The sequence below is a fragment of the Chryseobacterium sp. AC417 genome, assembly GCF_979258215.1.
In genome coordinates this window covers 2708054-2765724 of record NZ_OZ409845.1, presented here as the reverse complement: position 1 = coordinate 2765724, position 57671 = coordinate 2708054, and the positions used below count along the sequence as shown (strand labels likewise).

Sequence of the window (57671 nt, the reverse complement as noted above, 5' to 3'; positions counted from 1 at the left end):
TTACCATCCTTATCTATGGCAACGCAGCCAACTGTCCCTTTTCCGCCGTTGTTTAGTTTTTCTTCGTACTCTTTTCTGCGTTGAGGAATTTCAGTTGAAAAGTTTTTAAAACCATGTTCAGAAGCATAATTTTTTGCACCGCTTCCGCCTAAAACACGATCTTCTTCTTTCATTAAATCTTTAGCTACAAAAATCGGATTTTTCACATCCTGAATGTTGATAACGCCACTCATTTTTTGAGTTTCACCATCCATTATTGCTGCACTCATGCGGATAATACCGTCACTTTGAATTTGTGAGCCGATTCCGGCATTGTACAATTCATCATCTTCCAAAAGTGAAACAGCATAAGCAACAGTTTCAAAAGCTGAATGATATTCTAAATATTGAAATGATTTTTTGGCAATATCTTTTAAAGAACTTTGCTTGGCAGTTTTTACCTCATGGCTCTGGTCGCTTTCAGAGAAAAAACCTCCGTGGATGATGATTTTCATAGAATATAATTGATGGTTGATGGAATATAATTGATAAGAGACAATTGATGATTTATAAAAGAATAAAATCATTTATTAACATCAACTGTTACTCATAATTTACGTTTGCGGGATCGGATTAAATTGAGAATTTTCTATCGTTAATTTTCTTGTTGTTAAATCGTAATGGTCATTCATCGACATTACATGAACTGTCAGATTATCAATAGAAATTGGTTCACCAAGATTGATATTCGTAAGATTGGTGTCTTTAATAAATCTTCCATCAACAATGATTACAAGTCCGGATCCTACAGCAGTCATGGTATCGTTGTAGATGAAAAGTCCGGTATCTTCACCTAAACCAATTCCTAAAGTTCTGGGATTGTTGACTACAGCCTGAAAGAGACGTCCAATCCTTCCACGTTGTACAAAATGAGTATCAACGATAACATTATCGATCAATCCTAAACCTTGTGTCGTTTTTATTTCACCTTTCAATAAAGCTTCAGAACTGCTTCCTTGATAAATCATATTTTCAGAAGCTGCTGCAGCTCCTGCGGAAGTTCCGGAGTAGATAAAGTCCTGCTCCAGATATTTAAGGAGAATAATATCGTGAAATCTCGTGCCTCCGAGAATAGAAGTTAATCGCAGCTGATCGCCACCTGTGAACATAACTACATCTGCTGCATTTGCTCGTGCAACAATAGCGTCAGAATTAGCTTCTTCACGGTTATGAATATCAAGAATGTTTACATTTTTAGCTCCTAAAAATTCAAAAGCTTTTTTATATTCGGCACCTACAATTTGAGGGATCTGTGATGCAGTTGTGATTACTTCAATGATTGAATTTTCTTTGTTTTTAGACTCAGTGATAATTTTTCTTAAAATTCCTCTCTCAAAAAAATTAAGATTTTTTTCAATGTTCTGATCGTAATCGGTTTCGGAGAAACTGCCTTTATTAACAGCACCACCGATAATAATTAATTTTCCAACAGGTTTCATAGCTTGCAAAGTTAGAAAATTATTAATTGTTGCGGAAATATTAAGAGGTTTTTATCGTATTTGCTTTGCTTCTGAATTGATTACGAAATTTAAACTTTTTTAATAAATCTTTAAACAGACTGTGGTTTTTTTTAAGCTTTTACATTATCTTTGATTTTAAAAGATATTTTTTATTAATACAAATTACGTCATTAAAATATGAAAATTGAGAAAATACAAGCTTTAAGGGGTCCTAATATTTGGAGTATTAGAAGAAAGAAGCTGATACAAATGCGTTTGGATCTTGAAGAGTTGGAAAATTTTCCTACCAATAAAATTGAAGGCTTCAGAGAAAGAATAGAAAAACTCATTCCCTCACTTATCACTCACCGGTGTTCTGAAGGTACACATGGAGGTTTTTTTCATCGTGTAGAAACCGGAACCTGGATGGGTCATGTGATTGAACATATTGCTTTAGAAATTCAGACTCTCGCAGGAATGGAAACTGGCTTTGGAAGAACACGGGAAACAAAAACTCCGGGTGTTTATAATGTTGTATTTGATTATATTGAAGAAAATACAGGAATATATGCAGCCGAACAAGCTGTAGAAATTGCCAATGCACTAATAAACGGTGAGGAATATGATATCAATGCGTGCATTCAAAGGTTAAAAGAGATCAGGGAACGTGTTCGTCTGGGACCTTCTACCGGAAGTATTGTACAAGAAGCGGTTTCGAGAAAAATACCATGGATCAGATTGGGCACCAATTCTTTGGTACAATTAGGCTATGGAGTCAATCAACAGAGATTTCAGGCTACAATCACCGGAAATACCAGCTCGATTGCGGTAGATATTGCCTGTAATAAAGAATTGACTAAAAGGATGCTCCACGATGCAGCAATTCCGGTTCCTACAGGTGATTTAGTAATAAATGAAGATCAGCTGCAAAGTGTTATCAATAAAATTGGCTATCCGGTTGTGATTAAACCTCTGGATGGTAATCATGGCAAAGGTTCTTCTATTAATGTGAATGATTGGGAGGTAGCAAAAATTGGTTTAGAACACGCTCAGAAATATTCTAATAAAGTAATTGTTGAAAAATATATTACAGGATATGATTTCAGAGTTTTGGTGATCAACAATAAAATGGTAGCCGCAGCAAGAAGAGTTCCTGCTCATGTGGTTGGTGATGGTGAGATGAATCTTCAGCAATTAATTGATAAAGAAAATCAAGATACCAGGAGAGGATATGGGCACGAAAATGTGCTTACCGAAATAGGCATTGACAAAGATACCACAGAACTGCTTGATAAACTTCATTACACCTTAGAAACGATTCCGCAGAAAGGAGAAGTTGTTTATCTAAAATCAACCGCAAATCTTTCTACAGGCGGAACGTCTATTGATGTTACCGACATGGTGCATCCGGAAAATATCACGATGGCAGAAAGAATTTCTAAAATCATCGGCTTAGATGTCTGCGGAATCGATATCATGGCAGAAAACCTTACCCAGCCTTTAAAAGAAAGTGGTGGGGCCATTATCGAAGTAAATGCTGCTCCTGGTTTCAGAATGCACCTTGCTCCAAGTGAAGGTCTTCCGAGAAACGTAGCTGCGCCTGTGGTAGATATGTTGTATCCTCCAGGGAAACCTTTTACAATTCCGATCATTGCTGTGACGGGAACGAATGGTAAAACAACCACAACAAGATTGATTTCTCATATTGTTAAAAATAATGGATACAGAGTAGGCTTTACAACTTCCGACGGTATTTATATTCAGAATACGATGTTGACGAAAGGAGATACTACAGGTCCTGTTTCTGCAGAATTTATCTTAAAAGATCCAACAGTAGAATTTGCGGTTCTGGAAACAGCAAGAGGAGGAATTCTCCGTTCCGGTTTAGGATTTTCTCAATGTGATATTGGCGTTTTGACTAATATTAAAGAAGATCATTTAGGGTTAAATGATATCCATAATCTTAAAGATTTAACGAAAGTAAAAAGGGTAGTTCTCGATAGCGTAAAGAAAAACGGATGGAGTGTTTTAAATGCTCAGGATGAATATTCGATGCGAATCATCAATGATTTACCTAGCAATGTAGCTATTTTCAGTTTGGATGAGAATAATGAATACATCAAAAAGTTCGCAAAAGAGGGTAAAATAACCTGCGTTTACGAAGAAGGTTTTGTAACGATTAAGAAAGGCGACTGGAAAATCAGAATCGGAAAGGCAAAAGATTTTCCGATCACAATGGAAGGAAAGGCAAAATTCATGATCGATAATGTTTTGGCAGCGAGTTTAGCTTGTTACCTTCAAGGTTTCGGGATTGAAGATATTTCAAATTCTTTGAGAACATTTATCCCGAGTGCGCAACTTACACCAGGAAGATTGAATATTTTTAAATTTAAAAACTTTAAAGTTTTAATAGATTTCGCTCACAATCCTGCAGGATACGAGGCGATTGAAGATTATCTTAAAAATGTTGAATCAACCAAAAAAATTGGTATTATTTCTGGAGTTGGAGATAGAAGGGATGAAGATATCAGACTCTGTGGCAAAATCGCCGGAAGAATGTTTGATCACATTATTATCCGAAACGAAAAGCATCTTCGTGGAAGAACTGAAGAAGAAATCAACGGCTTGATTATCGAAGGAATGCAGACTTCCGGAAGAGATGTAAGCTATGAGACCATTCCTAAAGAAATTGAAGCCCTGAAACACGCCATGGGAATGGCAGAAGAAGGAACCTTCATTACTGCTTTGAGTGATGTTATTTCGAACGCAATTGATCTTGTACAGGAATATCAGGCAAGAGAGTTGCTTGAGGATGGTAAGATTTAGAAATATTTCGGGGGCGGGCTTTAGCCCGCCCCCGAAAATAAAACCTCAGAGATCTCTGAGGTTTTATTGTTTTTATTAATCTACAAAAAACGCGTTAGAACTTCCAATCCAGATCGCATCTTTTTTATTAAAATCTACATTCACCATGGCTGCTTTTGTCATTCTCCCCAAATTTTCCAGAAGAATCGGGCGCTCATCCTGATCTCTCCAAATATAAAGCAGACGGATTTCAGCCTTTGAAAACTCTCCGTTGATGTCTTCAAAAACAGGTTCGTAGGTTACTTTTCTTTGTAAAATATAATTTTCCTTATCCTCAATTGCATCAGTAATTTCTTTTGTAGGGTTTAAATTGACTCCGCTTCCGGCAAATGAAAACAAAGGTTTCAAAACAAAATTTTCAAGATCTTCACCTTCCGGAAATTCATGCAGAAAATAACTTTTCGGAACGAACTGATGATTCAGCATTGGCAACAGGAATTTAGAAATTTTAAAAAACCAGTTGGGGTGTGTAATCCATTTTACATCAGCCTCTTCACGGAAATTAAATTCGAGTTGAAGATTCGGAATTCGATCCAACTCATCAAAAATCACACGGTTGTAAATTCTGTTGATTTGAATTTTTTCACCGTTATTTTCGTAGAATAACTTTTTACCTTCTTTTTTAACTTTCGTAAGACATACTGTTTTTATTCCCAATAATTTTTCTGTGAGAGCAAAATCAATTGAGGTTTTTTGTTTTTCAGGAAAAATTTCCAGGAGAATAACATTTTCAGGATTTTCATCACCAACAATCAAATCTTTAATATAACTACGGAATTCTTCATGAGGTAATTTGCTTCTTATTTCATTTAAAAAAGGATAGACTTCACAATAAGTATCTTCATAAACTTGCTGAAAAGCATACAGAGAAGGAAAAGCCTGCAATTCTATAAGCTGAGGTTCAATTTCACCATTTTCACCTCGGCAAATTCCAAAATCAATGGTAAAAAAATGAGGTTGTGCTGTATCATTGGGAACTTTACAATTTTCGGGAATGGCTTTTTCTAAAGTTCCCGGAGGTAAAGCTTTGATTTGGTCAATTATACTTTCACTCGCATCAATCAGTTTATTTTTGAATTCGTTGGAAAGAAACATTGGACTTTCAGAAAGCCTGAATCCGGGTGTTAAACCGCTTTTTTGCTCAAGAATTTTATTAAAATGCTTGTATTTTTCCTGTGTAAACTCCTGATTAAATTGTTTTCTGTATTTTGGAATCATAATTTTTTCTTTGTGATTTTAAAAAATCGAGCATTTGATGCTCGATTCTTATAATTGGTTTATCTGAATGAAAACTTAAGCCATAGCTTCAGTTTTATTCAAAATGTTTTTTTTTGCAAACCTTAAAAATCTAGGCAAAATCTGAGCTTGTGTCAAAAGAATTTTTTCTTTATCATCCATTCTGTCAATAGTTTCCAGATATTTTTCCATCCCGAAATTTTCGATCATAGCTGCTTTATTCTTTTCGTCTTTCAGATTTTCAATCATCCCTGCAGGATTGGCTTCCGGATGAAACTGGGTGCCAAAAATCTCCTCTGAAAAACGTATTGCCATTACTGCTCTTTCAAAATTGATGTGAGGACGAAATTTTTCAATTGCCACAATTTTCATCCCCAGTTCTTCAAAACGATCAAGATCAGGTTCTATAAACTGGTAAGCTCTGGAATCTACCGCATAAAACGGCTCCGGAAGATTTTTAAATAAAAATTCTTTGTTACCTTCATCAGTCTTATGCATCGGCATTACACCGAAAGAATAAGAATTTCTCTTGCAGATGTTTCCCAGTTTCCAGTGTATACTCGCCAGTTGAAATGAATGGCAGATTAAAAACAAATATTTTTTCGATTCATTTTTTTGATTATGTTCGTAAACCGAATCCAAAAAACGAGAAAATTTTTCTTCCCATTCAAACCCTTCACGATGCGGATTTCCCGGACCTCCAGATGAAATGAAGATGTCAAAATCTTCTACGTTGGGCATTTCATTTTTAAATCTTACATCAAAAATTTCAATGCTTATATTTTCTTCAGACTGCTGCTTGAATGCCTCAGAAATTTCTTTAATATTTTTAAATCCCTGGTTCACATTGTTGTTATTCATGTCAAGCAAAGCAATTCTTACATCTTTCATAACTTCATATTTTATGCAAAGTTATTAAAAATATTATAGAGCAGACTGACTGTGGGTAATGCCGTATTCTGTCTCAGAGATCATGTAATCAACGACTTTCTTAAGATCACCTGTTTCTTTATACGCTGCAAGTTGTCTGTCTGCACCCGTTCCGTTTTCTAATATTGTCCATGCATATTCTACCTCTTTTCTGCATCCTAAATCATCTACTACATCATCAATAAATTCAAGCAATTCTTTTAGCAAATCTGCATAAGGCACCGATTCTTCTTTACCGAAATCAATTAATTGAGAATGAATTCCGTCTCTTGAAGCCCTCCATTTATTTTCATTAAGCAATAATCTTCTGTAACTTCTGAAACTTAAATTCTGCTGGTGAAGTTTATAAATTTTAGCAACCAAACTTTGCATAATTGCAGCCAGACAAACAGTTTCGTCAATTCTCAAAGGCATGTCACAAATTCTGAACTCAATTGTAGGGTAGAAGGGATGTACACGTAAATCCCACCATATTTTTTTAGCATTGTCTATAGTTCCTGTTTTTACAAGAAGATCGACATAGCTGTCAAATTCTGCCAGAGAATTGAAATAACTAGGAATTCCTGTTCTTGGAAATTTCACGAAAATTTCCTGTCTGTAAGATCTGAAGCCAGTATTTCTTCCAATCCAAAAAGGAGAATTCACAGATAATGCATAAACGTGCGGAAGGAAATACCTCATCACATTCTGGATTCTGACCCCTTCTTCACGATTCGGAATACCAATATGAACGTGCAGTCCGAAAATAAGATTTCCACGGGCAACATCACCCATATCATCTACAATCTTGTTATAGCGCTCACCATTTGTAATGGTATTGTGTTCCCAGTTTGAAAAGGGATGCGTTCCTCCCCCGGAAACACGTAGTCCCTGCTCATGAGCGGTATTGATGAGATGCCTTCTCAGATTGGTTAATTCTGCTTGAGCCTCCTGAATGTTCTGGCAAATTCCTGTTTCCATTTCAATCATAGATTCGTGCATTTCGTGCTTTAAGTTTTCACTTAAAACCGCTTTGCCACCTTCAATAATTTTTGAAACATGAGATACCAAATCTCTGCTTTCTAAATCGATGATCTGATATTCTTCTTCTATACCAATAGTAAACTGATGCATTTTTTTTCTGTGTTTTGTTTAGTTTATTTTACTGAATCTTTCACAAAAGTTCCCCAAGAAATATTCTGTTTCCCCGGAACATATTCTTTTGCTTTTTCGATTGCCAATTTTGCAGAATGCTCTACAATCCAGGCAAAGTTTTCTTCACCCACAGAGTTTCTGTCTGCATCCGGTGCAGGATTACAGAAGTCGATTGCGTAAGGAATTCCGTCTCTCACAGCAAATTCTACCGTATTAAAGTCATATCCTAAAGCCTCATTCATTTTTATGGTATAATCATGAATTACTTTTAACAGTTTTTCCAGATCTTTACCTTCTGTCTGATGAGTTGTTGCATATCTTAAATGATGAGGATTTCTAGGTTCGTAAGGCATAATGTGAACATATTTTTTGCCTAAACAGTACACTCTGTAATAATCCTGAAATACAATTTCTTCCTGAACCATCATAACTAACTGCTCGGTTTCAGATAATTTATCCCAAAGATCTTCCGGACTTTCTACTCTGTAAACGCTCTTCCATCCGCCACCGTCGTGGGGTTTCATGTAGGCAGGAAATCCTACATAGTTGAAAATATAATCCCAATCGTGAGGAAATTTCAGGTTTCTGAATGATGTTTCCGAAGTATCAGTAGGTCTTTCGTGTGAAGGCAACAAAACAGTATTTGGTAACGGAATATCTAATTTAGACATTAAAGCATTGTTGAAAAACTTTTCGTCTGCGCTCCACCAAAATGGGTTATTGATAACGTAAGTACCGTTTAATGCTGCATTTTTAAGATAAGCTCTGTAAAAAGGAACGTCCTGAGAAATTCTGTCAATAATTACAGCATATCCATAATCTGCACCTTGTTCCAATTTATCTATAGTTACTGCTTCCGCTATGATTTCTCCTTTTCCCATTTCATTTACTTTATCAATAAATGCCCACGGAAACGTATCTTCCATTCCGAATAAAATTCCTACTTTTTTTGCCATAATTTGTCTTTTTTTAATGGTGTATTATTTATTTATGATTATTTAAAATTTAAGAAAAGAAAGTCCCTATATAATTAGGAAATGCCATTCTCCAGAGTGGCCAGTCGTGATTGATCCATTTTTTTTCATCATACCAGAAATCAATTCCTTTTGAATGGAGAATTTCCGCCATTTCTACATTTTTATCTTTGCAAATATCTTCATCTGAGGTGCTCAAAACAATGTGCATGTGTTTGTATTTCCATGCTTCATCATTTTTTAGAAACTCTCTTGGACAGTTAAAGTAAATAAGTTCGTCAGAGATTCCGTCCATAAAATTTCTTATGCTGAAAGCTCCTGAAAGACAGAATAAATGAGAAACTACATCTGGAAATCTGAATGCAAAATTAGCAGCATGATAACCACCAAAACTAGCTCCTGCTAATGCTACTCGATGAGTGCCGTGAAGTTTTTGAATATAAGGCACAAACTCCTGAATAAGAAATTGCACATATTTTTCATAATTTCTGATTCTTTGTTGTGGTGAAATATTTTCGTCATAAAAACTCCACGCATCAATCGTTTGAATGTTGTATAATTTAACTTTTCCCTGTTCAATAAAATAATTGATGCTGCTGTTCAGATGAAAGTCATGATTTTGAGTATATTGTCCTTGAGAAGTAGGGAACATAATAATAGGGTAACCGAAATGTCCTGTAATTTCTACTTTAAGGCTTATTCCTAATATATTTGAGTAATAATCTGTATGTTCTATATGTGCCATTTTAATTTAATTTTTGAGTTTTTTTAACTAAATGAACTTTATAAATTCGATTCCGCCAACACGTTTATCTTTTAAAATGTCCAGAACAATTGTTCCGAATTTTTTATGTTCTAGAATTACGTTTTCCTGAAATTGCCATTCTGCTCCCAACTTATTTACGTTTGTAGAATCTACGAATTTGTAATAAGCCCTGCTTTCCCAACTTCCGTTTTCGGCTTTTAAATCATTAGTTAGATATAAATTTTGTGGTAAATTTAGTTTTATAAGGTTAATAATTTCTAGAATATCAATTAAATTATTCATAACTAATCATTACGCAGACGGTTTTTCTTTTGGTGGAATAATATTGAGAAGATGTGCATGAATTTTTTCAGCAGCACCATCAAGTCTTTCTATCACTTTGTCAGAATCTGTTGATTTATAAACAATTCCTACATGATAATCAATGGGAAGAAATTTCACCACTTCGTCACACTCAAACTGATTATAATCGGGTTCTTTATCTTTAATCAAAGCCACAATTAATCCTGAATAATAGCCTGTAGGTTTAGCAACTTCATATTTCTTTCCTCTTAAAAGTGCATCTTCTATTTTTGCCCATTCACGCCAGATGTTGATATTACTGGAAGCTTCCACCAAATCAGGAATATGCGCACCTCCGACTCTTGAAGATGTCTCCAGGAAATACCATTTCCCATCTTCTTTCCCACGGATAAATTCTGTGTGAGTGGCACCGTTGAGCAAGCCAAAATTCATAAGAACTTTTGTATTCGCATCATCCAGTGCTTTAAATTCTTCTGAATATCTTCCTAAAGTTTTAGTTCTGAAAACTCCGCCTTCATGAGAAACCTCCATTGGTGGTGCAAGATACTTTGAGGCAGAAGTGAAAACGATTTGTTTATTAAAAGTTAAACTGTCAACGTGATAGACATCGCCCGGTTTAAAACTTTCTAGCAGGAATAAATGACGCTCTTCTCCCAATTTTTCTAAAGCATCCCAAAGTTCTTCTTTAGTTTTTAGCTTTTTGATTCCGGATGCCGAAGCTTCGGAGCGTGGTTTCAAAACCCAAGGAGCAGGAACTTTATTGATGAAATTTTCAACTTCATGATCATTAAAAACAGCAGTGAATTCCGGAACATTGATTCCGGTATCTTTAGCTTTTTGACGCATTGCCAGTTTGTCTCTGAAATAACGGTGAGTGGTCTGTCCCATCCCGGGAATACGGAATGTCTCGCGTATTAATGCAGCTTTTTCAACATCATAATCATCTAATGCGATCACAGCATCGACCTTACGGGTTTTCATCAAGTGTGAAAATCCCTGTACGAGATGATCCAAATTCCAGACAGACGGTTTCATCTCGGGCATATAAAAAACTTCCTCAATGGCTTTCCACGGCCAGTTCTTTTCTTTGAGGTTTTCCGATGTTACCAAAATTACTTTATTTCCGAGTTTTTTCATCTCATCCATAAAGTCGTAGCCTTTGTAATAGCACGAAATGCATACAATAGTTTTCTCCTCCATATAATGTTTTTTTAATTTTAATGAATATTCAAAAATAAAAGCTATTCATTGTTGATGTTTTAATGTTAAAAGTCAACTATTAATGCGTATTTGAAAATCACTAATCAATTATACAGAGAAATTTCGAAATAAACTAATTTTTAATGATAATTTTCAATTAAATCGGCTAATAATTGAACGCCGTAGCCTGTTGCGGCCTTGTCTTTAGCATATCCTACATTTCCAAAAGCGACTCCTGCAATATCGAGGTGTGCCCAGTTGGGATGCGCCTCAATAAATTGTTCTAAAAATTTTGCAGCAACAATACAGTCACCGATAGGTTTCATAGAAATGTTTTTAAAATCGGCAACATCAGATGTAAAATCATCTTTCCAAATGTCCCATAGTGGTAAATTCCAGACTCTCTGGTTCGTTTTATCTCCTGATTTTATCAACAGGTTTTTTAATCTTTCATTATTAGAAAACAGAGCTCCACAAGTGTCTCCAAACATTCTTACCGAACTTCCCGTGAGCGTTGCCAAATCAATAAGAATATCTGTTTTATAGTTTCTAGACAAATAAGAAAGTCCGTCTGCCAAAGTCATTCTTCCTTCAGCATCGGTATTTAAAACTTCGATTGTTTTTCCGTTGTAAGCAGTGATGACATCGCTCGGTAAATAAGCATTTTCTGAAACTGCATTATCTGTAATTGGTAAAATAGCAACGATGTTTACCGGTAATTTCATCTGTGAGGCATAGATTAATGCTCCAATCACTGCCGTTGCTCCGCCCATGTCAGATTTCATGTAGTGCATATTGTCTGAGGCTTTGATGGAAATTCCGCCAGTGTCAAACAACACACATTTGCCCACCAATCCAAAAGTCTTTGCATTTTTTACGGTTGTTTTATATTCTAAAATAGTAAATGCTGCATCATATGCACTACCCTGGTTAACAGAAAGGAACGCTCCTAATCCTAATTCTTCACATTTTTTTCTGTTGAAAACAGTGTACTTCAGCTTATTTTTTTTAGCTAAATTTTTAAGATAAAAATTAATTAAATCAGGTTTTTTAAAATTCGCAGGTTTATTTAGCCAATCCTGACATGCAGTTTGTCCTTCACAGATAGCATCTGTCTTGTTGCTGATGACATCCAGCTTTTTCTGGCTTAAATTTTTAAAATGAAATTCAAATTTTTCGTTCCAGAAAGGATGGCTTTTTTCAAATGGATAGTTATAGGTTCCGAGGAAAAGCCCTTTTATAAATTCTTCAAACTGCTTTTCATTAATGAAATCGGCTAAAATTAAAGTAGAAACAGGTTGAAGGTTTTTTTTCTGAGCCTGAGAAAATTTCATAGCAACCTGTTGAAATTCAAAATTCTGAATATCCGCTTTTCCAAGTCCTATAAAGTAGGTAATTGAATCTTCTTTTGCATCAACGAAAACTTCATTTTTCTTACCTGAAAATAGAAGGGATATATTTTTATTGTAATTTTTATTGTTTTTTGTCCACGATTCTTCTGTGAATAATTCAAAAATTTGTGCGTAGTTTTTATTTATATTATTTAGTAGCTTCATTTTTTAGTTTTTAATTGTTTCCTGATGCGGTGTAACTTCCACCGGATTTTCTGTGTTGTTGTAAAAAAGCCATTCTATGGCTCTCGGAAATTCCTGAGACCAGTAAAATTCGTTGTGAGAGCCTTCGGGATTGATGTTGGTTTTGAATTCAAAATCAAAAAGATTTTTCTTTTCCCATCTTTTCAGATAATTTTCGAAAACCTGTATTCTTTTGACCATTTTCGAGCCTTCCTGTTCTCCGCCGTAAAGATAAATTTTAGTTTTAAAAGGAACTCTGAAACTCATCATAGGGAAATTATTATTCGGTTCTACCCAGAGTGACGGAGAAAAAATTAAGAGTTTTGAATATACTTCCGGATATAAAAATCCGCTGTAGATACTGATTAAAGCACCCAAAGAACTCCCGCCAATTCCTGTGTTATCACGGTCTTTTTTGGTGCGGTAGTGTTCGTCAACAAAAGGTTTTAAGGTGTCGGTAATAAAACGGATGTACTTTTTACCTTCAGAACCGTTCGCAATATTATCATTATCGAAAATGTATTCTTTAATTCTTTCTTCGCTACCGTGCTCTACAGCGATGATGATTACATCTCCGCGACCATATTCTGCCAGTATAGAAAGTTTTTTGTCAATTTCCCAGTTTCCGTAAGGACTTCCTTCATTGAACAAATTTTGTGCATCCTGAAGATAGAGTACAGGGTAATTTTTGTCTGAAACATAATAGTCATAAGGCAAAAGTGCCCAAACCTTACGATGTCTGTCTAATTGTGGGATATAAAATTCGTCAGAGATGATCTCAACAATCGGATAAAATTCTTCTTTAAAAGGTCCCCAATTGTATCTCCACTTTTCAACTTTATGAGAAAATTCTCCTGTAGATTTTGCCACCTTCTTGTTTGGCGTAATGCTTCCATAAAGATCAAGTTCTACATTTTCCCATCCGCCTTTTGTAAATTTAAACTCAATAATTTCAGGGAGAAAATCATCAAATATCTCTATGTAATAATTATTCTGGTCTATCTGTATCAATTGATAGCGAGAATCTTTAGGATTCCATGTGTTGAAATTTCCGGTTATATAGATTGGTCTTTCGTCCGCCTCATCGGTGTAAAGTGTAAACTTCATATTTGTGTTGAAAAGTATGTAATTATATTAACTCATAAATGTATAAAAAATCTTTTTATATACTTGAATTAAAATTAATAAAAAACGCTCTTTAACAAAGGAATTATTTATATATTTGATAGTCATCGATATGTTTTGTGTAAAATGTCTGAATAAAATGATATTCAGCTTTCAGCAATCATTATTTATGATCTTTTGACTGAAAAACATTATGATGAACTCGGTAAAAACCTATTCTCTTTTCACAGATCATGATATTTACCTATTTCGTGAAGGTAAACATTATCGGCTGTACGAAAAATTCGGGGCGCATTCTGTGGAAAAAGACGGAGTGAAAGGCGTGTATTTTTCAGTTTGGGCTCCTAATGCCAAAAAAGTTTCAGTAATTGGGAATTTCAACAACTGGAATCATCAAGATCACATTCTTTTCCCACGATGGGACGGTTCGGGGATTTGGGAAGGCTTTATTGCAGGTCTAACTTGGGGAACTCTGTATAAATATGCTATAGAAAATTTAGGCAAAATTTTAGAAAAAAGCGATCCTTATGCTTTAAGCTGGGAACAGAATTTGCAGGCTGCATCATTAGTTTCAACCAACTGGTATGAATGGGATGACGAAGAATGGCTGGAAAAACGCTGGAAAAACAACAGCTTGGAAGCACCTTTATCTCTTTATGAAATACATTTAGCTTCCTGGTACAGAGATTCAGAACATCCGGAAGATTTTTTAAATTACAGAGAGATTGCTGCAAAATTAATTCCTTATGTCAAATATATGGGTTTTACCCATGTGGAATTTATGCCCGTGATGGAATATCCATATGATCCAAGCTGGGGATATCAGATTACAGGTTTCTTCGCTGCCACTTCACGATTTGGTTCGCCACAGGATTTAATGTTTTTAATTAATGAACTTCACAAAAATGACATCGGAGTAATCCTGGATTGGGTTCCTTCACATTTTCCGGGTGATGCCAATGGTCTACACCGTTTTGACGGAAGTTACTTGTACGAGCATGAAGATCCTAGAAAAGGTTTTCACCCGGATTGGAAATCCTATATTTTCAATTACGGAAGAAATGAAGTTAAATCTTTTTTGATTTCCAATGCCATGTTTTGGCTTGATCGATATCATGCGGATGGGTTGCGTGTAGATGCGGTGACATCTATGCTTCACTTGGATTATTCAAGAAATGAAGGCGAATGGGAACCTAATATTTACGGTGATAACGTCAATCTTGAAGCGAAAGCTTTTTTACAGGAATTTAATACTGCCGTTTATAAAGAATTTGGAAACAGTATCATCACCATTGCAGAAGAAAGTTCAGATTTTCCTTTGCTTACAAAACCTGTTCATGACGGTGGTGTAGGTTTCGGAATGAAATGGATGATGGGCTGGATGCACGATACATTAGATTACTTTAAAGAAGAGCACGAAAGCAGGAAGTATCATCATCATAAGCTTACGTTTGCATCCATGTATATGTTTAATGAAAACTATATGATGCCTTTATCTCACGATGAAGTGGTACACGGAAAAGCGAGCCTGATTTATAAAATGAAAGGTGACGAATGGCAAAAATTTGCCAATCTCAGAGCATTATTTGTATATATGTATACGCATCCCGGAGCAAAATTGCTTTTTATGGGTGATGAGTTCGGGCAAACCTCAGAATGGAATTTTAAACAAAGTCTCAACTGGCATTTGCTTGATTTTCATGTACATAAGGGTCTGCAGAATTTAGTCAAAGCTTTAAATTTTTTGTATAAAGATCAGAAAGCTTTTTATGAAAATCAATTTAATTCAGATGGTTTTGAATGGGTAGAAGCTGATGATACAGATAATTCTGTTTTAATTTATTTAAGAAAAGGAAAGAAAAAAGATGATGTATTGATGGTTATTTTAAATCTTACTCCCAATACATTTGATTATAAAATAGGAGTAAATGCCGGAACAGAATGGGAAGTAATTTTCAATTCTGATGACGAACAATATGGCGGAAGTGGAGTAGTAACTACCATATTTAAAGAAGAAAATGAAGAATGGATGAACCGCCCGAAATCTATTTTCCTAAAGCTGCCGCCACTTGCTGGTTTAGTTTTGAAAATGAAAAAAGATAAGAAATATAAAATTCTAAGAATAAAACAACACAAAAAATAATAATGACAATTTATCACCTTAGTACAGAATGTTATCCCGTTGCCAAAGTAGGAGGTTTGGCTGATGTTGTAGGAGCTTTGCCGAAGTATCAGAACAAGATGAAAGATGTTGACGCCAAAGTGGTGATGCCTTGGTACAATAAATCTTTTGTGTACGACCACGAGTTTGAAGTTGTTTTTGATGGCTTCATTCACCAGGGACAAAATATGCTTCAGGTTCAGGTCATGAAAGAAAAAACCAATACTTTAGGGTTTGAGTTGTTTTTGGTTAAAATTCCCGGACTTTTGGATCGGGAAAATCCCTATGGATATCAGGATGAAAGTTTCCAGTTTTTAGCATTTCAGCACGGCGTTTTGCATTGGCTGACTGCTATGCAGATTCATCCGGATGTTTTACATTGCCACGACTATCATACAGGTCTGGTTCCTTTTATGGTAGAACATTGTCCTGAATTTGAGTTTTTAAAAGGTACAAAAACCATAGGAACCATTCACAATGGTGAATATCAGGGAATGATGCGCTGGGATATGATTCATTTTATGCCTGTATTCGATCATCACAAATGGGGACTTTTAGATTGGAACGGGTTTATCAATCCTCTGGCAAGTATGATCAAGTGTTGTACTTCTTTCACAACAGTTTCAGAAGGGTATTTGGAAGAACTGTTTGTAAGTTTTAAAGGTTTGGAAAGTCTTGTGCGTGACGAGTTTGGAAAAGCCTACGGAATCATCAACGGAATTGATACCGACGTCTGGAACCCCCAAATCGATCCTATGCTCGATTTTAATTATAATGATAAAAATGTACTTAAAATCAAAAAGAAAAACAAAGAAAAACTTTGTAAAGAATATGGTCTGAATCCTGATTTGCCACTTTTTGCTTTCATAGGAAGATTCGCTACAGAAAAAGGAGCAGATTTACTTCCCGAAGTTGTCTGGAGAAGTATCAAGCAAACGTATGGTGCTTTAAACATCATTGTTTTAGGTTCAGGAAATGCTTATATTGAAGATAAATTAAAAGAATTAAATTACGTTTATGCCAATTTTGCAACAGATATTGGATATAAAGAACATTTATCTCATAAAATATACGCTTCGGCAGATTTTTTGTTGATGCCTTCCAGAGTAGAGCCTTGCGGTCTTAATCAAATGTATGCAATGCGCTACGGAACGGTTCCGGTTGTAAGTTATACCGGAGGATTGAGAGATACTGTAAAAGATATTTCTACCGGCGGTTCAGGTTTGAATTTCACTTATCCAGGAGTTGATGACATTATTCATGCTATGATTCGTGGACTTGCGATTTACAATCAAAAAAAGGCTATGGATGACTTGGTGCTTTCCAATATGAAATTTGATTTTGCATGGGAGAAATCAGCAGAAAAATACCTAGCTTTATATAAGAGCTGAAAAAATTAATAAGTCAAAAGAAATTTACTAATAATAAGATAAACCACAAATAAATTTATGAATCCAAATGTTATTTCAATCGTTTTGGGAGGAGGAAGAGGTACAAGGCTTTTCCCGTTAACTTATTCGAGATCAAAACCTGCAGTTCCTATTGCCGGAAAGTACAGATTAGTGGATATTCCTATTTCTAATTGTTTAAATTCAGGACTCAATAAAATCTTGGTTTTAACACAGTTTAATTCAGCCTCTTTAAATTCACACATTAAAAACTCCTATCACTTTGATATTTTCAGCAAAGGATTTGTAGATATTTTAGCTGCAGAGCAAAACGTGGAAAACGAAAGCTGGTTTCAGGGTACAGCAGATGCAGTTCGCCAATCAATGAAACACTTAGAAAAATATGATTATGACTATATCTTAATTCTTTCAGGAGATCAATTGTACCAGATGGACTTCAATGCGATGCTTGATTTTCATATAGAAAATGGCGGCGATGTAACTATAGCGACAATTCCTGTAAATGCAAAAGATGCTACAGGTTTCGGAATTTTAAAATCTGATGAAGAAGGAAATATCACTTCTTTTATAGAAAAACCCAGCTACGAGATGTTAAATGGTTTGCAGTCTGAAGTGTCTGAGAAAAATAAAGCTGCAGGAAAAGAATATTTGGCATCAATGGGAATTTATATATTCACCAAAACGATCTTGAAAAAAATGTTTGAAGATGGTGCAGGTGACGATTTCGGAAAAGACATTATCCCAAGTTCAATAGGGAAATACAGTACTCTAAGTTATCAATATGAAGGGTACTGGACAGATATCGGAACCATAGAATCTTTCTACGAAGCCAATATCGATCTCTGTCAGGATTTCCCTCAGTTTAATCTGTTTTCATCTTCACCGATTTATACAAGAGCCAGAATGCTTCCGCCTTCAAAGATCAACGGATCTTACGTGAGTAAAGCTGTTTTTGGCGATGGGTGTATCATTTTAGCAGATAAAATTGAAAATTCTGTGATCGGAAACAGAACAAGAATCGATAAAGGAAGCACCATCGTCAATTCTTATGTGATGGGAGCAGATTTTTATCAGAAAACAACAGAAATTGTACAGAATGACAGCAAAGGACAACCCAACATGGGAATTGGAAAATACTGTTATATTGAAAAAGCAATTTTAGACAAAAACTGCTACATTGGCGATAACGTAAGAATCATCGGAGGAAGACATCTGAAAGACGGAGATTACGGTACGTATTCTGTACAGGACGGAATTGTCTGCGTGAAAAAAGGAGCAGTATTACAACCCGGAACTCATATCGGATAGTAATTTAAAAACATAACAACAAGAGTGATCAATATATTGGTCACTTTTTTTATTTGTATTACTTTTGTACGATGCGTTTTTTCAAATTTCTAGCCGTTATTATCACTTTGCTTGTGGGAGCTTATGCAGCTTCTATGTATTATTTTGTGGATGAAAGCAAAAGTTTTAAAATAGAAAAAGAAGTAAATTTTCCCTTAGAAAAAGTTTTTAATCAGTTTAATAATCTGCAGAATTTCACAAGATGGAATAATTTCTTCACCCAATCAAAGTCGATTACGATTGATTATTATACGCCGTATGAAGGACAGGGAAGTGCAATCAGTTACAATGATCCTAAAAGTGAAGATGGCGGTGAAATGTTTATTCGCTACGAAAATCCCAATAAAACATTAAGATATCAGCTTTTTGAGGATGAAGATGAAAACCCGACTTTAATTGATGTAAAATTTACCCCGGTTTCTGCAGAAAAGACAAAGATCACATGGTTTGTACATACTCCGAAATTGTCTGTTCTCACAAGAGCTCAGAATTTCTGGACCGAGGATAAATTTACCGATAATATTGATAAAAGTATGGTGAATCTCAAAAATGTTCTTGGAAATAAAGTTTCAAAAGACAATCAGATGGCATCCATAAAATATGACACGCTGATGGTTGAGAAAGAAGAGGCAAGAATGCTTTTGGGAATCAGCGTAAGCACATCTAATAAAAAAGATGCATTGTACAGAAATATTGTGATGAATTACAATAAAGTCTACAACTTTGTCACGATGGATTTAGGCAAAAAAGATGATGAATTGGGTTACCCTATTTTGATTACCGATGCAGATAATTTTAAGGATAATGAAGTTTCTTATTATTTTGGAATTCCTTTGTCTAAAAAAATTGGAGTTAATGATAATAATTTTAGCTTCAGATCGGTGAGTCCTACTCAAAATTATGTGATTTATTATAAAGGAACTTATGCCGGAAGAGTAAAAGCAATTCAACAGCTGATGCAAAAAGCCAAAGCCGACGAAATGCGATATGGAGACATTTATCAGACTTTCATAGAGCAGCCTCTGGAAGGTCAGGACGTCAATATGAAGCTTTCTCTATCTGTTTATAAATAAATATGATACAAATCATTCGTTTATGTTTTTTTTAATAGTTTGAGGCTGTCCCAAGTCGGTTTTTTTTATTAAATTTGAAGATTAATACGTTTAACAAAATTTAATAAAAGATAAACTGTAATAATGGACAGATTTTCATTCCTAAACGCAGCTCATTCTCAGTTAATTGAGGATTTATACCAACAATACTTAAAATATCCGGATTCTTTAGAACCATCATGGAAAGCCTTTTTTCAAGGCTTTGATTTTGCGTTGGAGAACTACAGTGATGACGGCAGCATTCAGGTTGTTCAGAATTCTGTAAATTCTGCACCTGCAGTTCAGCAAATTTCTCAGGCAGCAGCCAATGGTGAAGTTCCGGAGCACATCAAAAAAGAATTTAAGGTGGTAAATCTTATCGAAGCTTACAGAACGAGAGGCCACTTATTTACTAAAACCAACCCTGTCCGCGAAAGAAGGCACTATACTCCAACTTTAGATCTAGAAAATTTTGGTCTGGACAAATCAGATCTGAATACAAAATTCAACTGTGCTGTTGAAACAGGGATGAAAGGTCCTGCAACGCTTCAAGAGTTGATTACTCATCTTGAAAATATCTACTGTGACTCCATTGGTGTAGAATATACGTACATCAATAACGTTCAGGAAAAAGATTATATCAAGCAGTGGCTTCAGGTGAACGAAAACCACCCAAGTCTTTCTGCAAATGAAAAAACTGAGATTTTACTTAAATTAAATCAGGCAGTAGCATTTGAAAACTACCTTCACACAAAATTTGTAGGTCAGAAAAGATTTTCATTAGAAGGTGGTGAATCTTTGATTCCTGCTTTGGATCAATTGATCTCAAGATCTTCACAATTGGGAGTTGATGAGGTTGTTCTGGGGATGGCTCACAGAGGAAGATTGAATGTTTTAACCAATATTTTCGGAAAATCTTACAAACAGATTTTCTCAGAATTTGAAGGAAAAGAATTTGAAGAAGATGTATTTTCAGGTGATGTAAAATATCACTTAGGGTCATCAAAAAAAATAAAAACTGCGTCTGGAGAAGAAGTTGCAATTAACCTTACTCCGAACCCGTCACACTTAGAAACCGTTTCAGCTTTGGTAGAAGGTATTTGCCGTGCTAAAATTGATGACAAATATAAAGGAGATTACACTAAAATTTTACCGATTGTTATTCACGGTGACGGTGCGTTGGCAGGTCAGGGTATTGCTTATGAAGTAGCTCAAATGATGACTTTAGAAGGTTATAAAACAGGTGGAACGGTTCATATCGTTGTTAACAACCAGGTTTCATTTACTACCAACTATGCTGATGCAAGATCTTCTACTTATTGTACGGATATTGCTAAAGTAACAGAATCTCCGGTAATGCATGTAAATGCAGATGACGCAGAAGCTGTAGTGCATGCGATTCATTTTGCTGCTGATTTCAGAGCTAAGTTTGGTAAAGATGTTTATATTGATTTATTAGGGTACAGAAAATATGGTCATAACGAAGGTGATGAGCCAAGATTTACACAGCCTAATTTGTATAAATTAATTTCAAAGCATCAAAATCCAAGAGAAATTTATAAAGAGAAATTGATTCAGGAAAATGTAGTTTCTGATGATGTTCTTAAAAAAATGGAAACTGAGTTCAAAGCACTTTTAGATAAAGACTTTGACGCTTCTAAGGAAATCGAGAAAAATGTGATGGATATTTTCATGGCAGATGACTGGACGAATTTCCCAATCGCAAAAAGAGGAGTTGTTCAGAATGCTGTTGATACTTCATATGACTTAAATAAGCTGAAAGAATTGGCACTCAAAATGTCGACACTTCCTGCGGATAAAAAATTCTTAAATAAAATCACGAGACTCTTTGAAAACAGAATTAAAGCTATTGAAGGAAATTCTCTTGATTGGGCTTTAGGTGAGTGGCTGGCTTATGCTACACTTCTAGTGGAAGGTCACAACATCAGAATTTCTGGTGAAGATGTTGAAAGAGGAACTTTCTCTCACAGACACGCTGTTGTAAAAACTGAAGATACAGAAGAAGAATATGTTCCTTTGAAAGAAGTTTCAGAAAGCAGATTTGATATTTACAATTCTCACCTTTCTGAATATGGAGTTTTAGGATTTGATTATGGTTATGCGATGGCATCTCCAAATACATTGACCATTTGGGAAGCTCAGTTCGGAGATTTTGTAAATGGAGCTCAGATTATCGTTGATCAATATTTAGCAGCTGCAGAAGAAAAATGGAAGATTCAGGATGGTTTGGTGATGTTATTGCCTCACGGTTCGGAAGGACAGGGAGCAGAACATTCTTCAGCGAGATTAGAAAGATTCCTTACACTTTGTGCCAATGAAAATATGGTGGTTGCAAATTGTACTTCACCAGCCAACTATTTCCACTTGTTGAGAAGACAGTTGAAATGGACATTCAGAAAGCCTTTGATTGTGATGAGTCCGAAATCATTGTTAAGACATCCAAAAGTGGTTTCTCCGCTTGAAGATTTCTCAAACAAAGGATTCCAGCCAATCTTAGATGATCCGACTGCAGATCCTGCGAAAGTTGAAAAATTAGTATTGTGTTCAGGTAAATTATATTTCGAATTATTAGCTAAAAAAGAAGAATTGAGTTGTGAGAATGTTGCTTTGGTGAGATTTGAACAGTTATATCCTCTTCAAAATGACGCTATCGAAGCTGTTTTTGCAAAATACGCAAACAAAAAATCAATCGTTTGGGCTCAGGAAGAACCGGAAAACATGGGAGCCTGGTCTTACATTTTAAGAAATTTCAGAGATACAGGAATTCAGGTAATTTCTCCGGTAGCAAGTGGTGCTCCGGCTCCGGGAAGTCACAAAATGTTTGAGAAAAACCAAAACCTGGTGATCAACAGAGTTTTTGACAGAGATGATGCTCCGGCTAAAAGACCTGTTACTGCTTAATATAAAATAATATCCAATTAAAAATAAAAAATACTCAATATGTCAATTTTAGAAATGAAAGTTCCTTCACCGGGCGAATCAATTACAGAAGTTGAAATTGCAACTTGGCTTGTAAAAGATGGTGATTACGTAGAAAAAGATCAACCTATTGCTGAAGTAGATTCAGACAAAGCAACTCTTGAATTGCCTGCAGAACAAAGTGGAATCATTACTTTGAAAGCTGAAGAAGGTGATGTGGTACAGGTAGGTCAGGTAGTTTGTTTAATTGATGTGGATGCTGCAAAACCGGAAGGTGGTGCTGCGCCGGCAACTGAAGCTCCAAAACAGGAAGAAGCACCGAAAGCTGCTGAGCCTGTAAAAGAAGAAGCTCCAAAACCGACTCCTGTTGCTCCTCAATCTTATGCAACTGGTTCTCCATCTCCTGCTGCTAAAAAAATTCTTGATGAAAAAGGAATTGATGCTGCTCAGGTTTCAGGATCTGGTAGAGACGGAAGAATTTCTAAATCTGATGCTGAATTAGCTGCTGTTCCTGCAATGGGCGGAAGTTCATTAACAGCTACAGGTGCAAGATCTACTACAACGACTAAACTTTCAGTTCTTAGAAGAAAGATCGCTCAGAGATTGGTTTCTGTAAAGAACGAAACTGCAATGTTGACGACTTTCAACGAAGTTGATATGTCTGAAATTTTCAGATTGAGAAAACAGTACAAAGAAGAATTTGCTCAGAAACACGGAGTTGGACTTGGTTTCATGTCTTTCTTTACTAAAGCGGTTACGAGAGCGCTTAAATTATATCCGGATGTAAATGCATCTATCGACGGAGATTTCAAAATTAATTACGATTTCTGTGATATTTCAATTGCGGTTTCAGGTCCTAAAGGATTAATGGTTCCCGTATTGAGAAATGCTGAAAACATGTCTTTCAAGGGTGTGGAAGCTAACATCAAAGATCTTGCAGTAAAAGTAAGAGACGGTAAAATTACAGTTGACGAAATGACTGGTGGTACGTTTACGATTACAAACGGTGGTACTTTCGGATCAATGTTGTCTACACCGATTATCAACCCGCCACAATCCGCAATCCTTGGAATGCACAATATCATCCAAAGACCAGTTGCTGTTGACGGACAAGTTGTTATTCGTCCAATGATGTATGTTGCAATGTCTTATGACCACAGAATTATCGACGGAAAAGAATCTGTAGGATTCTTGGTTGCTGTAAAAGAAGGTATCGACAATCCTGTCGAGTTCTTGCTTGGAGGTGATGAGAAAAAAGGTTTAGAACTATAATTGATCAGATCAATAGAAATATTAAATCTCGCCTTCCAAAAAAAGGCGAGATTTTTGTATAAGACAATAAAATGCAAAAAATGTATACAAAAATTACTTCGAATATTAAGGTTTCTGTAACGCCTGAATATGATAGCAAAAATTCTTATCCCTCTGAAAACAGATTTGTTTTTAAGTATAATATTGTCATAGAAAATGAAGGAGATTTTACAATAAAAATTCTTAAAAGAAAATGGCTTATCTTCGATGTGGGGTTCGGATTTACTGAAGTGGTAGGAGACGGTGTAATAGGTCTTACTCCGGATGTACATCCCAATGAACAGTTTGCCTATTTTTCAAATGTCATGCTGCGTTCCGGAGTTGGAAATATGAGCGGGAAATATCTTGTTCGAAATGAAGAAACAAATGATAATTTCGAAATTGATATTCCTAAATTTAATCTGCTTTCTGCAGTTTTGATCAATTGATTTTAGAAAATATATAAATTTAATTGAAGCAAGTCATTACAGTTTTTTCAGTTTTGCTTGAAAACTTTCATGAATTTCTTCATTTCTTGTAATCAATAATCTTTCAAAACCTAATAAAGCAATTTTTGCACAGGCTTCTGCATCATCGCCGGCTCTGTGGTGGTTAAATTTAATCTGATGATGTTCTGCTAAGTTTTTCAAACCATATTTTGGCAGATAATTCCATGATTTTTTAGCAACCTGAATACTGCAGAGATAATTTAAATTTGGTTTGAACATTCCGTAGTAATCAAGACAGCTTCTCAAAACTCCCGCATCAAAACTGGCATTATGAGCAATCATTAAAGTGCCATACATCATTTCCTGTACTTCGTACCAAATATCATCAAAAGTAGGAGCATCTTTCACATCACTGGGTAAAATACCGTGTACATCAATATTTCTCTGATTAAAATAAGGAAAACTCGGAGGTTTTATCAGCCATGTTTTGGTTGAAACAATCTGTGAATTTTCTACAATGCAAATTCCTAATTCGCAAGCTGAATGTCTTTCGTGAGTAGCCGTTTCAAAATCTATTGCGCAGAAATCCATTTAAATGCTTAAAGTTTGTTGTTAAATGTTTTAATCTTGAATATTTTAATAAAATGAAAATCTAATTTCTTTTACCGCCTAAAAAATGTTTAAAAATCAGCCATTCAGTTTGATAATACTTTTTGAACTGATTTTTTTGACGAAGTTTCAAAGATCCCGGAATTTGCATATAAAAACCGATATGTCCTCGTAAAACTGCCCAAAGATGAGAAAAACCATTTTTATAAGCAAAATAAAAAGCAGCAGCTCCGTCTAAAATCATTCTGGAAAATAAGATCCAGATTAGATTGGGAAAAGGAAGATTTTTCAGCATCATCGAAAGATTATTTCTGATGTTGAGGAACGTCTTTTGCGGACTTTGTTTATTTAAAGTTCCGCCGCCAACATGATAGACTTTTGATTTTCCGGTGTAATATATTTTTCTGCCAGAATTGATCAATCTCCAGCATAAATCTATTTCTTCCTGATGCGCAAAAAATCTCGCATCAAAGCCGTTTTGCTCCCAAAAATCTTTAGATCTGATAAAAAAACAGCATCCTGAAGCCCAGAAAATTTCAACTTCATCATCATACTGTCCTTCATCTTTTTCTACACTGTCAAAAATTCTTCCTCTGCAATATGGGTAGCCTAAATTATCGATCAAACCACCTCCGGCTCCTGCAAATTCGAAATAATTCTTATTTGAATAGGATAAAATCTTTGGCTGTACAGCTGCAATCTGATCATTCATTTTAAATAAATTTAAAACAGGATCAATCCAATTTACAGTGACTTCTACATCAGAATTTAACAGACAATAATATTCTGCATTTATTTTTTTTAAACCTTCGTTGTACCCACCTGCAAAACCATAGTTTTTATCATTTACAACGATTTTTACTGTAGAAAATTTAGTTTTAATGAAATCTACAGAATCATCATCAGAAAAATTATCTATGACGTAAATTTCAGCATTTTGAGAATGATTGATTACCGATGGAAGAAATTTCTCCAACCAGTTTTTACCGTTCCAATTGAGGATGACAATAGCTAAATTTTCTGACATTGATAATTATAATTTTTCAGAATCAAAAGTTTTGATAGAATCCTGATATTTCCATTTTCTGTGTGACCAAAGATAATTATCAGGTCTTTTTTTGATGGTATTTTCTAATAACTGATGGAATTTTTTGACTACTTCATTGGTTACAAATTTCTCGCCTTCAGGTTGAATTCTATGATAATTGATCTGATAGTGACCTCGTTTTACTTTTTTCATTTCAGAATAAATAAAAACCAGATCCATCCTTGTTGCCAATTTATCATATCCTATAAAAGCCGGTGTTCTCTGATTCAGAAATTCTAATCCGTAATTGACGTGTGATGAATGGGGCGTCTGATCAGCAACAAACAGATAAATAGCATCCCCATTATTTTTATTTCTCAAAATATTCATAATCACCTCGTTGGCTTCCAAAGCGGTGTTTCCAAATTTACTTCTTACCTTTTTCATCTGGTCTTCCCAAAAAGTGCTGTTTACTTTTCTGTAAACCGGATGACAGTGGGTCTGAGGAACTACAGTGGCTAATGTATTCATCCATTCCCAATTAAAAACGTGGCCCGCAAGCAAAATAATATTCTTGCCCTCATCTTTAGCTTCTTTAAATAAATGCTGATTGATATGCTGCATCCGCACTTTAGTCTCAGTTTCTGAAAGGGTGAAAGATTTTATAGTTTCTACCAGATAATCAGAAAAATTCCTGTAAAAGTTTTTTCTTATTTCTGCAATTTCTTCGAATGACTTTTCTGGGAAAGAATTTTTAAGATTCTGAGTGATGATTTTTTTTCGATATCCGACAAAATAATAGTTTAAGAAGAAAATGATGTCCGAAAAAATATATAATATTTTTAGCGGCATTTTAGAAATGAGGTAAAGTATTTTAATCAGAAAATTCATAAAGTCTACAAATTTAGGAATAATAAAATTATGGTTTTATATTTGCTACAAATAAGTATTATTTTTTTAATTTTATAGGATGGAATCGCCAAGATTTGGAGTACAAATACCAATTCATATTACGCAGTTACATATTACCTTAAACAATTATAATCTACACATGAAAAAGATCTCAAAAAATACAGCAATATTGACTTTTCTTACCTTTGGAAGCTTTGCATTTGCTCAAAATATAAAAGCTCCATCAGAGATTAAAAACTCTGACAGTAAAGCTTTGATTGTAAAAACTGATCATGCAGAACTTGAAGCCAAGAAAAAATCTGCCGAGGAAAAAGCCAAATTGCCTAAACCTTATGATCCCAAAGCGAACGCAGAAAGTGATATTGAAAAATTAGTTTCGCAAGCTAAAAAAGAAAAGAAAAACATCATGATCCAGGCCGGAGGAAACTGGTGCATCTGGTGTTTAAGATTCAACCAATATGTGCAGACCACTCCAGAGCTGAAAAAATTGGTGGATGACAATTATGTTTATTATCATTTAAATTATTCTCCGGATAATAAAAACGAAAAAGTTTTCGAGAAATATGGAAATCCCGGTGACAAATTTGGTTATCCTGTATTCATTGTTTTAGATCAGAATGGAAAAATGATCCATGTACAGCAAAGTGATGTTTTGGAAGAAGGAAAAGGATACAGCCTTGAAAAAGTAAAAGAATTTTTCAATACCTGGACTACAAAATCATAAAATAAAAACCGAGAAATTTCTCGGTTTTTATTTTATAAAAGTTTCTTGATCCATTTTATCTTATTTTCAGAGTAGGGTGGATATTTCAAATCTGGTTCTCCCCAAGTTGCCCGGTCAAGAACAGCTTTTTGATGCGAAAAAGTCTCAAAGCCAAATTTCCCATGATAACTTCCCATCCCGGAATTTCCGACTCCTCCAAACGGAAGATTGTAGTTTCCTAAATGCATCACTACATCATTGATACAACCTCCGCCAAATGATAATTTCTGTGTAAACAGATTTTTTTCTTCATCATTGCTCGTGAAAATATATGCTGATAAAGGTTTTTCTAATTCTAAAACTGAATTTAATGCGTGATGGAAACTGGTAAATGAAATTACTGGCAATATAGGCCCGAAAATTTCTTCCTGCATGATATCATCTTCCCAGCTCACATTATTTAAAATAGTGGGTTCAATATGAAGATTATCTTCATTGAAATTTCCTCCAAAATATACTTTCTGCGGATCGATTAATTGAATAAGTCTTTCAAAATTTTTCTTATTGATAATTCTTGTGTATTGCTCAGAATTTGCCTCATATTTAAATTCTGTGATATATTTTCTAAGCATTTCTAAAAACTGTTCTTTTACAGATTCTTCAACCAAAATATAATCTGGAGCAACGCAGGTTTGTCCGGCGTTTAAAAATTTCCCCCAAACGATTCTTTTAGCGGCAACTTCAATATTTGCATCTTTCGTAACGATCACAGGAGATTTTCCACCGAGTTCTAGTGTGACAGGTGTCAAATGTTCTGCAGCTGCTTTGTAAACGATTTTACCAACTTTAGTACTTCCGGTAAAAAATATTTTGTCGAATTTTAATTTTAAAATTTCGGTAGTTTCATCAATACCGCCTTCAAAAACGTGAATATATTCTGAAGGAAAATTTTCATTGATGATTTTTGCCATTGCTTTCATTGTGTTTTCGGCAATTTCACTGGGTTTTAAGATACAGCAATTTCCGGCAGCTATTGATGCGATTAAAGGCGATAACGATAACTGATAAGGGTAATTCCACGCTCCAATGACCAAAGTGCAGCCAAGAGGTTCAGGATAGATTTTACTGGTCGCAATCTGATTAGATAAATTGGTGGTAACTTTCTTCGGTCTTGAAAGTGAGTTTAAATTTTTTAAATAATAACCAATATCTTTTAAAACAAATGAAATCTCTGTAACATACGTTTCAAATTGAGATTTTCCAAAATCTTTATCAATTGCTTCATACAATAAATTTTCATTTTTAATAATTAAATCTCTTAGTTTCTCAAGATACATCTTTCTGAATTTTATGTTCTTGGTTTTTTGAGTTTTAAAAAATTCCCTTTGAGAGTAGAGTATATCTTGGTGATTCATTCTTTATAATTTATAGGTAACAGAGTGTGCTAAAAAATATGCCAAAGTCAATATACAAAAAAACCACTTCTTACGAAGTGGTCTGTATATTAGAGAAAATCTCTGAAAGTCTTAAGCTTCTTCAGCAGGAGTTTCTTCTACTTTAGCTTTAGGAGCCGGTTTAGGAGCCGCAGGTGCAGGAGGTGCATCAGATACAATGTCAAATTCAAAATTGTATTCAACATTTCTGTGTAATCTGATAATTGCAGTTACTTTACCAGTTCTCTTAATCGTGTTTCCTGGGATTTTGATATATTTCTTATCTACTTCAACACCTGCTTTAGCAAGAGCTGCAGAAAGATCTGCATTATTGATAGATCCGAATAGTTTATCACCAGAACCTACTTTTGTAGGAATTGTGATAGAAGTTTTCTTCAACTGATCTACTTTTGCATTAGCAGCAGCGATCAATTTTGCTTCTTCTTCTTTTCTAGCTTCCAGAGTAGCTTCTAAAGTAGCTTTGTTTTTAGGTGTAGCCAAAAGAGCAATACCTTGAGGTAACAAGAAGTTTCTTGCGTAACCTGGCTTTACATTTACTGTATCGAATTCAAGACCTAAATTTTCTACGTCTTTTTTAAGGATAATTTCCATTGTTGTTGTCCGTTTTTTAGTTTTAGAGAAAAGAAAAAAGAAAAAAGAAGAAAGACATTTTGTCTTAAAAATTATTTCTTTTCTTCAATCTAAAAATCGTTAGAATTAATTATTTATTCAGCAACTTAAAAAAAGAGAAAAAGACGGAAAATCTTTTCTCTTTTCTCTTGTTTCTTTTTCTTATTTTAATAAGTCAGCTACATAAGGCATCATTGCAAGGTGTCTTGCTCTTTTGATTGCCGAAGAAACTTTTCTTTGGTATTTTAAAGAAGTACCGGTGTATCTTCTTGGTAAAATTTTACCTTGCTCATTAACGAACTGTAATAAGAAATCAGCGTCTTTGTAATCAACGTGCTTGATTCCGAATTTTTTGAATCTACAGTACTTTTTATCAGTTTTTGTATTAATGTCAAGTGGAGTAAGAAATTTTACTTCAGATTCACCTCCAGCAGAGGCTTGTTTAGCCATATCATCTATTGCCATGTCTTTGTCTTTTTTAAATTTGGGTTAGGTAATTAAGCTCTTGAAGCTTTAAGTTTAGTTCTTCTAGTTACAGCGTACTCTACAGCATGCTTGTCTAGTTTTGTAGTAAGGTAACGAATTACTCTTTCGTCACGTTTGAATGCCAATTCTAAGTCAGCAACTACAGTTCCTTCACCTTTAAACTCGATTAAAGTGTAGAATCCATTCTTTTTTAATTGAATAGGATAAGCTAATTTCTTCAATCCCCAATTTTCTCTAGTGACAATCTCACAGTTTTTTTCTTTGATAAGATCTTCAAATTTTTTCACTGCTTCCTCCACCTGAGCATCAGATAGAACGGGAGTTAAAATGAAAACAGTTTCGTAATTGTTCATAATGTAAATGAATTTGTTAATTATTTCGAGGTGCAAAAATATGAATTATATTTATAATACACAATAAGCCAGCGTTTATATGATGAATTTAATTTGATTTAAACGACCAAAAAAATACGTTTAAAATCATGTTCTGAAGATAAAATGAAATTATAAGTAATTTTCTGTCCCGCAGATCACACAGATTTTCACAGATCTTTTAAATTCTAATAATTACGATAGTAATAAATTTAAGTAAATTAATTTTCAATTTTTATTTTTGAAAATTTGAGAGATCTGTCGGAAATTTATTTAATTCAAAATATTCTTTACTCTTCCTTACTTCTGATTTCTGTAAGAAAATTCATTTTTAAAACATCATACAAAGAATGTCTGCTGACTAAAATTGATAATATCGAAGAAACCATACCCGCCAACATCAGATGAAAAATAAGAGAATGTCTGTCAGTCATTTCCAGAACAATAATTGCTGACGTAAACGGAGCTCTCGTTATTCCCGTTAAAAAAGCAACCATTCCTGCAAGAATAACGACGTTGGTTTCGTTGGGTGTTAAATGTATTGCTCCTGAAATTACCGAACCGATACTTGCTCCCGCCGTTAAAGCCGGAGCGAAAATTCCACCTGCGCCACCAGAGGTGAATGATAATGCAGGACCAAGCATTCTTAATATCGGAACATACCAATCTTCATGTTTATCCTGAGTGAAGAGTACACGCTCCATGATTTCTTTTCCTGAACCTAAAATTTCACGACTGATAAAAAACGATATACAAGCGATTAGTAAAGCACAGCCGATAAGAAATAACACGTTTGCTTTATCAGTTTTCAGTTTTCTTTTTTTCCAGTCATTCATTTTCAGCATGGTTACAGAAAGCTGGCTTGCGAGAATTCCTGCAACTCCTCCTACCAAAATAATCGGAAACATGACCATCAGCGAAACGTCGTTCGTTTTTGGATAACCTAAATATAAATAGGAACCTGCTAAAGTTTGTGCCGTTAAACCTGCAATAATTACCGCCGTAAAAAGTGCGGTTTTAAAGTAATTGATATGCGTTTTTGAAAGTTCTTCAACGGCAAATACAATTCCGCCAAGAGGTGTATTAAATGCTGCTGCCAATCCTGCTGCTGCACCTGTCATAATCATGTTTTTCTTTGAAATTTTTGGCCACCATTCCGGAAGATACTCATTGACCTTTCTGAAGATTGAACCGGCAATTTGTATCGTAGGACCTTCACGCCCTACTGCGCCACCGCCAATGACTAAAACTACGGATGATATAATTTTAAAAACAATGATTTTTAAGCTTAAAAGACTGCGTATTTTTTTATGCTCTTTCGGATTTGCCAGTTCTACTGCTGCCATCACCTGAGGAATTCCGCTGCCTTTTGCGTACGGTGCAAATTCTTTGACCAGCCACCAAGATAAAACAAAACCTATAGGAGCGATGATGAAAATCATCCAGTCGTGCCAGTTGAGAATGAAATGCAATAAATTTTCACCCCAGGCAAATATTTTCGCATACATCACTGCAAAAAAGCCTGTAATCACCGAACCGATCCAAAAGGGTATTGCCTGAAGCAGATTATGTTTCAGATGTTCGTTTCGGATGTTGTCGAAAGATTTTTTAAGACTTGTTCGGAAGTAGATGATTATTCTACGCATACTCCAAATTTAATTTAATTTTTACGAATATTAAAATTTTAATAGTGATTTTGATAAATTAATTTTGAAATTCATAATAACTTCAGTTTAAAATTTTCTGAATTTAATTTCAAATATGAAGTTTAAATAAAAGAAAAATGCACAAAAAAACCTCCGAAAAAAAATCGAAGGTTATATTTAAAAGTATTGGCAATTACTCATTACCAATTACTGATTGCTTATATCTCAGTGTTCAAATCCCAGTTCTGAAGATAATCGTGAACGTGTTTAAGCATCATTCCACCTAAAGAACCGTCTACAACTCTGTGATCGTAAGAGTGAGACATGAACATCAACTGACGAATTGCAATTACATCTCCGTCTTTTGTTTCAAGAACTGCAGGTTTTTTAACGATCGCTCCAATTGCCATAATGGCAACCTGTGGTTGAGGAATGATAGGAGTTCCCATTAAGTTTCCAAAACTTCCTACGTTAGAAATTGTATAAGTTGCTCCCTGAGTGTCTTCTGGTCTTAATTTTTTGTTTCTCGCTCTGTAAGCCAAATCGTTGATCGCTTTTGCTAAACCAGAAAGTGATAACTGGTCAGCATTTTTGATTACAGGAACGATAAGATTTCCATCTGGTAAAGCAGTTGCCATACCGATGTTGATGTTTTTCTTTTTGATGATATTGTCACCATTGATAGAAACATTGATCATCGGGAAATCCTGAATAGCTTTTACAATCGCTTTCACGAAAATCGGCATGAAGGTTAGTTTTTCACCTTCACGTTTTTCGAACATATCTTTGTTCTTAGCTCTCCATTTTACAACGTTGGTTACGTCTGTTTCGATAAAAGAGGTTACGTGTGGAGCAATATGTTTTGCTTTCACCATGTTTTCAGCGATGATTTTTCTCATTCTGTCCATAGGAATGATTTCGTCACCTGCAGCTACAGAAATTGTAGAAGCCGGGGCTGAAGTTGCAGCTGGTGGAGCAGTAGCTGTCTGAACAGGAGCTGCTTGTTGCTGAACGGCTTGCTGAGGCTGGTTTCCTCTGTTGGAAACGTGAGATAAAATATCTTCTTTCGTAATTCTTCCTTCTAAACCGCTACCTTTAATGGTTTTCAGTTCAGTTTCAGAAATGTTTTCCTGTTGAGCAATAGATTTTACAAGTGGAGATAAATAAAGGTCTCCAGAAAATTCTACGTGAGAGGTTGCTGTTGGATTTAAAGGCTCTTCAATCGCTTTAATGGTATCTGCATCGGGAGCTGAAGTTTCTGTTTTAACTTCTTCAGATGCTGTACTTGCGCCTTCTCCTTCAATTTCTAAAATGGCGATGGCTTCACCTATTTTTGCAACTTCGTCTTTCTGTTTTAAGATTTTTACAATTTTCCCCGAAACCGGTGTTGGTACATCCGAATCTACCTTGTCTGTTGCAATTTCTACTACCGAATCATCTTCTTTTACATGATCACCTTCATTGAATAACCATGTGATAATAGTAGCTTCCATCACGCCTTCACCCATAGAAGGAAGCAATAATTTGTATTCTGCCATTTTCTAATTTTAGATTTTGACAAATATATAAAAAAAATCGGTTTTTTTATGAAATAGATAATTTTAGAAAAATTCTATATAAATATTTTCACCTACATTTAATCCGAAAAGGGTTTTTGCACCGTTCTTCTTACTGCCCTTGTAAATGGTGAGTTCAAGTTGTTGACTGTCGTTGAAAATAGCTGCAGATTGCCCGTGATATTCGGTTTCTCTATCCCAATCTGCGACTACTTCGGTATGGCTGGAGTAAATTTTCGATAAACTCAAATTTCTGAACTTTATGGTGAATTTTTCGAAACCTTTTGCTAAAGTTTCAAAGAATTCCTGACTGATATTTGAGATTATGTTTCCGAAATTATCAATATACATTACTTCGCCAATGATCATCTTTTCGGGCTCGTTATAAACCGGTTTTGGAAATAAAAGCTGCTTTACGTCATCAATTTTTCTCCCAATTACTTCAGGAAGTCCACCGTTTGCCAAATGAACTGCAACGGGAACGAAAACATCGGTTGACGTGAAATTGACAACATCATCGAATCTATTGTTAAGGGTGATTTCGTAAATGGCTTCAGGTTTAATGTCAAAAAAAACCAAACTCAGTAATCCATTATCGGCTGCTAAAAAATACGAGCCATCTGCTTTATATAAAATATTTTTTCTCGACTTGTGATAAAAACTGTCAACAGCTACAATGTGAATCGTTCCTTTCGGAAAATAACGATAAGCATTTCTTACAATATATGATGTCTGAATAAGGTTATATGCCTGAATATCATGACTGATATCTATGCTGTTGACTTCAGGGTTTAATGACATGATTTTCCCTTTCATAGCCGAAACTCTGTAATCTAAACGTCCGAAATCTGAGGTGAGGGTAATAATTGACATGAATAATCTAATACAGCTGCAAATTTATCTAAAATAAAAGGAAAGAATTAAATATTGTGGATAAGAATTTGATATAAATCTGAAAAAAAACTTTTAAATTTAAAATCTAATAATAAAAATATTTGCATGTTTGAATTAACGTATGATTTAGAAGGTATTGATTCAAAAAACTTTTACGGAGTTAACAACCAATATTTCAATCTAATAAAATCCAGCTTTCCAACCCTTAAAATTACGGGAAGAGATCATCACATTTTTGCGATGGGTAATCAGGAGGCTCTTGATATATTTAAACTAAAACTGGACGATATTGTCTCATTTATTTCCAAAAATAATTCTATAGGACTTAAAGACGTTGAAAACTTCCTCAACCTGAAAGATGAGAATGAAAAACATTTTGTGTTTGATCAGGACATTATTGTAAAAGGTGTCAACGGTAAAATAATTAAAGCAAAGACAACCAATCTCAAAAAACTCGTCAAAGAAACCGAGAAAAAAGACATGGTCTTTGCCATTGGTCCTGCAGGAACAGGGAAAACTTATACCAGTGTTGCTCTGGCTGCAAGAGCATTAAGAGATAAGGAAGTTAAGAGAATTGTGTTAACAAGACCCGCTGTGGAAGCAGGAGAAAGTCTTGGGTTTTTGCCGGGAGATCTTAAAGAAAAGCTTGACCCGTATTTACAACCCTTGTATGATGCGCTTCGTGATATGATTCCTCATGAGAAACTGGAAGGTTTTATGGAAAAGAAAATCATTGAAGTTGCTCCACTCGCATTTATGAGAGGAAGAACGCTAGATGATGCTTTTGTGATTTTGGATGAAGCTCAAAATACCACTCATGCCCAAATGAAAATGTTTCTGACGAGAATGGGAATGAATGCTAAATTTATCATCACAGGAGATCCCACACAAATTGATTTGCCTCCAAAGCAGCATTCCGGTTTAAAAGAAGCCATGAGAATTCTGAAAGATGTGAAAGAAATTGGTTTCGTTTATTTAACTGAGGAAGATGTAGTGAGACACCCGGTTGTAAAGAAAATTATCCTAGCGTACAATGAAGAAGACAAGAAGGCAAGAGAATAAGTTTTTTTTGGTTTAGATTTTTTTTTTAAAAATATTTGGTCAATCTATAAAAAGTGATATATTTGGGCTCTTAAAATTTGTTAAAACTTTAAACTATGAAAAAATTATTATTGGTTGCTTCGGTGATCTTAATGGGAATTACTGTGAAAGCTCAAGAATTTAGATTCGGACCAAAAGCAGGATATTCCTTGTCAATGTTGAAGAGCGAGAGTGATGGACAGACTTATAAGGCCGATTCCAAATCGACATTCTATGCAGGTGGTTTTGTTGAATATAAATTTAATGACAAATTTGCTGTTCAAGGTGAAGTACTGTATTCACCGCTTGGAGGTAAGCAGGACGAAAGTTATTCAGAAGTTGTAAACGGTGTTTTGGTAACTTCAAGTGCTAAGGCTGATTATAAATTGGGAACGGTACAAATTCCTGTAAGTGCAAAGTATTTTGCTACAGAAAATTTTGCTATAGGACTAGGTCTTAATGTAGGTGTGATAACTACTGCAGAAGTTGAATATGACGTAACAGGTAGTGTTTCAGGAAATGGCGAGTCTGTATCAGCGTCACAGAGTGGTACAGTTGATATTAAAGACAATACCAATACATTAAATTTAGCACCATTTTTAGGAGTTGAGTATACTTTAGAAAATGGTTTGTTTTTCGATGCAAGATATAATTATGGTGTTTCAAACCTTGCTAAAGATTCTGGAGAAGGTAAATTGACAAACAGCTTTTTACAAGTTGGCGTAGGTTTTAAATTCGGTGGAAACTAGAATATAAAACTTTAAAAATTAATATAGAGCAGGGCATATTGTCCTGCTTTTTTTATGATGTGGTATCTTGCGGCATTGCGTTTGCTGTAGAAGTGGATATTTCGATAATCAAACTTTAATTAAATTAAAAATGAAAAAACTACTATTATTAGGAGCATTTGCTTTTTTTGGAGGAGCGGTGCAGGCACAGGAAGGTCTTAAGCTGGGAGGTCATATTGGTGTACCCGTTGGAGATGCAAGCAAATATTCTTCTTTTACATTTGGTGTAGATGGAGCTTATATGTGGAATATTGCTAAAAATTTCGATTTAGGTGTGGCTACAGGTTATTCTCACTTCGTTGGAAAGGATTATGAGTTTAAAGGAGATCGTTATAAGTCTGATGATTTCGGTTTTATACCGATTGCTGTTGCAGGAAAATACAGATTTGCTAAAGCTCCTATTTTCGTAGCGTTAGATTTAGGATATGCAGTTTCTGTGAAAGATGGGGTAGATGGTGGTTTGTATGCTCAGCCGAAGTTCGGCTACCAAATGCCGAAAGCAGAATTGTACATAGGTTTCCAAACAATAGGAAGCAGACGTGATTTTGACAGAGAAAGAATTGAAAATAATTTCGGAGCCATCAATTTCGGGGTTAATTTCTTCTTGAAGTAAATTACATTTAAAACAGGTTATATTAAACTCCAATTGAAAGATTGGAGTTTTTTATTTCAATTCATTAAAAAAAAGATAATTAATTCTCTTAATTGCGATTTTAATCAAAAAAAGTCACTAGCGATGGTGATTTTTATCATGTTAACAAATTTTAATATTAAAAATTACCGTTCTAAATTTGCAGCCAAGAAAGTATAAAATTATTCAAAATGAAAAAATTATTAGTCGCTAGTGCTGTTGCACTTTTCGGTTTATCAAACGCTCAGATTGCTAAAGGAACTACTTATGTTTCTGGTGTAGTAGGTTATTCTTCTGTAGAAAATAATAATAATGATAATAAAGTTGACAACTTTGCAGTTGTTCCAACTGTAGGTTATTTTGTTGCACCAAACTTAGCTGTAGGTTTAGGAGTTGGTTATGCTTCAACTATTGACAAAACAACTTATGAGAATGGTTACGAAAAACAAACTTTATCTGCATTTGTAGTAGAGCCTTTCGTAAGAAAATACTGGACTTTAGGAGATAAATTATATTTCTTCGGTCAATTATCAGTTCCTATGCAGTTTGGTACTGAGAAATATGAAGAAACTGAAAACAACAACTCATTCTCTGAAAAAGTAAAATACAATTCGTTCGGTGTTTCTGTAAAGCCAGGTTTAGATTATTTCTTAAACAAAAACTGGACTATCGAAGCTACAATCGGAGAGTTTGGTTACAATACATCTAAATATGATGTTGAAGGTGCTCAGAACGTAAACAACTTTAACTTCGGATTAAACCTTGCTAACGTAGGTATCGGTGTTAAATATGTATTTGCTAAATAATTGGTAAAAATATAATTGATATAAATCCTGAGATTTTTCTCAGGATTTTTTTTGTTCTAAACTAAAACAATTTGGTCACATATATAAAAAACTCCCAGAAAATTTCTGAGAGTTTATATATTTTTTTAATTCTTAATCTATTTTCCGAACATTCCGCCCATTCCTGGCATATTTGGCATTTTGCTCATCATCTGCATCATTTGTTTTCCTTGTGGACCCTGCATCATCTTCATCATTTTTCCCATTTGGTCAAATTGTTTCATCAGAGCATTCACATCTTCAATCTTTCTTCCAGCACCTTTTGCAATTCTGTTCTTTCTTTGAGTATTGATAATTGAAGGTCTTCTTCTTTCTTCAGGAGTCATTGAGTGAATAATCGCTTCGATGTGTTTAAAGGCATCATCACTGATCTCCACATCTTTAATGGCTTTTCCGACTCCGGGAATCATTCCCATCAAGTCTTTCATATTACCCATCTTTTTGATTTGGTTGATCTGTTTTAAGAAATCATCAAAACCAAATTCGTTTTTAGCAATTTTCTTGTGAAGTTTTTTTGCTTCTTCTTCATCAAATTGTTCCTGAGCTCTTTCAACCAATGAAACAACGTCTCCCATTCCCAAGATTCTGTCTGCCATCCTTTCCGGGTAGAAAAGATCTAAAGCTTCCATTTTTTCTCCGGTCGAGATAAATTTGATTGGCTTTTCAACCACAGAACGAATCGTTAAAGCCGCTCCACCACGAGTATCACCATCTAATTTCGTTAAAACCACACCGTCAAAATTCAAAGCATCATTAAATGCTTTTGCCGTATTCACAGCATCCTGACCTGTCATTGAATCTACAACGAATAGAGTTTCGTTTGGTTTAATAAAATAATGAACCGATTTAATCTCATTCATCATTTGCTCGTCAATCGCCAAACGACCAGCCGTATCTACGATAACTACATCGTGACCGTTTGATTTAGCAAAACTAATCGCATTTTCGGCAATCGTAGAAGGATTGGTTGCGCCTTCTTCTGTATAAACCGGAACACCGATCTGTCCGCCAAGAACTTTCAATTGATCGATTGCAGCGGGACGGTAAACATCACACGCTACCAGCAAAGGTTTTTTGCTTCTTTTAGTTTTTAAATAATTAGCAAGCTTTCCCGAAAAAGTGGTTTTACCAGAACCTTGCAGACCGGCAATCAGAATAACACTTGGTTTCCCCGCAAGATTGATTCCTTCCTGAGAACCACCCATCAAATCTACCAGCTCGTCATGAACAATCTTCGTCATCAACTGTCCCGGAGTAAGCGATGTAAGAACGTTTTCTCCTAAAGCTTTATCCTGAACTCTTTTTGTAAGATCTTTAGCAACTTTGTAATTAACGTCGGCATCTACCAATGCTCTACGGATTTCTTTTACGGTTTCCGCAACATTGATTTCGGTGATTTTTCCACGTCCGGAAAGATTATGAAGTGCTTTGTCTAATTTATCCTGTAAACTATTGAACATATTGATTGTAAATTATAGTGTGCAAAAATAAGGAATTTTTAATAATTAATATATAGTGTGAATAGATTTGTTTTGAATATCAATATAATCTTATTTTTGCAAAATGAATTTTTCAGATAGTTTTATTGTCATATTTTTAATATTGATTTTAAATATTATTGTCTTTATAATATTTAAAAAGTATCTCTATGGGAAGGAAAATGCAGGGATGAAGTTTTTGACAATAAATATCTCAAAAGATTTACTGTGGATCATTATTTCATTATTGATAATAGATAAGACGAAAGACAATTTTTTATTGATAGTAATTTGCTTTATTGTTGCATCAGTCTTTATATATGCACCCGTTATCAGGAAGATTAACAAATCATGATTTTTTTGATGATAAATATCAATTTTTAATATTGGTAGAGTTTAATAAAATCAATATATTTGCACACGATTAAAAAAGAGATATGAACAGAAAAGTTTCTTCATTATTTTTCGCATTTTTATTTGTGTTTTTGAGCAGTTTTGCATCTGCACAGCACGAAACCGAGGGTGAAAAATCAGCTGAAAAAGTAGAGCATGCAGAAGGTGATAAGCCTTTTAATGCTACAAAAATGATCATGGAACACATCAGTGATTCTAACGAATGGCATTTATGGACTACTAAGGATGAAAGTGGAAAAGAAGATCACGTTTCTATCCCATTACCAATCATTATTAAAGATAATGCAGGATGGCATACTTTCTTATCAAAAGATATTGCTCACGGGCATGAGCACGATGGCTACACACTTCATGAAGGACAAGTAGTTTCTACTAAAGGGGTAGAAAAAGCAACTCTTTTTGCAGTGATTTCAGGAAAACAAAAAGCAAATGACGTATTTTTTGATATGTCAATCACAAAGAATACAGCTTCAATGTTTTTATCAGTGATTTTTATGTTGGTTATTTTCTTAGGAATGGCTAAAAATTATAAAAAATCTCAACTTCCAAAAGGAGCAGGTAAATTATTAGAGCCGGTAATCGTGTTTATAAGAGACGAAGTAGCAATCCCAAATATCGGATCGGTAAAATATAAAAGATATATGCCTTATTTATTAACAGCATTTTTCTTTATCTGGTTCAATAACTTATTCGGATTGATTCCTTTCTTCCCGGGTGGAGCTAACTTAACAGGGAATATTGCAATTACCTCAGTATTAGCGATCATTACTTTATTGATTACTTTATTCAGTGCAAACAAAGATTACTGGAAACACATCTTTATGCCACCGGTTCCTTTGTTATTGTACCCGATTATGGTTCCAATCGAAATCATTGGAATCTTCACAAAACCTTTTGCTTTGATGATGCGACTTTTCGCTAACATCACTGCGGGTCACATTATGATCTTAGCGATTATCTCTTTGATCTTTATCTTTAAATCTCCATTCTTAGGATTTGCATCTGTACCATTGGCATTATTTGTTTCTGTATTGGAACTTTTAGTTGCTGCATTACAGGCTTATATCTTCACGGTATTATCAGCATTGTTTATTGGTATTGCAGTTGCAGAACACGATCACGATCATGCACACAATGATGATGACAGTGTAGGTCACGACACAATGGTAGCTTAATTAAACTAAAATAATTTTAACTAAATATTTATTTATTATGGACATCACAACTGGAACAGGATTAATTTACGTAGGTATCGGTTTGGCAGTATTAGGAGTAGGTCTTGGTATTGGTAAAATCGGTGGGCACGCTATGGATGCTATCGCTAGACAACCAGAACAAGCTGGTAAGATTCAAGGAGCAATGCTTATTGCTGCAGGTCTTATTGAAGGTGCTGGTCTTATTGCGATTATCTTTGGTGCTTTCATCAAGTAATTATCCTCAGAAAAAATATTCTTAGCAGTGAAGCGGTTGGCTGCTGCTAAGAATTTTTAAAAAAAGATATCCATAAATTATTACATTAAAAAAAGAATTACAGATATGGGAATTATAGAACCTGGAATTGGACTTTTGTTTTGGATGACGCTTACATTCGTTATCCTGTTATTTATCCTTGCTAAATTTGCTTGGAAACCAATTGTAAATGCAGTAAATGACAGAGAAGCTTCTATCGTTGATGCTTTGAATCAGGCTAAATTGGCTAAAAAAGAAATGGAAGATCTTAAATCTGATAACGAAAGAATTATTCGTGAAGCTAAAATTGAAAGAGATTCTATCCTTAAAGAAGCTAGAGAAATTAAAGACAGAATTGTAGGTGAAGCGAAAGATATTGCTAAAGCTGAAGGTGATAAAATGATCGAATCTGCTAAGCAAACCATCCAGACTGAGAAGAATGCTGCAATGTCAGAAATCAGAACTCAGATTGGTGCATTATCTGTAAATATTGCAGAATCTATCTTGCAGAAAAATTTAGAGAAAACTGAAGCTCAGGACGAGTTGGTTCAAAATTATTTAAACAAATCTAATCTTAACTAAGAATGCTTACATCTAAAGTAGCTAAAAGATACGCACAAGGTTTGCTGGATTTCACAAATGAATCCGGACAGACTGCTGCTGTATTTTCTGAGATGAAAGATGTTAAGAAAGTGATGTCTGAATCTGAGGATTTAAACAAATTTTTCAAGACACCTTACATTGATGCAAAAAAGAAAGAGGACGTTGCAAAAGAGATTTTCAAAGGTTTTTCACCGGTTTCTCAAAATTTGATTACTTTAGTGATCAGACATGGGCGTGAGAATCAACTGAAAAACATTGCTCAGGAATTCATCAATAAGGTTGAAGATATCAATGGAGTACAGAGAATCACTCTTACTACAGCGACTCAGCTTTCTAAAGAAAATATTGATCAGATTTTAAAATCTACAGATTTAGTAAAAGCAGATTCAAACTTTGACTTAAATCTTACCATCAATCCTGATATTTTAGGAGGATATATTTTAAGAGTAGGTGACCAGCAGATCGATGCATCTGTGAAATCTAAGCTTAATAATATAAAAAAAGATTTTCATTTAAATTAAGAAAAAAACAACCATATAATGGCAGAAATAAATCCGGCAGAAGTATCTGCGATCTTAAAACAACAGTTGGCCAACTTCGATACTCAATCAAATGTTGAGGAAGTAGGTACCGTTTTGACCATCGGTGATGGTATTGCTCGTGTATACGGGTTAGAAAATGTACAGTACGGTGAGTTGGTAAAATTTGCTAGTGATGTAGAAGGTATCGTACTAAACTTAGAAGAAGACAACGTAGGGGTGGCTCTTTTAGGTGAAAGTAAATTGGTAAGAGAAGGAGATACAGTAAGAAGAACAAACAGAATCTCTTCTATCAAAGTAGGAGAAGGGATGTTGGGTAGAGTAGTTGATACTCTAGGTAACCCAATCGACGGTAAAGGACCTATCGAAGGTGAATTGTACGAGATGCCATTGGAAAGAAAAGCTCCTGGTGTTATCTACAGACAGCCGGTAACTGAGCCTTTACAGACAGGTATCGTTGCGATTGACTCTATGATTCCTGTAGGAAGAGGTCAGAGAGAATTAATCATTGGTGACAGACAGACAGGTAAAACTACTGTTGCTATTGATACAATCATCAACCAAAAAGAATTTTTTGACGCTGGTCATCCAGTATATTGTATATATGTTGCAATCGGGCAGAAAGCTTCTACAGTAGCTCAAATTGTTAAAACTCTTGCAGATAAAGGAGCTTTAGCATATACTGTAATCGTTGCTGCGAATGCTTCAGATCCGGTTCCAATGCAGGTTTATTCTGCAATGGCAGGTGCTTCTATCGGTGAGTTCTTCAGAGATACTGGTAGACCTGCACTAATCATTTATGATGATTTGTCTAAACAAGCAGTAGCTTACCGTGAGCTTTCTCTACTTTTGAGAAGACCACCGGGACGTGAGGCTTACCCTGGAGATGTTTTTTATCTTCACTCAAGATTATTGGAAAGAGCTGCAAAAGTAATCGCTGATGATACAATTGCAAGTCAAATGAATGATTTACCAGAGTCTTTAAGACCAATCGTAAAAGGTGGAGGTTCATTAACTGCACTTCCAATTATTGAAACTCAGGCGGGTGACGTTTCTGCATATATCCCGACAAACGTAATCTCTATTACAGACGGACAGATTTTCTTGGAAACTGACTTGTTCAACTCAGGGGTTCGTCCTGCAATCAACGTAGGGATCTCGGTATCCAGAGTTGGAGGTAATGCTCAGATTAAATCTATGAAGAAGGTTTCTGGTACTCTTAAATTAGACCAGGCTCAGTATAAAGAATTAGAAGCGTTTGCTAAATTCGGTTCAGACCTTGATGCTTCTACTTTGGCGGTGATCTCTAAAGGTGAAAGAAACGTAGAGTTATTGAAACAGCCGGTAAATTCACCACTTCCTGTAGACACTCAGGTTGCGATGATTTATGCAGGTACAGAGAATTTGATGAGAAACGTTCCTGTTAAAAAAGTAAAAGAATTCCAGATTGAATATATCGCTTTCCTAAGATCTAAGCATCCTGAAACAATGGCTGCTATTAAAGCCGGGAAAATCGATAACGATATCACAGGTGTTCTTAAGCAGGCTGCTAATGATTTAGCTTCTAAATATAATTAATATTTGGTTTTTAGTGTTAAGTGTTTAGTTTTAAAATTTTCTAAAGCTAAACACTAAACGCTAAACACTAAAAACTGTTACAAAATGGCAAACTTAAAAGAAATACGAGGAAGAATCAGTTCAATTTCATCTACGATGCAAATCACACGTGCTATGAAAATGGTTTCGGCAGCGAAACTAAAAAAAGCACAGGACGCCATCGTAATGTTAAGACCGTATTCTGAAAAATTGCAGGAAATTATCCAGAATGTAAATTCTAGCTCAGATCCTGATCAGGTTTCTATTTATGCTCAAAAAAGAGAAGTTAAAAGAGTGCTTTTCATTGCTGTAACCTCAAACAGAGGTTTGGCAGGTGCTTTTAACTCAAATATTGTGAAAGAACTGAATATTCAGTTTCAAAACAATGATCAATACGAAATTGAAGTTCTTACCATTGGTAAAAAAGCATATGATGCTGTGAGAAGAGGACGAACTGTTTTTTCTAATGAAAGCAATGTCTTTGACAAATTAAGTTTTGATGTAGTTTCCAATGTTACAGAATCTGTGATGAGTAGTTTCAGAGAAGGTAAATTTGATGAAGTGTATGTAATTTACAATAAATTCATCAATGCTGCTACGCAAGAAGTGATGACAGAGAAAGTTCTTCCGATTTCTATGGTAGAAACAGAAACTGCTGCTGCAGAAACTCAAACAGAAACAGATTATATTTTTGAACCGGACAGAGCAGAGATTTTAGATAATTTGATTCCAAAATCAATCAAAACTCAGGTTTTCAAAGCAGTGTTAGATTCTGTAGCTTCAGAACACGGAGCCAGAATGACAGCCATGCACAAAGCAACAGACAATGCACAGGAACTAAAGAATGACTTGGTCATTTTCTACAACAAAGCAAGACAGGCGGCTATTACAAACGAGATCTTAGAAATCGTTTCAGGAGCAGAAGCTTTGAAAAATTCGTAATAAATTATTCAAAAAATATTAAAGCATCGATATCTTCGGTGCTTTTTTTGTTAGTATTATTTTGTATATCTTTGTATAATAAATTATAATTTCTAAATGGACTCTGACATAGTCAGGCTTTTACTAGCCTTATTTCTTGTTTTATTAAATGGCTTTTTCGTGGCCGCAGAATTTTCAATCGTTAAAGTTCGTTATTCTCAAATTCAGATTAAAGCTGCCGAAGGCGATTCGATGGCAAAACAAGCTGAGCACATCATCAAACATCTTGATGAGTATCTCTCTGCAACGCAGTTGGGGATTACATTGGCATCTTTAGCATTAGGTTGGGTTGGTGAAAGCGCAATGCATCATGTGATAGACAATTTGTTTCACTCTCTGAATATAAATTTTGCTGAATCTACAGTTACAACAATTTCTATTGTCATCAGTTTCTTGATTATTACGGTAATGCACATTGTTTTTGGTGAATTAATTCCAAAATCTATCGCAATCAGAAAAGCTGAAGCTACAACAATGGCTACAGCAGTTCCTTTGAGAGTTTTTTATACAGTTTTCAAACCATTTATATGGTTGATGAATTTGATGTCAAACGGAGTTTTAAGATTAATGAAAATTCATCCTGCTTCCGAACAGGAAATTCACTCTACAGAAGAACTTCAGCTTTTGGTAAAACAAAGTGCCGACAGCGGTGAAATTGAAGAAGAAAACTACGAAATTATTAAAAATGCATTTGATTTTACAGATCACTCTGCAAAACAAATCATGGTTCCGAGACAGAATATTACGTCGATAGATTTTGCGGATGATTTAAATGAAATCATCAATAAAATCATGGATAGCGGATATTCCAGAATTCCGGTATATGAAAACTCAATCGATAATATTATTGGAGTATTTTACACCAAAGAAATCATCCGGGAATTCGTTAAAAGAAAAGGAGTTCTCAGTCATGAAGACTTGAATGAATTGATGAGAGAATCTTTCTTTGTGGTCGGAAGCAAGAAAATTTCAGATCTTTTGAAGATTTTCCAGCAAAAAAAACAACATTTAGCGATCGTTATTGATGAATTTGGGGGAACTGAAGGAATTATTACACTAGAAGATATTTTAGAGGAGTTGGTAGGTGAGATTCAGGATGAAGAAGATGATGAAGAAAAATTAGTTGACAAAGTGGGACCAAACACTTTTTGGGTAAAAGCTACGCAACCTTTGGATGAAATTAACGAATCTTTGCCTAAGAAATTGACTGTTTCTGAAGAAAGTGAATACAATACCTTAGCAGGCTTTATTTTGCACGCCTTAGAAGATATTCCTGAAGAAAATGAGGAATTTGATTTGGAAAATTATCATTTCAAAATCTTAAAAATGAATAACAAGAGTGTTGAAATGGTAGAATTGATTTATATTGAACCTAACAATATCGTTGATGATATTTTAGACAAATTAGGAGAAGATTAAAATTTTAATACAATGATTTTTTATAATACCATAAAAGATTACGAAGATCCAAAACGTCAGTACGAAGAAGAAGTTCTGGTTTTGGATGAGACCGATGAAGTGTACAAATTGATTTTGCACAACGATGATATCCATACTTTTGATGATGTGATAGAAGCATTAATAGAAATTTGCAAACATGATCTCATACAAGCCGAGCAGTGCACAATGCTTGTTCATTACAAAGGCAAATGCACGGTAAAAACAGGATCAATGGATGTTTTGAAACCCATGCACGAAAAATTAATTTCAAGAAGCTTAACGAGCGAAATCGTATAATAAAAACTCCGGCAATTTTGTCGGAGTTTTTTTTGAATCTAAACTCAATTCTAAATTCTTATTTCTGACATCTCATTTCATCTAAAATAGTATATTTGTACAAACTATATAGAATGCTTGTAATAGGAATTGCGGGAGGAACAGGATCCGGCAAAACTACGGTTGTTGATAAAATCATTCAGCAGCTTGACATTGAAGGGATGAATATTTTGTCTCAAGACAATTATTATCACGATAATCACAATCTTACACTGACAGAAAGGGAAGCGCTGAATTACGATCATCCTAAGTCAATAGATTTTGAACTTATGCTGAAACACGTAAAAGCATTAAAAAACAATGAAGCGATTGATCAGCCTGTTTACAGTTTTGTAACCCATTCCAGAACGGGTGATCACGTTATCGTTGAACCAAAAAATGTATTGGTGGTAGAAGGAATTTTGGTTTTAACGAATAAAGAACTGATAAAAGAATTTGATTTAAAAGTCTTTGTACACGCAGATTCAGATGAAAGACTGATCAGAAGAATCAGAAGAGATACCCAGGAAAGAGGAAGAGATCTGAACGAGGTTTTGCACCGTTATCAGACAACTTTGAAGCCGATGCATCAGGAATTCATCGAACCCTCAAAAAATGAAGCCGATTTGATTATTCCAAATATGAGACAGAATTCTGTGGCAATAGATTTTCTAACGACTGTTATTAAAAATTCACTGAGAAAACACTAGAAAAATGGCCGAAAAAGAATTAATTAAAGAAATCCAACCCAAATCGGAAACAATCAGATTTCTTCAGAAATATGTTTTGAATAAATATGTGATTGCAATATGTCTTTTTCTGGTCTGGATGGTATTCTTCGATAAGACTTCGTTTTTGGTAATCAACGAGCTCAACGGGGAAATTAATAAATATGAAGAGCAACTCGATTATTATAAAACAGAATATGAAAAGAATGATAAATTCTACAAAAAACTGATGAATAATAAATCTGAGAAAGAGAAATACGCCAGAGAAAATTATTTCATGAAAAAACCTAATGAAGAAATTTTCATATTAGTCGTAGACAGCACCAATATCGCCAAGAAATAATATCAAAGTGATTGTGAATAATCATTTAGCCTTGCTGTCAATTTTAAAATAATCTGCGAATAACAATTACGCATTATCTATTACTTATTACCTATGTCAAAAGATACATTTGAAAACTGGGAAAATCTTGTTAAAAAACAACTTAAAACCGAAGATATCTACACCATTCTGAAAAAAGAAAATTTGGAAGGAATTGATGTAAAACCTTTTTATAATTCTGTTGCAAAACCATTGGTTAATCTTCCGAAAGTGGAAGAAAATACACATTTGGTAGCAACGTATCACGAAACTTTAGAAGATGATGTTTTTGCATTTCTACTAAATGAAAATGTTGAAAATCTGGTAGAAAAAACTATTTTTATCAACAACAAAGCTTTGGCAGAACATATCAGTCCAGAAGATAATGACCAGTATTTTTCGCTGATTGATGTTTTTGATGAAAACAATGCGGTGATTGATGATCAGTTGGTGAAAGAATTATTAGCTAAAAATTTCAAAAGATCTATTGGTGTTGATGTTTCAATTCATCAAAACGGTGGTGCTTCTATCGTTCAGCAACTAGGAATTGCTTTGTCAAAAACAAAAGAATTGGTGGAATTGTATGGAGAAGAAATTCTAGAAAAAATTCTATTCAGATTAGCTGTTGGAGGAAATTATTTCTTTGAAATGGCAAAAATCCGTGCATTTAAATTGGTTTTTAATCAACTTTCAAAAGAGTATAATTTAGATGATATTCCATACATTTTTGCGGAAACTTCCTCGAGAAATAAATCGGTTTCAGACAGTGAAAATAATTTGATTCGTTCTACTTTAGAATTGGCTTCGGCAATGATTGGTGGTGCAGATGCTGTTTTTAGTACCAATTATCAAATAGGAAATAACACCGAAAATTCCGAAGAAATTTCATTCAAGCAACAGATTGTTCTTGCTTACGAAAGTATTATCAACGTGTTTGAAGATGCCTCAAACGGAAGTTATTATGTTGAAGACATCACACAGCAAATCGCAGAAAAATCATGGCAGTTCTTTCTAGAAATAGAAGCAACCGGCGGTTATTTGGAATCTTTAAAGCAAGGAATTCTTCAGAAGAAAATCTGTGAACAAGCTATTAACGAGCAGAAGTGGGTTGAAGAAGGAAAAATAAAGCTGATTGGAGTCAATTTATATCCAAAATTGGATGTTAAAAAATCTGTAGAAGAGCTTTATGATGTAAAAGAAATTAAAGCGGTTCGTTGGGCTGAAATGTTTGAATAAAATATAATGAATATGAAAAGAAATTTGCTTCTATTTTTTCTAGTTATCTATTCATGCTGTTTTGCACAATCAGCAGATAGCTTACTTGGAAAATGGTCGGGGAAGGATAGAAGTAATAAAATTGGCGCATTTACATTTTTCCCGGATAATTATGTCGCTGTGGAAATTAATGATATGGTTATTGATGGAAGAAATTATATAATTCCGGCAGGTCCAAATAAAGGCAAAAAAGCTAACGTTAAATATTCTGTAGATTTTTCTGCTAAGCCATATAAGTTAAGTATCAATGCTTTTTATAAGGATCAAAATGATGCTATTGAAGAAAGTCAATTTCTAAATGGTTTAATAGAATTTGTTGGTAAAAATCAATTATTGATACAATTAGATTTTGATAAAGAAAACTTGGAAAAAATAGATCCATCAGCTAAAAGCACTCTTGTTTTAAATAAAGTTGAAAAACTCTAGTAATGAAAGAAAAACTGACTGATCTATTTGAATACACCTATCATTTCAACAATGAAATGATAAAAATTATTTCAGAAAATATTTCAAAAGTTGACGATAAAACAATCAGTTTAATCAATCATACGTTAAACGCACAGCAAGTCTGGAACTCAAGGATTCTAAACGAAAATTCTTTTGAAGTATGGCAAATCAATGATTTGGAAAATTTAATGGAAATTAATCATCAAAATTTTTTAAAAAGCATACAAATTATTGAAACTTCAGATTTAGATCAGAAAATCGAATATCAAAATTCAAAAGGTGTAACGTTTGAGAATACTGTTTTTGAAATCCTTTTTCAGGCGATCAATCATTCAACCTATCACCGAGGACAAATTAATTCCCTCTTAAAGCAAAATGGAATTGAACCTGTTTTAACAGATTATATTTTCTACAAAAGGTAAGTCTGTGAAAATTCCAATTTTAAACAAAGAAATTCAAAATTATATCAATGCAAATCTACATTCAGATCTGCATTCTTTATTATTAAAAAAATCACCGTTTCCTGAAGTTTCTATGCAGGAGATCGTTCAGCAAATTAAAGGCAAACAAGTCGCACAGAAAAAGTTTCCGTTTCTATTAAAAGACGGAATTATTTTCCCACCACAGCTCAGTTTAGAGCAATCTTCATCAGAAAAAACAGCCGTTTATAAATCTAAACTTTTAAAAGGAAAGAAATTTATTGATCTGACGAGCGGTTTTGGAATTGATGCATACTATCTTTCCAAACATTTTGATGAAGTTATTTTGGTCGAACAAAATCCTGAACTTTTACAAATCGTAGAACATAACTGGAATATTTTAAATAAAAAAGCACAGTTTATCAATCAGAAACTTGAAGATTTTCTTCATGACAACAAAGAAAATTTTGATGCCATTTACCTTGATCCTGCGCGTAGAGACAATCAAAAAAATAAAGTCTTTTTACTAGAAGATCTCTCGCCCAATATTCTTGATATTCAGGATACATTGCTTTCTGTTTCTCAACAAGTGGTAATCAAACTCTCACCTTTGATTGATTTGAAATATCTCGTTTCAGTGCTGAAGAACATTTCCAGAATTGATATTATTGCTGTGAAAAATGATGTGAAAGAAATTGTTGTTTCACTTTCTCAGGAAAGCTCAGAAGCTATTCACTGTCATTGCGTTAATCTTGAAAGTGAAGAATCAGAATTTCAATTTCAGTTCGGAGATGAAGAAAATGCAAATGCAGAATATTCTGAGCCAGAAAAATTTATTTATATTCCCAATAATACCGTTTTAAAAGCCGGAATTTTTAATTTAATTTCAGAAAAATTCAGTCTTAAAAAATTACATCCGAATACACATATTTACACCTCAGATATTAGAATGGAAAATTTTCCGGGAAGAATTTTTGAGATGGAAGTTATTGAAGGTAAGCAAATTAAAAAGAAAAGCCAGTTTAATATTATTTCAAAAAATTATCCTTTGAAACCGGAGGGAATTAAGAAAAAATATGGTCTGAAAGATGGCGGAAATGACTATGTTATTTTTACACAATCCAAAAAAGGAAAATTAATATTAAAATCAGTCTGAAAATGTTGCCGAAAAATGCAATATTTCTTACTTTTGGGCAATCAAAAATTTAGAAATGAAAAAACTAATTATATGTTTAGCAATTGCTACGGTAGCAGTAAGCTGTAAAAAAATTCAGGCTGGAGGAAATAAAGCGACTTTGAAGTTGGAAGAAGGGGTAGAAAGATATTCTGACGACGAGCAAACAAGCGGACGTGAAGAAGATCTTGCTGATAAGCATACTGATGCTGCTCATGAAGAACATAAAGTTGATACTCTAAAGACTGACAGTACGAGAGCTCAAAAGTCTCCGGAGGTTACCACTTCAAGATTAGAAAAACCTTCTGTTGAACAACACTAATTATCTCTAAAAAATATAATAATCCTGCACTTGTGTGGGATTTTTTTGTTTTAAATGATCCGCACAGATAAAACCTTGTTTTTGTTTGTTCAGACAGCCCAATTTTTTTAAATTTATCAAAATTAAATAGACAATGCAAGAGACTTTAAATTACATCAACGAAAACAAACAGCGTTTCGTGGATGAATTGTTTGAATTATTAAGAATAGCTTCAATTTCAGCCGATCCGGCTTATAAAAGCGAAGTTTTATTATGTGCAGACAAAGTAGCAGAACATCTTAAAAATGCAGGTGCAGATGAAGTTGAAGTTTGCCAGACAAAAGGCTATCCCATCGTTTTCGGAGAAAAAATCATAAATAAAGATTTACCTACAATTTTAGTATACGGTCATTATGATGTACAACCACCGGATCCTTTAGAATTATGGAGAAAGCCCCCTTTTGAACCTTATATAGAGAAAACCGAAATTCATCCGGAAGGAGCAATTTTTGCAAGAGGTTCTGCAGACGACAAAGGACAGTTTTTTATGCAGATCAAAGCATTTGAGGCGATGATGCACACCAATACATTGCCTTGTAATATTAAATTTATTTTTGAAGGTGAGGAAGAAATCGGTTCCGTAAGTTTAGGTGATTGGGTAAAAGAAAACACGGATAAACTGGCTTGTGACTGTATTTTGATTTCAGACACCCATATTTACAGTAATGAACAACCTACTGTGACTACGGGTTTAAGAGGTTTGAGTTATGTAGAAGTTGAAGTAGAGGGACCAAACAGAGATTTACATTCGGGATTGTATGGCGGAGCTGTTCCAAATCCTATTCATGTTCTTTCCAGAATGATTGCTAAATTGATTGATGAGGACGGACAAATCACCATTGATGGTTTTTATGACAATGTAGAAGATGTTTCAGATGAAGAAAGGGCTGAAATGAATAAGTTGAAAGATAATCCTGAAGAATTCAAAAAATCAATCGGTTTAAGCGGAGTAGAAGGTGAAGCAGGTTACACCACTTTAGAAAGAACTTCCATTCGCCCAACCTTAGATTGTAACGGGATTTGGGGTGGTTATACAGGTGAAGGTGCAAAAACAGTAATTCCTTCTAAAGCCTTTGCGAAAATTTCTATGCGTTTGGTTCCTTATCAGACTCCCAATGAGATTACAGAAAAGTTTACCAAATATTTCGAAAAAATAGCTCCGGATAACGTTAAGGTAAAAGTAACTCCCCATCATGGTGGTATGCCTTACGTTTTACCAAGTGATACAAAAGAATTTTTAGCCGCAAAAAAAGCAATGGAAACTGCTTTTGGAAAAGAAGTTTTACCATACAGAAGTGGCGGAAGCATTCCTATCACCTCAATGTTTGAGCAGGTTCTCGGAGCAAAATCAGTATTAATGGGCTTTGGGCTTGATTCTGATGCAATACATTCACCTAATGAACATTACGGATTATTCAATTTCTACAAAGGAATTGAAAGTATACCTTTATTCTTTGAAAACTATTCAAAATAGCAAATATGAATCCTTAAGAATTTTTTCTTAAGGATTTGTTAATTTTAACACTTTATTTTTCATAGATGTCTCTTAAAGTTATTATATTTACCAAAAATAATTAAATTTAAAAATATGAGAAAAATTCTATCTTCTTTATTGTTGACTTCTGCAACAATGATGATATTCGGACAAGTTTTAGTAAGTGAAAATTTCAGTACACTTACCTCTGGTAATTTAGCAACTGATGTTACAGGCGTTACAGCAGGTCAAAGTGGTTATAAGATTTTTAATGGAACACCAGCAGACTTTCAGATTACAACAATTGATGCTTCACATTCAAATTCTTTACAAATTACAAGTGGTAGTGGATTTAGCTCAACTGCAAACACATTTAATCGTTTTGCGTTTAAAGATATAACACCTGTTACCGCTAGTACTGGAAATAATATATTGAAGGGGTCTGTTGAAATTTATACAGGTCCAGCTACTGGTGCTGGTAGATTTTCTGCGGATTTGTATGACGCAACCAATGGTATTGTTGGAATAGGATATGATTATGCAACAAAAAAGATTGTTGGTAAAGCAAGATTAACATTAATTTCTACAGGTGTTACTTCTTATTTTACAATTACGTTAACTCAATTAAATACTTATCCTGCAAATACATGGGTATCAGTATCATTCACTTATAACAAAACGACAGGTGCATATACTTGGTATACTCCCGAAGGAGCATTTACTTTTACAAATACATTATATAGTCTATCTCCGGGGCTAGATCCTGTAGAGTATGATTTTGTATCTTCAACTTTGACTGGAAATACAATAGCTAATCAGGCATCGGTAGATAACTTTAATTTAATATATACTAATGCTGCGACATTAGGAACGCAAGACACTAAAATAGTCGGAAATGTAGGGATAGCTGTTTATCCCAACCCAACATCAGACATCCTAAACATCAAAACAGAATCTAAAATCAACGCAGTTTCTGTTGTAGATATGACGGGTAGAAAAGTAAATGTAAAATTAGAAGGGAATCAAGTTGATGTAAGAGAACTTCCTGCTGGAAATTATTTAATTAATATTGAAACTAAAGACGGTATTTCTACTGAGAAATTCATTAAGAAATAAATACTGACAAATCTTAGTATACTTAAAACGCTCCAATTGGGGCGTTTTTGTTATTTTAGAGAAAAAAAATAATAGTATTATGATTGAAAATAAAGTCGCATATATTACAGGCGGAACCAAAGGAATAGGTTTCGGTATCGCTGAAATTTTATTAAAAAATGGAATTTCAGTTGCATTTTCAGGAAGAAATAAAGATGATGTAAAAAAAACTGAAACTGAATTACAAAAGTTTTCTCAAAATGTTTTAGGGTTAGTTTCTGATGTCAGAAATTTGGAAAACGAAGAAAAAGCAGTTCAAGATACTATTGAGAAGTTCGGGAGGCTAGATTTTGTGATTGCTAATGCAGGTTTAGGGATTTTTAAGCCTGTGGACGAACTTACTTCCGAGGAATGGGATTCTATGATTGAAACCAATCTTACAGGTGTTTTCCATACTTTAAAAGCTACAGTCAGTGAATTGAAAAAAAGCGAAGGTTATTACATCACCATTTCAAGTTTAGCAGGAGCTAGTTTCTTCGAAAACGGAACGGGTTACAATGCTTCTAAATTTGGAGTAGTAGGCTTTACACAGGCAGCTATGATTGATTTAAGGAAGTATAATATCAAATCAACAGTAATAATGCCGGGCTCGGTGGCTACAAATTTCAACGGAAATACTCCTTCGGAAAAAGATGAATGGAAAATTCAACCGGAAGATATGGGGAATTTAGTGCTTGATATTTTAAAAATGAATCCAAGGGTTTTACCTAGTAAGATTGAGTTTAGGGCTTCAAAACCAAAATCTTAAAACATATAATGCGCTGAATAATAATTATATAAGTATTATGCATGCATAATATATTTTTTATTTATATTTACAAAACTTAACAAACAAAATTTCTTCGGCAATATTTTCAGCTAAGAAATATATACAGACATATAAAAGCTGAAAGCTTATGTCTCTCAAATAAAATAATTTAAACAACATATGAAAATATTAGTTTGCATTAGTAGTGTTCCTGATACTACTTCTAAAATTAACTTTACTGCAGATAAATCTGCTTTCGACAAAAACGGAATTCAGTGGGTGATCAATCCGCTGGATGAATTTGCACTTACAAAAGCGATAAAATTGCAAGAATCTCAAGGTGCAACAGTAACGGTGATGAATGTAGGTGATGCTATTACAGAGCCTGTTATCAGAAAAGCTCTGGCAATTGGAGCGAATGACGCAGTAAGAGTAAATCTTGATCCTAAAGACAGCTATTCTACAGCAAAAGAAATTGCTTCTGTAGCTCAGAATGGTGGTTATGACCTGATTCTTTGTGGTAAAGAATCTATTGATTACAACGGTGGTTCTGTTCCGGGAATGGTTGCTCAGTTATTGAATCAGCCTTTCGTGAATGCCTCTGTTGGTTTAGATGTTAGTGGAAGCGAGGCTACGGCTGTAAGAGAAATTGAAGGTGGTAAAGAAACTATCTCAGTTAAATTGCCTGCAGTAATCGCAGGACAAAAAGGGTTAGTAGACGAGAAAGATTTGATCATCCCAAACATGAGAGGGATTATGTCTGCAAGAACAAAACCTTTGCAGGTTATTGAGCCTACTTCGTCTGAAGTGAAAGTACAGGGAGTTTCTTATGACAGTGTTCCGCCAAGAGCAGCAGTAAAAATAGTTTCTGCAGATAATTTGGATGAGTTGGTAAGACTTCTTCACGAGGAGGCAAAGGTTATCTAATCTTTATAATCATTAAATTTTTTAATCTTTAAAGTTATTTTAAAATGGCAGTATTCGTATACGCAGAAAATATAAACGGAGTTTACAAAAAAGCAGCTTTTGAAGCAGTTTCGTATGCTAAAGCGGTTGCAGATCAAGCGGGAGAAACCGTTACGGCAATCTCTGTAAACCCTACAGATTCTTCAGATTTATTGTATAAATATGGAGCGACAAATGTAATCAACATCAAAGACGAAGGTCTTAAGAATTTCTCGGCAAAAGCATATGCACAGGCTGTAAATGAAATTGCAGACGGAAATATTCTTGTTTTTCCTCATACTACAGATGCTTCTTCAGTAGCTCCAATGTTGGCTGTAATGAAGAATTTTTCTTTAATTACAAACGTTTTGGAAGCACCGGAAAGCCAGTCTCCATTTCAGGTAAAAAGAAAAGCTTTCTCAGGAAAAGGATTTATGCATGCAAAAGCAGAAGGTACCGGAGTAATTCTTACCGTGTCTCAAAATGCTTTCGGTGTTAAAGAAAATACTGTTTCTGGTTCTGAAGAAGTGAAAAATCTTTCAGTGGTTAATGAAGATACTAAAGTGATTTCTCATGAGCAAAGTTCAGGAAAACTAGACCTTAAAGAAGCTGAAGTAGTAGTTTCTGCAGGTAGAGGAATGAAAGGTCCGGAAAACTGGGGAATGGTAGAAGAATTGGCGAATGTTTTAGGCGCTGCTACTGCTTGTTCTAAGCCTGTTTCTGACATCGGATGGAGATCTCACTCAGAACACGTTGGGCAGACTGGTAAAGCTATTTCACCAAATTTATATATTGCAATCGGTATTTCCGGGGCAATTCAGCATTTGGCTGGAGTCAATTCTTCTAAGACTATTGTTGTAATTAATAATGATGCTGAAGCTCCGTTCTTCAAATCAGCTGATTACGGTGTAGTAGGAGATGCTTTCCAAATTATTCCTGCATTAACAGAGAAAATTAAAGCAATTAAGGGATAAAAGAGTGAATTGTGAATAGTCAATTCGTTACGCTTGTCAATTTTTAAATAAATTAATTCACTTGCGAAGCAAAATTCACTATTGCACTTTCACAAGCATAAACAATATAGATAAAAGCTCGGCTTCCGGGCTTTTATTTTTTGTCTAAAAATTAAAACCTACAATAAAAAATTAATTTATATTTGTAGCCATGGATTATAAGCAACTAATCATTCGCGGAATATCGTATAGCCAGACCCAATCGGGAGCGTACGCTTTGTTATTAGAACATGAAGAAACAAACGTTAAATTGCCCGTAGTTATAGGGAATTTTGAAGCACAATCCATTTCGTTAGGCTTAGAAAAAGACATTCATCCGCCGCGTCCTCTTACGCACGATTTATTTACTAAATTTATAGTTTCTGCCAATTTTGAATTGATATCAGTGATCATTTATCAGATCGTTGACGGCGTATTTTTTTCAAACATCAATTTTAAAAACTCGGCAACTGAAGAAGAGTTGATATTAGATGCAAGAACTTCAGATGCCGTTGCAATGGCAGTACGATTTGATGCACCTATTTTTACAACCCAACAAGTATTAAATGAAGCCGGAATTTTACTTGAGTTGGATGATACTTCAAAAGAAGAAGATGTTTTTTCCGAAACTATTGGAGGAGAAGAAGAAGACGATTTGAAGAATGTTTCTATGGAAGAACTGCAGAAATTGTTGGAGGATGCAGTAAAAGAAGAAGATTTTGATACCGCTCTGGAAATTCAGGAAGAGATCAAAAGAAGAAAAAAGAAAATTGATTAAGAAATTTTTACATAAAAGATGAATTTAAAATTACGATTGACCATCCTTAGCTTTCTGCAGTTTTTCGTTTGGGGAGCCTGGCTTATTACATTTGCCAATTATTGGTTCGGAACAAT

The 57671-nt window shown here is 34.6% G+C and carries 57 protein-coding genes (2 of these 57 running past the window's edge); 35 read left to right on the top strand and 22 right to left on the bottom strand.

Going from position 1 to position 57671, the window contains the following annotated elements; genetic code table 11:
- Window positions 1–494 carry the 5' portion of an isoaspartyl peptidase/L-asparaginase gene (locus tag ACZZ9T_RS13190; protein ID WP_463442462.1) on the bottom strand. 349 nt of this gene lie to the left of the window's left edge, so only the first 494 of its 843 coding nucleotides appear in the window; the start codon lies at window positions 492–494; its stop codon lies beyond the left edge, outside the window.
- A gap of 99 nt (window positions 495–593) precedes the next feature.
- A complete protein-coding gene (locus ACZZ9T_RS13185) occupies window positions 594–1478 on the bottom strand; it encodes a cyanophycinase (protein ID WP_463432861.1) in 885 nt (294 codons plus the stop codon).
- A gap of 198 nt (window positions 1479–1676) precedes the next feature.
- Here ACZZ9T_RS13185 and cphA point away from each other — a divergent pair, with 198 nt between their 5' ends.
- Window positions 1677–4304, top strand: coding sequence for a cyanophycin synthetase (cphA, locus tag ACZZ9T_RS13180; protein WP_463442461.1), 2628 nt, complete (start codon window positions 1677–1679; stop codon window positions 4302–4304).
- A gap of 75 nt (window positions 4305–4379) precedes the next feature.
- Here the strand turns inward: cphA and ACZZ9T_RS13175 are convergent, their stop codons facing one another.
- The 9 genes from ACZZ9T_RS13175 to ACZZ9T_RS13135 form a co-directional block, all read right to left on the bottom strand.
- Window positions 4380–5561, bottom strand: coding sequence for a hypothetical protein (locus ACZZ9T_RS13175; protein WP_463442460.1), 1182 nt, complete (start codon window positions 5559–5561; stop codon window positions 4380–4382).
- Between the two features lie 75 nt (window positions 5562–5636).
- A complete protein-coding gene (locus ACZZ9T_RS13170) occupies window positions 5637–6470 on the bottom strand; it encodes a type 1 glutamine amidotransferase (RefSeq protein WP_463442459.1) in 834 nt (277 codons plus the stop codon).
- 33 nt (window positions 6471–6503) lie between these two features.
- Window positions 6504–7622 carry a carboxylate-amine ligase gene (locus tag ACZZ9T_RS13165; protein WP_463442458.1) on the bottom strand — a complete coding sequence of 373 codons (1119 nt, stop codon included), beginning with the start codon at window positions 7620–7622 and terminating at the stop codon, window positions 6504–6506.
- Window positions 7623–7645: 23 nt separating this feature from the next.
- Window positions 7646–8599: an ATP-grasp domain-containing protein gene (locus ACZZ9T_RS13160; protein ID WP_463442457.1), complete on the bottom strand. Its 954-nt coding sequence runs from the start codon at window positions 8597–8599 to the stop codon at window positions 7646–7648.
- A gap of 49 nt (window positions 8600–8648) precedes the next feature.
- Window positions 8649–9362: an alpha/beta hydrolase-fold protein gene (locus ACZZ9T_RS13155; protein ID WP_463442456.1), complete on the bottom strand. Its 714-nt coding sequence runs from the start codon at window positions 9360–9362 to the stop codon at window positions 8649–8651.
- Between the two features lie 27 nt (window positions 9363–9389).
- The gene (locus tag ACZZ9T_RS13150; RefSeq protein WP_463442455.1) at window positions 9390–9665 is read right to left on the bottom strand and encodes a hypothetical protein; all 276 of its coding nucleotides are present in this window, start codon (window positions 9663–9665) and stop codon (window positions 9390–9392) included.
- A 9-nt stretch (window positions 9666–9674) separates the two neighbouring features.
- Window positions 9675–10886, bottom strand: coding sequence for an ATP-grasp domain-containing protein (locus tag ACZZ9T_RS13145; RefSeq protein WP_463442454.1), 1212 nt, complete (start codon window positions 10884–10886; stop codon window positions 9675–9677).
- A 140-nt stretch (window positions 10887–11026) separates the two neighbouring features.
- A complete protein-coding gene (locus ACZZ9T_RS13140; RefSeq protein WP_463442453.1) occupies window positions 11027–12442 on the bottom strand; it encodes a M17 family metallopeptidase in 1416 nt (471 codons plus the stop codon).
- Between the two features lie 3 nt (window positions 12443–12445).
- Entirely contained in the window at window positions 12446–13567 is a 1122-nt protein-coding gene (locus ACZZ9T_RS13135) for an alpha/beta hydrolase (protein WP_463442452.1), read from the bottom strand.
- Between the two features lie 214 nt (window positions 13568–13781).
- On the opposite strand from ACZZ9T_RS13135, the gene glgB reads away from it, so the two are divergent.
- The 7 genes from glgB to apaG all read left to right on the top strand — a co-directional run bounded on the left by glgB (window position 13782) and on the right by apaG (window position 24272).
- A complete protein-coding gene (glgB, locus tag ACZZ9T_RS13130; RefSeq protein WP_463443003.1) occupies window positions 13782–15728 on the top strand; it encodes a 1,4-alpha-glucan branching protein GlgB in 1947 nt (648 codons plus the stop codon).
- A gap of 2 nt (window positions 15729–15730) precedes the next feature.
- Window positions 15731–17137, top strand: coding sequence for a glycogen synthase (locus ACZZ9T_RS13125; protein ID WP_463442451.1), 1407 nt, complete (start codon window positions 15731–15733; stop codon window positions 17135–17137).
- Between the two features lie 57 nt (window positions 17138–17194).
- Window positions 17195–18463, top strand: coding sequence for a glucose-1-phosphate adenylyltransferase (locus ACZZ9T_RS13120; protein ID WP_463442450.1), 1269 nt, complete (start codon window positions 17195–17197; stop codon window positions 18461–18463).
- A gap of 71 nt (window positions 18464–18534) precedes the next feature.
- The gene (locus ACZZ9T_RS13115) at window positions 18535–19575 is read left to right on the top strand and encodes an SRPBCC domain-containing protein (protein WP_463442449.1); all 1041 of its coding nucleotides are present in this window, start codon (window positions 18535–18537) and stop codon (window positions 19573–19575) included.
- Window positions 19576–19698: 123 nt separating this feature from the next.
- Window positions 19699–22515 (top strand): 2-oxoglutarate dehydrogenase E1 component, encoded by a 2817-nt coding sequence (locus ACZZ9T_RS13110; RefSeq protein WP_463442448.1) that lies wholly within the window; start codon window positions 19699–19701, stop codon window positions 22513–22515.
- Window positions 22516–22554: 39 nt separating this feature from the next.
- The gene (gene odhB, locus ACZZ9T_RS13105; protein ID WP_463442447.1) at window positions 22555–23805 is read left to right on the top strand and encodes a 2-oxoglutarate dehydrogenase complex dihydrolipoyllysine-residue succinyltransferase; all 1251 of its coding nucleotides are present in this window, start codon (window positions 22555–22557) and stop codon (window positions 23803–23805) included.
- A gap of 80 nt (window positions 23806–23885) precedes the next feature.
- Window positions 23886–24272 carry a Co2+/Mg2+ efflux protein ApaG gene (apaG, locus tag ACZZ9T_RS13100; RefSeq protein WP_463442446.1) on the top strand — a complete coding sequence of 129 codons (387 nt, stop codon included), beginning with the start codon at window positions 23886–23888 and terminating at the stop codon, window positions 24270–24272.
- A 36-nt stretch (window positions 24273–24308) separates the two neighbouring features.
- Here the strand turns inward: apaG and ACZZ9T_RS13095 are convergent, their stop codons facing one another.
- From ACZZ9T_RS13095 to ACZZ9T_RS13085, 3 genes are all read right to left on the bottom strand, one after another.
- Complete coding sequence (locus ACZZ9T_RS13095; protein WP_463442445.1) at window positions 24309–24863, bottom strand: 3'-5' exonuclease; 555 nt, start codon at window positions 24861–24863, stop codon at window positions 24309–24311.
- 61 nt (window positions 24864–24924) lie between these two features.
- The gene (locus ACZZ9T_RS13090; RefSeq protein ID WP_463442444.1) at window positions 24925–25908 is read right to left on the bottom strand and encodes a glycosyltransferase family 2 protein; all 984 of its coding nucleotides are present in this window, start codon (window positions 25906–25908) and stop codon (window positions 24925–24927) included.
- A gap of 6 nt (window positions 25909–25914) precedes the next feature.
- On the bottom strand, window positions 25915–26799 hold the full coding sequence (locus ACZZ9T_RS13085; protein WP_463442443.1) for a lysophospholipid acyltransferase family protein: 885 nt from the start codon (window positions 26797–26799) through the stop codon (window positions 25915–25917).
- Between the two features lie 160 nt (window positions 26800–26959).
- Here ACZZ9T_RS13085 and ACZZ9T_RS13080 point away from each other — a divergent pair, with 160 nt between their 5' ends.
- Entirely contained in the window at window positions 26960–27544 is a 585-nt protein-coding gene (locus ACZZ9T_RS13080; protein WP_463442442.1) for a thioredoxin family protein, read from the top strand.
- A 32-nt stretch (window positions 27545–27576) separates the two neighbouring features.
- On the opposite strand, the gene ACZZ9T_RS13075 is transcribed toward ACZZ9T_RS13080, so the two are convergent.
- The 7 genes from ACZZ9T_RS13075 to ACZZ9T_RS13045 all read right to left on the bottom strand — a co-directional run bounded on the left by ACZZ9T_RS13075 (window position 27577) and on the right by ACZZ9T_RS13045 (window position 34518).
- On the bottom strand, window positions 27577–28938 hold the full coding sequence (locus ACZZ9T_RS13075; RefSeq protein WP_463442441.1) for an aldehyde dehydrogenase: 1362 nt from the start codon (window positions 28936–28938) through the stop codon (window positions 27577–27579).
- 111 nt (window positions 28939–29049) lie between these two features.
- Complete coding sequence (gene rplI / locus ACZZ9T_RS13070) at window positions 29050–29568, bottom strand: 50S ribosomal protein L9 (protein WP_463432821.1); 519 nt, start codon at window positions 29566–29568, stop codon at window positions 29050–29052.
- Between the two features lie 180 nt (window positions 29569–29748).
- Window positions 29749–30051, bottom strand: coding sequence for a 30S ribosomal protein S18 (rpsR, locus tag ACZZ9T_RS13065; RefSeq protein WP_034757623.1), 303 nt, complete (start codon window positions 30049–30051; stop codon window positions 29749–29751).
- Between the two features lie 32 nt (window positions 30052–30083).
- Window positions 30084–30425 (bottom strand): 30S ribosomal protein S6, encoded by a 342-nt coding sequence (gene rpsF / locus ACZZ9T_RS13060; protein ID WP_264750155.1) that lies wholly within the window; start codon window positions 30423–30425, stop codon window positions 30084–30086.
- 308 nt (window positions 30426–30733) lie between these two features.
- Entirely contained in the window at window positions 30734–32089 is a 1356-nt protein-coding gene (locus tag ACZZ9T_RS13055; RefSeq protein WP_463442440.1) for a chloride channel protein, read from the bottom strand.
- Window positions 32090–32307: 218 nt separating this feature from the next.
- Window positions 32308–33627, bottom strand: a complete 1320-nt coding sequence (locus ACZZ9T_RS13050; RefSeq protein WP_463442439.1) for a dihydrolipoamide acetyltransferase family protein — start codon at window positions 33625–33627, stop codon at window positions 32308–32310.
- Window positions 33628–33690: 63 nt separating this feature from the next.
- Window positions 33691–34518, bottom strand: a complete 828-nt coding sequence (locus ACZZ9T_RS13045; RefSeq protein ID WP_463432814.1) for an SAM hydrolase/SAM-dependent halogenase family protein — start codon at window positions 34516–34518, stop codon at window positions 33691–33693.
- A 126-nt stretch (window positions 34519–34644) separates the two neighbouring features.
- On the opposite strand from ACZZ9T_RS13045, the gene ACZZ9T_RS13040 reads away from it, so the two are divergent.
- The 4 genes from ACZZ9T_RS13040 to ACZZ9T_RS13025 all read left to right on the top strand — a co-directional run bounded on the left by ACZZ9T_RS13040 (window position 34645) and on the right by ACZZ9T_RS13025 (window position 37844).
- A complete protein-coding gene (locus ACZZ9T_RS13040) occupies window positions 34645–35601 on the top strand; it encodes a PhoH family protein (protein ID WP_463442438.1) in 957 nt (318 codons plus the stop codon).
- Between the two features lie 95 nt (window positions 35602–35696).
- Window positions 35697–36368, top strand: coding sequence for a porin family protein (locus ACZZ9T_RS13035; protein WP_463442437.1), 672 nt, complete (start codon window positions 35697–35699; stop codon window positions 36366–36368).
- Window positions 36369–36498: 130 nt separating this feature from the next.
- Entirely contained in the window at window positions 36499–37020 is a 522-nt protein-coding gene (locus ACZZ9T_RS13030) for a hypothetical protein (RefSeq protein WP_463432810.1), read from the top strand.
- A 209-nt stretch (window positions 37021–37229) separates the two neighbouring features.
- Complete coding sequence (locus ACZZ9T_RS13025; RefSeq protein WP_463442436.1) at window positions 37230–37844, top strand: outer membrane beta-barrel protein; 615 nt, start codon at window positions 37230–37232, stop codon at window positions 37842–37844.
- A 137-nt stretch (window positions 37845–37981) separates the two neighbouring features.
- Here the strand turns inward: ACZZ9T_RS13025 and ffh are convergent, their stop codons facing one another.
- The gene (ffh, locus tag ACZZ9T_RS13020) at window positions 37982–39343 is read right to left on the bottom strand and encodes a signal recognition particle protein (protein ID WP_463442435.1); all 1362 of its coding nucleotides are present in this window, start codon (window positions 39341–39343) and stop codon (window positions 37982–37984) included.
- A gap of 455 nt (window positions 39344–39798) precedes the next feature.
- On the opposite strand from ffh, the gene atpB reads away from it, so the two are divergent.
- The 22 genes from atpB to ACZZ9T_RS12910 form a co-directional block, all read left to right on the top strand.
- The gene (gene atpB / locus ACZZ9T_RS13015) at window positions 39799–40950 is read left to right on the top strand and encodes a F0F1 ATP synthase subunit A (RefSeq protein ID WP_463442434.1); all 1152 of its coding nucleotides are present in this window, start codon (window positions 39799–39801) and stop codon (window positions 40948–40950) included.
- 37 nt (window positions 40951–40987) lie between these two features.
- The gene (locus ACZZ9T_RS13010; protein ID WP_056014715.1) at window positions 40988–41206 is read left to right on the top strand and encodes an ATP synthase F0 subunit C; all 219 of its coding nucleotides are present in this window, start codon (window positions 40988–40990) and stop codon (window positions 41204–41206) included.
- 105 nt (window positions 41207–41311) lie between these two features.
- Window positions 41312–41806, top strand: a complete 495-nt coding sequence (locus tag ACZZ9T_RS13005) for a F0F1 ATP synthase subunit B (protein ID WP_463432800.1) — start codon at window positions 41312–41314, stop codon at window positions 41804–41806.
- A 2-nt stretch (window positions 41807–41808) separates the two neighbouring features.
- On the top strand, window positions 41809–42348 hold the full coding sequence (gene atpH, locus ACZZ9T_RS13000; RefSeq protein WP_463442433.1) for an ATP synthase F1 subunit delta: 540 nt from the start codon (window positions 41809–41811) through the stop codon (window positions 42346–42348).
- Window positions 42349–42366: 18 nt separating this feature from the next.
- Window positions 42367–43944 (top strand): F0F1 ATP synthase subunit alpha, encoded by a 1578-nt coding sequence (gene atpA / locus ACZZ9T_RS12995; protein ID WP_463442432.1) that lies wholly within the window; start codon window positions 42367–42369, stop codon window positions 43942–43944.
- A gap of 84 nt (window positions 43945–44028) precedes the next feature.
- Entirely contained in the window at window positions 44029–44904 is an 876-nt protein-coding gene (gene atpG, locus ACZZ9T_RS12990; protein WP_463442431.1) for an ATP synthase F1 subunit gamma, read from the top strand.
- Window positions 44905–45000: 96 nt separating this feature from the next.
- On the top strand, window positions 45001–46362 hold the full coding sequence (locus tag ACZZ9T_RS12985) for a hemolysin family protein (RefSeq protein ID WP_463432792.1): 1362 nt from the start codon (window positions 45001–45003) through the stop codon (window positions 46360–46362).
- 12 nt (window positions 46363–46374) lie between these two features.
- Window positions 46375–46680: an ATP-dependent Clp protease adaptor ClpS gene (locus tag ACZZ9T_RS12980; RefSeq protein WP_463432790.1), complete on the top strand. Its 306-nt coding sequence runs from the start codon at window positions 46375–46377 to the stop codon at window positions 46678–46680.
- A 113-nt stretch (window positions 46681–46793) separates the two neighbouring features.
- On the top strand, window positions 46794–47408 hold the full coding sequence (gene udk / locus ACZZ9T_RS12975; protein ID WP_463432788.1) for a uridine kinase: 615 nt from the start codon (window positions 46794–46796) through the stop codon (window positions 47406–47408).
- Between the two features lie 4 nt (window positions 47409–47412).
- Window positions 47413–47769 carry an FtsB family cell division protein gene (locus tag ACZZ9T_RS12970; RefSeq protein WP_463442430.1) on the top strand — a complete coding sequence of 119 codons (357 nt, stop codon included), beginning with the start codon at window positions 47413–47415 and terminating at the stop codon, window positions 47767–47769.
- Between the two features lie 93 nt (window positions 47770–47862).
- The gene (locus tag ACZZ9T_RS12965) at window positions 47863–49023 is read left to right on the top strand and encodes a methylmalonyl-CoA mutase family protein (RefSeq protein ID WP_463442429.1); all 1161 of its coding nucleotides are present in this window, start codon (window positions 47863–47865) and stop codon (window positions 49021–49023) included.
- Between the two features lie 12 nt (window positions 49024–49035).
- Window positions 49036–49488 (top strand): hypothetical protein, encoded by a 453-nt coding sequence (locus ACZZ9T_RS12960; protein WP_463442428.1) that lies wholly within the window; start codon window positions 49036–49038, stop codon window positions 49486–49488.
- Window positions 49489–49490: 2 nt separating this feature from the next.
- Window positions 49491–49931, top strand: coding sequence for a DinB family protein (locus ACZZ9T_RS12955; RefSeq protein WP_463442427.1), 441 nt, complete (start codon window positions 49491–49493; stop codon window positions 49929–49931).
- A 4-nt stretch (window positions 49932–49935) separates the two neighbouring features.
- The gene (locus tag ACZZ9T_RS12950; RefSeq protein WP_463442426.1) at window positions 49936–51084 is read left to right on the top strand and encodes a class I SAM-dependent methyltransferase; all 1149 of its coding nucleotides are present in this window, start codon (window positions 49936–49938) and stop codon (window positions 51082–51084) included.
- Window positions 51085–51139: 55 nt separating this feature from the next.
- The gene (locus tag ACZZ9T_RS12945) at window positions 51140–51424 is read left to right on the top strand and encodes a hypothetical protein (protein ID WP_463432778.1); all 285 of its coding nucleotides are present in this window, start codon (window positions 51140–51142) and stop codon (window positions 51422–51424) included.
- 133 nt (window positions 51425–51557) lie between these two features.
- Window positions 51558–52937 (top strand): dipeptidase, encoded by a 1380-nt coding sequence (locus ACZZ9T_RS12940; RefSeq protein WP_463442425.1) that lies wholly within the window; start codon window positions 51558–51560, stop codon window positions 52935–52937.
- Between the two features lie 114 nt (window positions 52938–53051).
- The gene (locus ACZZ9T_RS12935; RefSeq protein WP_463442424.1) at window positions 53052–54053 is read left to right on the top strand and encodes a T9SS type A sorting domain-containing protein; all 1002 of its coding nucleotides are present in this window, start codon (window positions 53052–53054) and stop codon (window positions 54051–54053) included.
- 79 nt (window positions 54054–54132) lie between these two features.
- Complete coding sequence (locus ACZZ9T_RS12930) at window positions 54133–54840, top strand: SDR family oxidoreductase (protein ID WP_463442423.1); 708 nt, start codon at window positions 54133–54135, stop codon at window positions 54838–54840.
- 180 nt (window positions 54841–55020) lie between these two features.
- A complete protein-coding gene (locus ACZZ9T_RS12925; protein ID WP_463442422.1) occupies window positions 55021–55767 on the top strand; it encodes an electron transfer flavoprotein subunit beta/FixA family protein in 747 nt (248 codons plus the stop codon).
- 44 nt (window positions 55768–55811) lie between these two features.
- Window positions 55812–56759, top strand: coding sequence for an electron transfer flavoprotein subunit alpha/FixB family protein (locus tag ACZZ9T_RS12920; protein ID WP_463432768.1), 948 nt, complete (start codon window positions 55812–55814; stop codon window positions 56757–56759).
- Between the two features lie 190 nt (window positions 56760–56949).
- Entirely contained in the window at window positions 56950–57555 is a 606-nt protein-coding gene (locus ACZZ9T_RS12915) for a bifunctional nuclease family protein (RefSeq protein ID WP_463432766.1), read from the top strand.
- An 18-nt stretch (window positions 57556–57573) separates the two neighbouring features.
- Window positions 57574–57671: the beginning of a nucleoside permease gene (locus ACZZ9T_RS12910; protein WP_463432764.1), read on the top strand. 1162 nt of this gene lie beyond the right edge of the window; the window shows 98 of its 1260 coding nt (coding positions 1–98); the start codon lies at window positions 57574–57576; its stop codon lies beyond the right edge, outside the window.

Coding starts and splice junctions, on each gene's coding strand:
- ACZZ9T_RS13185 (WP_463432861.1), bottom strand. CDS start 1,478: ATGAAACCTGTTGGAAAATTAATTATTATCGGTGGTGCTGTTAATAAA.
- cphA (WP_463442461.1), top strand. CDS start 1,677: ATGAAAATTGAGAAAATACAAGCTTTAAGGGGTCCTAATATTTGGAGT.
- ACZZ9T_RS13175 (WP_463442460.1), bottom strand. CDS start 5,561: ATGATTCCAAAATACAGAAAACAATTTAATCAGGAGTTTACACAGGAA.
- ACZZ9T_RS13170 (WP_463442459.1), bottom strand. CDS start 6,470: ATGAAAGATGTAAGAATTGCTTTGCTTGACATGAATAACAACAATGTG.
- ACZZ9T_RS13165 (WP_463442458.1), bottom strand. CDS start 7,622: ATGCATCAGTTTACTATTGGTATAGAAGAAGAATATCAGATCATCGAT.
- ACZZ9T_RS13160 (WP_463442457.1), bottom strand. CDS start 8,599: ATGGCAAAAAAAGTAGGAATTTTATTCGGAATGGAAGATACGTTTCCG.
- ACZZ9T_RS13155 (WP_463442456.1), bottom strand. CDS start 9,362: ATGGCACATATAGAACATACAGATTATTACTCAAATATATTAGGAATA.
- ACZZ9T_RS13150 (WP_463442455.1), bottom strand. CDS start 9,665: ATGAATAATTTAATTGATATTCTAGAAATTATTAACCTTATAAAACTA.
- ACZZ9T_RS13145 (WP_463442454.1), bottom strand. CDS start 10,886: ATGGAGGAGAAAACTATTGTATGCATTTCGTGCTATTACAAAGGCTAC.
- ACZZ9T_RS13140 (WP_463442453.1), bottom strand. CDS start 12,442: ATGAAGCTACTAAATAATATAAATAAAAACTACGCACAAATTTTTGAA.
- ACZZ9T_RS13135 (WP_463442452.1), bottom strand. CDS start 13,567: ATGAAGTTTACACTTTACACCGATGAGGCGGACGAAAGACCAATCTAT.
- glgB (WP_463443003.1), top strand. CDS start 13,782: ATGAACTCGGTAAAAACCTATTCTCTTTTCACAGATCATGATATTTAC.
- ACZZ9T_RS13125 (WP_463442451.1), top strand. CDS start 15,731: ATGACAATTTATCACCTTAGTACAGAATGTTATCCCGTTGCCAAAGTA.
- ACZZ9T_RS13120 (WP_463442450.1), top strand. CDS start 17,195: ATGAATCCAAATGTTATTTCAATCGTTTTGGGAGGAGGAAGAGGTACA.
- ACZZ9T_RS13115 (WP_463442449.1), top strand. CDS start 18,535: ATGCGTTTTTTCAAATTTCTAGCCGTTATTATCACTTTGCTTGTGGGA.
- ACZZ9T_RS13110 (WP_463442448.1), top strand. CDS start 19,699: ATGGACAGATTTTCATTCCTAAACGCAGCTCATTCTCAGTTAATTGAG.
- odhB (WP_463442447.1), top strand. CDS start 22,555: ATGTCAATTTTAGAAATGAAAGTTCCTTCACCGGGCGAATCAATTACA.
- apaG (WP_463442446.1), top strand. CDS start 23,886: ATGTATACAAAAATTACTTCGAATATTAAGGTTTCTGTAACGCCTGAA.
- ACZZ9T_RS13095 (WP_463442445.1), bottom strand. CDS start 24,863: ATGGATTTCTGCGCAATAGATTTTGAAACGGCTACTCACGAAAGACAT.
- ACZZ9T_RS13090 (WP_463442444.1), bottom strand. CDS start 25,908: ATGTCAGAAAATTTAGCTATTGTCATCCTCAATTGGAACGGTAAAAAC.
- ACZZ9T_RS13085 (WP_463442443.1), bottom strand. CDS start 26,799: ATGAATTTTCTGATTAAAATACTTTACCTCATTTCTAAAATGCCGCTA.
- ACZZ9T_RS13080 (WP_463442442.1), top strand. CDS start 26,960: ATGAAAAAGATCTCAAAAAATACAGCAATATTGACTTTTCTTACCTTT.
- ACZZ9T_RS13075 (WP_463442441.1), bottom strand. CDS start 28,938: ATGAATCACCAAGATATACTCTACTCTCAAAGGGAATTTTTTAAAACT.
- rplI (WP_463432821.1), bottom strand. CDS start 29,568: ATGGAAATTATCCTTAAAAAAGACGTAGAAAATTTAGGTCTTGAATTC.
- rpsR (WP_034757623.1), bottom strand. CDS start 30,051: ATGGCAATAGATGATATGGCTAAACAAGCCTCTGCTGGAGGTGAATCT.
- rpsF (WP_264750155.1), bottom strand. CDS start 30,425: ATGAACAATTACGAAACTGTTTTCATTTTAACTCCCGTTCTATCTGAT.
- ACZZ9T_RS13055 (WP_463442440.1), bottom strand. CDS start 32,089: ATGCGTAGAATAATCATCTACTTCCGAACAAGTCTTAAAAAATCTTTC.
- ACZZ9T_RS13050 (WP_463442439.1), bottom strand. CDS start 33,627: ATGGCAGAATACAAATTATTGCTTCCTTCTATGGGTGAAGGCGTGATG.
- ACZZ9T_RS13045 (WP_463432814.1), bottom strand. CDS start 34,518: ATGTCAATTATTACCCTCACCTCAGATTTCGGACGTTTAGATTACAGA.
- ACZZ9T_RS13040 (WP_463442438.1), top strand. CDS start 34,645: ATGTTTGAATTAACGTATGATTTAGAAGGTATTGATTCAAAAAACTTT.
- ACZZ9T_RS13035 (WP_463442437.1), top strand. CDS start 35,697: ATGAAAAAATTATTATTGGTTGCTTCGGTGATCTTAATGGGAATTACT.
- ACZZ9T_RS13030 (WP_463432810.1), top strand. CDS start 36,499: ATGAAAAAACTACTATTATTAGGAGCATTTGCTTTTTTTGGAGGAGCG.
- ACZZ9T_RS13025 (WP_463442436.1), top strand. CDS start 37,230: ATGAAAAAATTATTAGTCGCTAGTGCTGTTGCACTTTTCGGTTTATCA.
- ffh (WP_463442435.1), bottom strand. CDS start 39,343: ATGTTCAATAGTTTACAGGATAAATTAGACAAAGCACTTCATAATCTT.
- atpB (WP_463442434.1), top strand. CDS start 39,799: ATGAACAGAAAAGTTTCTTCATTATTTTTCGCATTTTTATTTGTGTTT.
- ACZZ9T_RS13010 (WP_056014715.1), top strand. CDS start 40,988: ATGGACATCACAACTGGAACAGGATTAATTTACGTAGGTATCGGTTTG.
- ACZZ9T_RS13005 (WP_463432800.1), top strand. CDS start 41,312: ATGGGAATTATAGAACCTGGAATTGGACTTTTGTTTTGGATGACGCTT.
- atpH (WP_463442433.1), top strand. CDS start 41,809: ATGCTTACATCTAAAGTAGCTAAAAGATACGCACAAGGTTTGCTGGAT.
- atpA (WP_463442432.1), top strand. CDS start 42,367: ATGGCAGAAATAAATCCGGCAGAAGTATCTGCGATCTTAAAACAACAG.
- atpG (WP_463442431.1), top strand. CDS start 44,029: ATGGCAAACTTAAAAGAAATACGAGGAAGAATCAGTTCAATTTCATCT.
- ACZZ9T_RS12985 (WP_463432792.1), top strand. CDS start 45,001: ATGGACTCTGACATAGTCAGGCTTTTACTAGCCTTATTTCTTGTTTTA.
- ACZZ9T_RS12980 (WP_463432790.1), top strand. CDS start 46,375: ATGATTTTTTATAATACCATAAAAGATTACGAAGATCCAAAACGTCAG.
- udk (WP_463432788.1), top strand. CDS start 46,794: ATGCTTGTAATAGGAATTGCGGGAGGAACAGGATCCGGCAAAACTACG.
- ACZZ9T_RS12970 (WP_463442430.1), top strand. CDS start 47,413: ATGGCCGAAAAAGAATTAATTAAAGAAATCCAACCCAAATCGGAAACA.
- ACZZ9T_RS12965 (WP_463442429.1), top strand. CDS start 47,863: ATGTCAAAAGATACATTTGAAAACTGGGAAAATCTTGTTAAAAAACAA.
- ACZZ9T_RS12960 (WP_463442428.1), top strand. CDS start 49,036: ATGAAAAGAAATTTGCTTCTATTTTTTCTAGTTATCTATTCATGCTGT.
- ACZZ9T_RS12955 (WP_463442427.1), top strand. CDS start 49,491: ATGAAAGAAAAACTGACTGATCTATTTGAATACACCTATCATTTCAAC.
- ACZZ9T_RS12945 (WP_463432778.1), top strand. CDS start 51,140: ATGAAAAAACTAATTATATGTTTAGCAATTGCTACGGTAGCAGTAAGC.
- ACZZ9T_RS12940 (WP_463442425.1), top strand. CDS start 51,558: ATGCAAGAGACTTTAAATTACATCAACGAAAACAAACAGCGTTTCGTG.
- ACZZ9T_RS12935 (WP_463442424.1), top strand. CDS start 53,052: ATGAGAAAAATTCTATCTTCTTTATTGTTGACTTCTGCAACAATGATG.
- ACZZ9T_RS12930 (WP_463442423.1), top strand. CDS start 54,133: ATGATTGAAAATAAAGTCGCATATATTACAGGCGGAACCAAAGGAATA.
- ACZZ9T_RS12925 (WP_463442422.1), top strand. CDS start 55,021: ATGAAAATATTAGTTTGCATTAGTAGTGTTCCTGATACTACTTCTAAA.
- ACZZ9T_RS12920 (WP_463432768.1), top strand. CDS start 55,812: ATGGCAGTATTCGTATACGCAGAAAATATAAACGGAGTTTACAAAAAA.
- ACZZ9T_RS12915 (WP_463432766.1), top strand. CDS start 56,950: ATGGATTATAAGCAACTAATCATTCGCGGAATATCGTATAGCCAGACC.